The following is a 57,671-nucleotide window of genomic DNA, read 5'->3' as shown; positions in this document are numbered from 1 at the left end:
AATGGCCTTTTTGTAGGTCAGAAGGATAATCTGTAATTTGAGAATTAAGATTTAATTCCTTTATTTTAAAACTTAATGTGTTTGATTTTGTGCCAAACTATGTGAGTAGAATAGTTTGGTTTTATTAAGAGAATTGTTGTTTGAGGTTTGGAAAGCAATTCTTAAATAATTGAAATATTAGTTGTTAATTCTGAGTTTTGAAGACCTAATAATTCTTTGAGTAAATAGAGGTTTTTTTTGCATTCAGATTTCTTTAAATCTGTACGTTTATTTAAGGATTTGCTTTGTGCATCGACTATTACTTTGATCTCTTCATTTTTGTATTTATTTAAATCTTCTTCATTTATTTGAAATAATCTTTTTAGTTGGTGTATTTCCTCAAGATGTTCATAAGAAATATAATTGTCTCCCATTTGAATTAATCTTTTCAAATCACAATAGAACGTAAGTAATTCATGTTTCATACTTGTAATGTTGTGTATTTCATTGTTTTCTAGAGTTGCATGAAATCCAAGTGTTGTTATATTATCAGACGTAAGATAATTAATAAGATTTTGGAGTGAATGATTGTAGTTTTTTACTGAAAGGAGTTGTAAAAAAATACTCTTTCAATTGCGTGCTAAATTGTTTCATAAATGATAAAATATTGTGTTATTATATAAATCAAATATAATAAAAGTTAAAATAATTACAATATTGTTTTATGTTTAAGTAATTAGGTGGTTTATTTTTATTAATTCAGGTGTTGTGTTATTTAATGTTTAATTAATTGTTATGTACTCTCATTAAAGTATTTGTATATTATCAAATATCAAAGAAAATACTATTGTCATTCTATGTCTTTTATGTTTTTTTGTATAAATAACAAATGAATTGTTGATATTTACCGCTAGAACATTATATAATTGTAAATAATTGATTATCAAAATATCTTAGAGTATAATTATTTCTTTTTACCTTCGCTATTAAAATAAGATTAAATATGGAGGTAATTCTTGTAATTATTATAGTTATATTACTTTTAATCATTGGTTTTTTGGCTTATTTATTAATTCAATATAATAAGCAAAGGGTGTTGTTTGAGCAAGAAAAACATCTGTTTGATTCTAAGCTAAGGTATTTAAAATTAGAGTCTTTAGAATCAAAATTAGATCCTCATTTATTCAAGAATATTTTAAACTCAATTCAGTCTCATGCTTACCAAACCTATTACGCATTAGATAAAATGGCAGGTGTGCTAGATTATATTTTATACGATAGCCAGCGTAAGTTAGTTAGTTTAGAAGAAGAGCATAAATTTGCTATGCGATTAATAGATATTAATAAGATAAAACTTAATCCTTTGTTTCGCTTAGATATTCGAAGTAATATACCTGAAGAAGAACTGTTATATCACGAAGATTTAGTTGCTCCTCTTATTTGTGTTGAGTTAATCGAGAATGCATTTAAACATGCTGATATTGCTAGTGCTGATGCATTTATATCTATTTTATTTAAAATTAAAAAAGGGACTTTCGATTTAGTAGTGACTAATAAAAAGTCTAATAAAAAGCCCTTGTCTAAAGAAAGAGGAGGATATGGATTAAAAGCACTTTCGCAAAGACTAAAACTGATTTATGGACCTTGCTATAAATTGGAAAAGTTAGAAGATGACCAAGTTTATTCCATGCATCTAAAAATTAATTTAAATGAATTTAAAAGTAAAATGCATACTCTTAGATGATGAGTTACTCGGTCTAAGATATTTACAGATGCTATGCGAGCAAATTCCAGAAATAGTAGTGGTAAAGGTTTTTAATGATCCTACGGTATTTATTGAAGAATCTTCACAGCTAGATTACGATGTAGCTATACTTGATATTAATATGCCTAGTCTAGATGGGTTAAGTGTTGCCCAATTAATAGGAGATAAAGGTGTGATTTTTGTTACAGCCTACAAGGAATATGCATTAGAAGCTTTTGAGATTGATGCAATAGACTATATTGCCAAACCTATTAAGAAAGAACGTCTTCAGAAAGCTGCACAAAAGGCATTGAGATTATTAAAACCTACAGAAAGTAATGATTTCATTACAATAAATTCTAATAAAGGTAAGGCTATATTGCATTTCTCTGATATTCTATATATCAGCACAAATGAGGACGATAGTAGAGATAAAAATATTATCTTAGAGAATAATCAGATTCTTATTGCTAAGAATATGTCATTAGACAAGTTTGTTGAAGTTCTTCCATCTAGTCGCTTTTGTAGAATAAATAAGAGAGAAATAATTGCCCTTAGGATTGTTAAGTTTTTTAGTCATGATCAGATTACTACTTCTATTAAAATGAGTGATGGTAAAGCATTAGAACTTACAATTGGTGCGACATTTAAGATGGAGTTTCTGGATCGAATATGATTTCGTTACAGAATATTCTTATTTCATTACACATAACCTTTAATTTGTAACAGCAGCGCTTTGACTTTCTTATAATATAGTGATGTTTGCACTAGAATTATAAAAAAAAGTTAGTATGTCAAAGTATAGGAACAGTATGTTATACATAAGTATCATTGGAGGATGTTCTGCACTTATGTATTGGGTAGTATCAAAGGGAATTAAGCTTGAGTCAAATGTTGTAAAGGTGAATTCAGGCAATTCTTCTTGGGGAGATTTCTTAATTACTTTAGAGAACAATTTAAAACACCCATTAGCTTTATTACTTGCTCAGATAGTTACAATCGTTTTAGTAGCACGGATATTTGGATGGATATGCAAGAAAATCGGCCAACCAGCAGTAATTGGTGAAATAATAGCTGGGATTGCCTTAGGTCCATCCTTTTTAGGTATGTACCTGCCGGAGATTTCTGCTTCTTTATTTCCCGAGTATTCCTTAGGGAATTTAAGCTTCTTAAGTCAAATAGGATTAATATTATTCATGTTTGTGATAGGAATGGAGTTAGACCTCAAGGTTTTAAAGAATAAAGCCCATGATGCTGTTTTAATTAGTCATGCGAGTATTATTATTCCTTTTGCATTAGGGATGACACTGGCATATTATATTTTCACTTCTTTTGCACCCGAAGGTGTCGAATTCTTGTCTTTTGGACTTTTTCTTGGAATATCGATGAGTATTACGGCTTTTCCAGTATTAGCAAGAATAGTGCAAGAAAGAGGATTACAAAAAACGCGATTAGGTACCATCGTTATTACATGTGCAGCGGCTGATGATATCACAGCATGGTGCTTATTAGCGGCTGTGATTGCAATAGTGCAAGCTGGTAGTTTTGTAAGTTCCCTTTATATTATTACGATGGCTATTATCTATGTTATTGTAATGATGAAATTAGTACGTCCTTTTTTAGCTCGTATTGCTAAGTATCAAACTACAAGTAAGTTATTTTCAAAAGGCACAGTTGCTATTTTCCTATTGACATTAATTATTTCTTCTTACTGTACAGAAGTTATTGGGATTCATGCATTATTTGGTGCATTTATGACAGGAGCTGTTATGCCAGATAATATGAAAATTAGAGATATTTTCATAGAGAAAGTTGAAGACGTAGCAGTTATATTATTTTTACCACTTTTTTTCGTATATACGGGTTTGAGGACAGAAATAGGGTTACTAAATGAACCTTACCTGTGGAAAATAACAGGTTTTATAATTTTGGTAGCAACTGTTGGTAAATTCGTAGGGAGTGCCATTACTGCTAAGTTTGTCGGTATTTCTTGGAAAGATAGTCTTGCTATAGGGGCATTGATGAACACTAGAGGATTGATGGAGCTAATTGTATTAAATATTGGTTTTGATTTAGGAGTACTGACGGGAGAGGTCTTTGCAATGATGGTAATTATGGCTTTAGCTACTACTTTCATGACAGGTCCATTATTAGATCTTATTAAAAAAATATTTGGTCCTTTAGGAGAAGAAAAAACTACAGAAGTTGTGGTAACTACTAATAAATATCAAGTATCACTTTTTTTTGAGAATAAAATGAGTCTGCAACCTTTGTTAAAAATTGCAGCTAGTTTTGTAGGTCGTGATAATAGAGATGTTAGTATTACAGCAATGCACTTAGCCGATAGTGAGGAAATTACTGCGTATAATGCACAAGAATATGAAGAGGATATTTTTGAGGCAGTTGAAGTAGAATCTTCTGCATTAGATCAAGAAGTGCAGACTTATTATAAAGTGTCTAATGATATTGAAGGTGATTTAATTTACACTGTCAATGAGGAATTATGTGATCTATTTTTAATAGAGATGGGGTACTCTATTTATAGAGGTTCACTGTTAGGTAATATCTTGGGATTTACAACTAGAATAATAAATCCTGATGTTTTATTAAATAAAATGACAGGCAAAGAGAAGATATTTGAAAACTCTTGGTTTAATGCACGTACCCAACAAATATTGAATAAAGCGAAAGTGCCTGTAGGAATTTTTGTGAATAAGGATTTTAGTAAAATTGATCATATTTTCCTTCCAATATTTTCAAAATCAGACCTTAAGTTACTTAACTATGCACAAAAGTGGATTAGAAATAGCGGTTCGCAGGTTTCAATATTAGATGCTACTGGTGAATTAGAGCATCATACCGAATTTAAGGAGCAGTTAAGGTTAATAGAGCAATATCGTCCTAATCATATACGTATAATTAGTAATAAAACAATTACAAAAGAATTTATTGAAGAATTTGATTTTATGTTAGTTGGACTAGATAGTTGGGATAAATTAATAGAAACGAGAAGTACTTGGTTAAACAATTCGCCTTCAATGTTAATTATAAAACCATAGTAGATAATGTTGACTAACTAGAAGCTACTCATTTAAGTTATCCATTTTTATTATTTATATTTATTAAGGAGTTATTCGTTTTTGAGTAACTCCTTTTTTGTATTAAACGTTTTGCATAGCTGTAATATTTGATTATTTCTAGGCTGTTTAATTGTTAATTATTTAATATCTTCATAGATTAAATAGATAGAATAAAAATGATTGATATCAAAACTCGTTTACGTGATTTTTTTTCAGTAGAGATGAAAGTTGGCTTTCTAGTGGATGATGTGGAAAAAGAAAGTGATTTTGAAATTAACACTTGGATTTTTATTCCCAATAGTATTGATATTAACGCATCTACCTATTCAAAAGTTCAGTTTTACTCTGATGTAAAATCAAAAGTTCGCTTTATTACGCCAGTATACTTATTAAGTGAATTGGTAGATAGGGGAGCAGTTCCTTATAATAATTTAAGAGCAGCTATGCTTGAGTTATTTAAAGGACAAGACGCCGATAAAAAAGAAAAAGCACTTTACGAATATGAGTTTCAGTTAAAAATGTTTATGGCCATTTTCCGAAGCGCTATGCGTAACTGCATTCATAGTATTAAAGTAAGTAAAGTAGATGATTTGCCAGAATTGGTTAAACAATATATTAACGATCTTACTACAATTAGAAATAAGTTTAGAGAACTACGTAATATTATTCAATATAGGCAAGAGGGTGATGAAGTTTACAATTATTTTAATTTTAGTGATGAGTATCTTGCATATGCAACTCTGAATCATACTTTTGGATTATTATCATTTTTAGAAAAGCAAAATATATCTTCTTATGATGTCTTATCAACTGAATTAAAAAAACTGATTCTAGACGAGAAGGTTTATATGAATGAGCATAATTATGTAGATTTAAATCAGAATGAAACAATAGGCAATCAGCATGTTGCTTATCGACATGTCATGTTAAATAAATATATTGAGTCTGATCTAGCATTGAAATCGACTAAGAAAAGAGATGGAGATGGTGTTTTGGTTCAACAGATATATTATAGTCTAGCTGCAGGTTTATCTATGATTTTTGCTACTATCATTGCTTTTTCATTTCAGCAACGTTATGGTAATTTTACTATGCCCTTATTTGTAGCGTTAGTCATTAGTTATATGCTGAAAGACAGAATTAAAGAATTAATGCGTTTTTATTTTGCAGGTAAGATAGGAGGTAAGTATTTTGATCACAAAACTGATATAAGTATTAAAGATCAGAAAATAGGATGGATAAAAGAAAGTATCGATTTTATTACAGATGATAAGGTTCCTGATGAAGTTTTGACAATGCGTAATCGCTCTGCTTTATTAGAAGTTGAGAATAAAATACACAATGAAAAGATAATTCTTTATCGCAAAAAAGTTAGACTGGAGAATACAAAGGCAATGAAAGAAAGTACATACTCATTTGAGGGGATTAATGATATTTTGAGATTTAATCTTACTCGTATTACACAGCGTATGGATAATCCTTTAGTACCCGCTTATGTTTTATCTGAGAATACTTTAGATGGTAAACCTATAGAGATTTTTGTAGATAAAGTTTATTATCTGAACTTTATTCTTCAAATTAAATACAAGAATAATTTAGAATATAAGCGATTTAGACTAGTATGTCAACGATCTGGTATTCAAAAAATAGAAGAATTGCCTATTGATGAATAAATTATAGTATTAAGACCATTGCACCAGAGAAAATTAATAGACCACCAACAATAGTTTTAGCATCCATTGGTTCTTTTAAAAATATAAAAGAAAGTATCATAACAAACACGATACTTAGCTTATCAATAGGAGCCACTTTTGATACGTCACCAGTTTCTAATGCTTTAAAGTAAAATATCCACGAGAGACCTGTAGCTATACCTGATGCTATTAAGAATAATAGATTTTGTTTGCTAAGGTCTTTTATTTCTTTTAATTGACCAGAGAAGAGTACAATAAACCAAGCAAGAAATAGTACAACTGTTGTTCTAACAGCTGTAGCTAAATTACCACTAACGCCTTTTACTCCTACTTTAGATAGTATCGCTGTTAAGGCAGCAAATATTGCTGATAGAAAGGCGTAATATTTCCACATGATAATCTATGATTAATTGATAAAGTAAATATATTATTTTGTATAACATCTTAATCTAATTAATGAAAGATTATCTTTTGAGTTTTATATCAATAATCTAGTCTCTCATCACGTAGAAGAGTACATGCTTAAAAATTCATCTCGATGAATGAAGTATCTCATGCAAGATGCCATTGGGGACCTCTTAGTATTAAGCTATTATTTAAACTTATTTTGTAAATAATTTGCCTTAAGTCATATTTGAATATTATAATAAATACGTTACTAATAATCCTTAGAACAGGATTACTATATAAAATTATAATACTTATTTACCTATTGGTTAAACAATGTCCATTAATGACTTTTTTTTACCATTTTCGGAATAGTGGTTTTATTAAAAAACCTTGATTGTATAAGGCTTGTAGAGCAATTTTAACAGTTGATAAACAAATTTGTTCGGGAAGTGTTCTAGAAGTATACATGCGAGCATTGCAAAATAGGGATATTCCCAAACAACACTGCTATAGTGCCCGAAAAGCGCTGAAACAAGATCTAAATGGAATTTTAAAAAACTGGAAAAGTAGGGGAATAAGATTGACTTATTTACAGTCAATTTAGAATAAAAAACACACTTTGATTTGTGTATTTGTATTACAACGTTTGAGCTAGAATGCTGATTAACAATGCAAAATTACGATTTATTTCGGTACATTTATAATATTTAGAAGAGTAAAAATAAAAAAAGGGAGTCTCCAAATAGTGACTTATGAAGCTCCCTTTTATATTTATCTTATAAAATTAATCATTTTAGAATTTAATTGTTGTTCTCCTTGATAGCGATAGCAGGTAAGGTTTCCTTCTTTTGCTACACTGAAGTCAAGACAACACGCATTATCTGTTAAGATTTTTGGTTTTTCATTAAGACCAAATTTTAGCCAATAATGTCCAAAAAATACAGGTTTGTCAGCTTTTCTATAGAATGTGATATCTTTAACATCCACCGGTGTATTAGGTAAATCTCTTATTGGTAAAGCACTTAATGATTTATAAGTTGTTTCACCAGTCGGTTCTTCCCACCACTTAATTCTAAATTCGTTGCGCAAAATACCATCTTTATCAATAAATGTTTCGTTATTTGGTAATGCGATTTCCTTACCTTTTAAAACAATTTCAATTGCATTTTGAAGTTCCGTTCCCTCTGTATTTGCTTCTTCTAATAAATCTTTATCAAGATGATAATCTTTTAATCTTGAGTTTAAATACTCAATACTTTTATAATCCCAGCATGCATGTACTACTCTGAATGAGTCATTCTCAAAAAACAAAGGAAGTGATTTAAACCATTCTATATACATTTTATATAAATTAGGTTTCTGCATAAATGCTGCCATCGTTACGGCATGTTGATTAAAGTTCTTTTTAGTATGAGGTCTTAAGTATTCACCATTAGAAGCTATTGTATTATAGCAAATAGCATTATATTCATGATTTCCCATTAGAGCAATAGCTTCATGGTTATCGACCATTCTTTTTACGATATCTAGTACTTCGACTACGTTAACTCCTCTATCTATAAAGTCTCCTAAAAAAAGTACTTTTCGTTCAGGATGTTGGAAGTAGTTATTCTTAAGGGTATAGCCCAAGGCTAAAAGTAGTTTTTTTAAATCATTGCTATGTCCATGTATATCACCAATAATGTCAAAATTGGTAAAGTTCTTAGGAATGTTATTAATCATGGTGTTTGTCTAAATTTATTATCCTTCTAAAATACGTTTTTTTTATTTATTTTGGGAATATTATAATGATAAAATGTGAATATTTTTAAACTAATTAAATAATAGTCCTTAAAATATGTTAGGGAAAAAAATGGGGGTAGAATAGATATAAAAAAAGAAGGTCAATGCGAATGCATTGACCTTCTTATAAGTTTAAGCTAGTGATTATTGCTTAGCTAAATCTTTCATTTCTTTTTCAATCATATCGTAGAATTGATCGATTTTTGGTAATAAGATAATTCTAGTTCTTCTGTTTCTAGCTTTATCTTCTTTAGTATCGTTTTCTACTAATGGTTGATATTCTCCACGTCCAGCAGCTACTAATCTTTCTGGAGCAATGTTAAAGTCTTTTTGTAATAATTGTACGATAGAAGCCGCACGTTTAACACTTAAGTCCCAGTTATCTCTCATTTGAGCATTTTTAATAGGCACATTATCAGTGTGTCCTTCTACCATAACTTCGAAATCTGGTTTGCTTTGTGCAACTTTAGCAACTTTAGCTAAAACTTTCTTAGCATTTTCATTTACATCCCAGCTAGCTGTTTTAAATAATAATTTATCAGCAATAGAGATATAAACTACTCCTTTTTCTACGTTAACTTGAATATCTGGATCATCAAAACCAACTTCTTTTTTAACGCTTTTTACTAACGCTAAAGTAACTGAGTCTTTTTTAGTAATAGCATCTTGTAAACGAGAAATTTTTAAATCTTTTTCTTTAAGACTTTCTAGAGATTTCTCTAAATTCTCAGCACCTTTAGATGATAGCATTGTAAGGTTACCAACGTTGCTAATTAAATCAGAAGTGTTTTTCTTAAGATAATCAACTTGGTTTGCTAATGCTTGTTTTTCTGCTAATGTTGAATTTAGTTTAATTGTACAAGTATTTAATAAATCTTGTATTTCTTGATTTTTTGATTCTAAATCTGCAATCTTCTGTTTTGTACCACAAGAAGCGAAAGTCAGAGCTAGAACTGATAAACCTAATACTACTTTTCTCATAATTAAAAATGATTGAATTTCTGATTCAAATATAGCAAATAGCTTGCAACTTTTAATACTTTGCCAAAAATATTTGATTAGAATTATTTAATATATTTCTTTTTTCTTTGAAGAAAGTATAAAAAGACTATTGATCTGTGTTTGTAGTAGTTAGTAATCGGTTTTTTTGACTTTTTATTTTTAAAACTTGAAATTCGCTTGTAAAAGCCAAAGTGTGCGCGGATTATAGCAAAACAATGATTAGGTTGTAATGTCAAAAAATAGCGTACACCTGCAATTCCATCTAAACACAAACGATTAAAAATTGTGAAAAACTTGCCTTTTGCTGGTAAATTTTTATAGAGCATTAAAAGTGAATTTCTGAAATTCAGATATGTTTTTTTAGGATTTTGATATTTTAGTGTGGCACCTCCAATGTGGAATATTGTGGATTTTCCACAGTATTTTACCACATATCCTGCATTATGTGCTCTCCAACATAGATCAATTTCTTCTTGATGAGCAAAGAAGTCTTCTTCTAGACCATTAAGTTCTTTATAAACAGTATTGCGAATAAAAAAACAAGCTCCTGAAGCCCAAAATATTTCAACTTCATCATCATATTGTCCATTGTCTTCTTCTATTGTATCAAATATTCTTCCTCTACAATAAGGAAAGCCATATTTATCAATAAATCCACCAGCTGCGCCTGCATATTCAAAGTGTGAAGGCTTTTTATAATCTAAAATCTTAGGTTGAATTATTGCTGTATTAGGTTCAGTATCAAAAATATTTTCTATAGGAGTAAGCCAATTTTCAGTCACTTCGACATCAGAATTAACTAATACGAGGTAAGGTTCATTTATGTTTTTTAAACCTTCATTATACCCTTTTGAAAAACCAAAGTTATCTTGGTTTTTTATGATATTTACAGATGGGAATAATTCTTCTACTAATTGTATCGAATTATCAGTTGATGCATTATCTATTACATATATTGTAGCATCATCAGAATATTTTATAATAGAAGGTAAAAATTGTTCTAGTAAAGCTTTTCCATTCCAGTTAAGAATAGCGATAGCAAATTTGTTATTCATAATATACTATTTTTAGGAATTACCGTAAGCTGGCAAATCTTTTAGGAAAAGATATTTATTATTACTGTAATCCATTTTACAAAAGTAGTGACCAAGTCCATTAGTGACATATAATAAGTTTGCTCTCAATTGGAAATTATATCTAGCTATTTGATCAAAAGTATCTTGAGTGATCTTAACTTCAGGAGCTTTGCATTCAATTAAGATATTAATAGAACCATTAGGATTGAAAACTACTAAATCATAACGCTTATTCATCCCGTTAATTTTAACTACATTTTCGACCCCTATTAAAGATGTGGGATAATTTTTAATATGTATTAATGTATGAATTACATGTTGTCGAACCCACTCTTCAGGTGTTAGTAGGATAAACTTTTTACGGATAACATCAAAAATAGCTAGCTTATTTTCACTATTTTTGAAGCGAAATTCAAACTGAGGGAAATTCAACTTTTGCATAGAGCAAATATATTTTTTCTTTAGTTATAGAACAATTAAAAACAGTTAGAATATTTTGGACCAAATAAAGGAGATAATAAAGAATATAAAGAATAAGAATATTGCCCCTATCTATTTTTTAATGGGAGAAGAACCCTACTATATAGATAAGTTATCTGAGTACATTGAGGATAATGTACTTACTGAAGAAGAAAAAGGCTTTAATCAAATGGTTCTTTATGGGCGAGATGTAAGTATTCAAGATATTGTATCTAACGCAAAACGCTTTCCTTTAATGGCAGAAAAGCAGGTTGTTATCGTAAAAGAGGCACAAGATTTAGCTCGTTCTATAGATCAATTAGAAAGTTATGCTAATCAAGTACAGCCTGCGACAGTGTTAGTTTTTTGTTACAAATATAAAACACTTGACAAACGTAAGAAAGTATATAAAGCTATCGATAAGGCTGGTGTGATTTTTGAAAGTAAGAAACTAAGAGATTATCAAATAGATAATTGGATTAAAAATCACGTAACTGGTCGGGGGTATAATATTGATCCTAAAGCTAGTGCAATGTTAGCAGAATTCTTAGGGAATGATTTATCGCGCATAGCAAACGAAGTTGGGAAATTGTTATTACTAATACCTCAAGGAAGTACAATAACGGCAGATGTAGTTGAAAAAAATATCGGTATTAGTAAAGATTTTAATAATTTTGAACTTATTAAAGCAATTGTAGATCGCAATCAAGTTAATGCTTATAAAATTGTAAATTACTTTGCTCAGAATCCAAAAAATAACCCTATCGTCTTAACCATGGGGCTAGTGTACTCTTATTTTTCAAAACTGTTGTTATATCATGGTTTGAAGGATAAGACTGCAAGTAATGTCATTAAGCAATTGAAAGTTAGTCAATACGCTGTTAAAGATTATGAATTAGGCGCGCGAATATATCCTATGAAACGTGTAAGTGGTATTATTGCACATTTAAAAGATATTGATCTAAAAAGTAAGGGGGTGGGTGCTAGTAATATGCCCCAAGGGGAATTACTAAAAGAAATGTTGATAAAAATATTTAATTAAAATTACATAGAAATGGCTTATAAATTAGACAAAAACAAGATTTTAGGATATGCAACATTGATAATGATCTTAATGGGAGGCCTATTAATCGGTTTAGGAGCTTTTAAATATTCAGAGATTGCAGGATGGGGATTCACAGCTGTAGGTATTGGATTTTTAGCCATAGCATGGGTGTTTAATGCGCTTAAAGGAAGAGTTTAATTTTCTTATTAAAAGATAAAAAGGAGCTTAACTAGCTCCTTTTTTAGTTTAAATAAATTAACTGTTAGAACTTTAAGTATTAAAATAAAGACTAGAGAATAGTAGAAACATTGTTTGTTATACTTGTTTTTTAATTAAATTTGTAGCTTCTGAATAACTGGAAATGAATAGATTATATTTATGTAACATAAAGTATAGGCTTGAGTAGGTAAATATGAGTATTGCTATTGCAGTATTTTCAAGAGCTCTTGTTAATCCTTTATTATTACTGACTTTCCTTAATATAATATCCGAATTGTAATAAATATAAATTTCTTATAGGGATTTAGGCTACTGATATTGGTAAAAGTGGACTAGATAGGCGTCACAAATTATCAATAGCTTTTTTTAGTTCATTTTAGAAGAAGTGTCTGGTTGTAGATATTGTTTAAGGTTGAAAGCTAGAGTTATCAGAAATGATTGAAAACTTTAATTATGGTGATTTAAAATAGAAGGGGGATTATGTTGTCACATCGCGGTACTGAGCGCACATTTATGCATAATTTACGCTTGGCAGTTTTATTGTCTTTTGTAGGAGGGTTGGTTAATGTTATTGGATTTTTAAGTTTAAAAATGATGACTACTAACTTAACAGGTTATTTAGCTGTTTTTGTTAGTAATTTATTGACATTACATTGGGATGAAGTAATAACAGTTATAGCTATTATATTTTCTTTCTTTTTTGGAGCATTTACTTCCCATTTTATTCTAAATATACAATTGCGTTTACTAAAAAAAGTGCACTTTGCAGTACCCTTAGTATTTGAATCAATGATGTTAGCGGTTCTAGGTTATTATGGAATCGAATGGATAAATGAGGGGTATGGGCTAGAAGTAGGTTGTTTCATGCTTTTTTTGATGGGATTGCAGAATTCATTGGTTACTTTTATATCTAATGCTGTTATTCGTACTACACACGTTACTGGAATTTTTACAGATTTAGGTATAGAAGTAGCACGACTGTTTTTTAATTTTACTAATGGCGAAGAACGTAAACGACTTTTCGCATTGATAGGGTTAAAAGTATCTATTGTTTCTTCCTTTTGTATAGGTGGGTTAGTAGGAGCTTATTTCTTTCATCTAATAGGATTTGAAGTCCTTTACATCGGTAGTGCAGTTATTCTATTTACTAGTGTATATGATTACTTAAAAATTAAGATGAAAAAAGTAATTGAGGAAGGAAAAAAACATGTGGTATGGAAAAAAAGAAAATTTATACCTAGTAAAGATCACACTATGCCAAAGCCTTAATTACTAATTAAGCAGAAATAAAAAATCTTGTAAATGATAAGTAGCAAATTTATTTTGCATAAAAACTAGTCATTTACAAGATTTTTGTTTAAATCCCAATATGATGTTCATATTCATCTTCTAATGCATCCTCTTTCTTTAGGCAGCTATCTACAGGAGATATAGAATCGCAACTAGGACAATAATAAGCATCTATTGATGGATCGTAATAATGATTCTCGTGGTTATCCTCACAATAATCATTTTCAGAAAAAAGTAAGTAATTTGTCATACCGGTAAATTTGTTATTATTACGTTACTAATATACGTAAAAAATAAAATATAATTAGTGCATTTGGTTAGTAAAAATTCAGTAATGTTAAAAAAGTTTTTTAAGGTTTGATAATGTCATTATTTTAATTTCTAACGCTAGTGTTTTTATGAAATATTTAGACAGATTAATAATATAAGAATCAAAAAATACTTATTCTCTATTGTGGCTTAAAAACAGTTTCTAAATTCATTTTTAAAGTGTATTTTTGGCTTGTTATGCTTTGTTAGTACAAACAGAGTATTATTTAAAATATTAAATCAATTTATTTTACTTTATGTCAGACGATAAAAAAGTGATTTTTTCGATGTCGAAAGTGAGTAAAACTTACTCATCGACTAATAAAACTGTCCTGAAAGATATTTACTTAAGTTTCTTTTATGGAGCTAAAATCGGTATTTTAGGTTTAAATGGTTCAGGTAAATCATCTTTACTTAAAATTATAGCAGGTGTAGATAAAAACTATCAAGGAGATGTAGTCTTTGCTCCTGGATATACAGTGGGGTATTTAGAACAAGAACCACAATTAGATGAAAGTAAAACAGTTATTGAGATTGTAAAAGAAGGAGCAGCAGAGATTGTTGGAATTCTAGATGAGTTCAATAAGATTAATGATATGTTTGGTTTACCAGAAGTTTATGAAGATGCAGATAAAATGCAAAAACTTATGGATCGTCAAGCTGAATTACAAGATAAGATTGATGCAGCAGGAGGTTGGGAATTAGATACTAAACTTGCTATTGCAATGGATGCTTTAAGAACACCAGATCCAGATACGCCTATTAAGGTGTTGTCAGGAGGTGAGCGCAGACGTGTAGCATTATGCCGTTTGTTATTGCAAAACCCAGATGTCTTATTATTAGATGAGCCTACTAACCACTTAGACGCTGAATCTGTACACTGGTTAGAACAACATTTACAGCAATACGCTGGTACAGTAATCGCTGTTACCCACGATCGTTATTTCTTAGATAATGTTGCAGGTTGGATTTTAGAGTTAGATAGAGGTGAAGGAATTCCATGGAAAGGTAACTATTCATCTTGGTTAGATCAAAAATCGAAACGCCTTGCTTTAGAAGAAAAAGTAGCTTCAAAACGTCGTAAAAACTTAGAAAGAGAACTTGATTGGGTAAGACAAGGTGCTAAAGGTCGTCAAACTAAGCAAAAAGCAAGGTTGCAAAACTATGATAAGCTTCTTAATGAAGATCAGAAACAGTTAGAGGAAAAATTAGAAATCTATATACCAAACGGTCCTCGTCTTGGAACTAATGTAATTGAAGCAAAAGGAGTATCAAAAGCTTTTGGTGATAAATTACTTTATGAAGACTTGAATTTTACTTTACCACAAGCTGGTATTGTTGGAATTATTGGTCCTAATGGAGCAGGTAAGTCAACAATTTTTCGTATGATTATGGGTGAAGAAACTCCTGATGGAGGAACATTTGCGATTGGTGATACAGTTAAGATTGCTTACGTAGATCAATCGCATACTAATATAGATCCTGAGAAATCAATATGGGAGAATTTCTGTGATGGTCAAGAATTAATTATGATGGGAGGTCGTCAAGTTAATTCTCGTGCTTATTTAAGTAGATTTAATTTTGGAGGTTCAGATCAAAATAAAAAAGTAGCAACGCTTTCTGGTGGAGAACGCAACCGCTTGCATTTAGCAATGACTTTGAAAGAGGAAGGGAACGTATTACTTCTTGATGAGCCTACGAATGATTTAGATGTTAATACACTGCGTGCATTGGAAGAAGGGTTAGATAATTTTGCAGGATGTGCTGTAGTTATCTCTCACGACCGTTGGTTCTTAGACCGTATTTGTACACATATTTTAGCCTTTGAAGGAGATTCACAAGTATATTTCTTTGAAGGTTCTTTCTCAGAGTATGAAGAAAATCGTAAGAAACGTTTAGGTGATGTTGCACCTACACGTTTAAGATATAAAAAACTTGTTAGATAATAATAAGTTCATCAATAATAAAGAAAGCTATTCAAATTTATTTGAGTAGCTTTTTTTATTTGCAAAAATATTCTTGGCTATATCAAGTCAAAAAATGCTTATTTGTTAATTAAAATACTTTCGTAATCTTGATTTGATTTTTATTATAATTCTTAATAAATAAAAAATAAACTTGCAGCAGTATAGGGAATATAACAGATGAGTTTTATGCAGAAATATTATTTATTAGTTTTTATTAGTTTGTCCTATTGGTTTACATCTGCTAAGTCTAGTAGTAACCATTCTGATTTATATCTAATGTTAAATCAAGAGAATTCAAAAGTTTATTCATTTTATCCTAAATATGAACTTTGTTATCTTACTTTTTCATCTCCTTTACTAAATGATTTAAACAAAAGAAAAAAGAAAGAAGAAAGTTTACTGAGTTTTATGAATTATAAATATGCTGGATTAGAAGCGAATATTAGAATTAGTTCAGGAGTTCTCTATGAAAAAGATAAATTAGATAATACGAATTTTTTTGGTTGGAATGATGATCTGACAATTTTTGGGAACTTTTTAAATTATTTCTGGGATTATTTGTTGGAGTAAGTTTATTTTATTAAGATATTTTTGCTATTTATTTTTAGTAGTATAGTATTTAGGTGATTATACTGGCTTCTCTTAATATAACGATAAAATCTATGAAATTCCATATCATCCAACTTGATATGGTGGTTTCAAATCTATAGCGTAAAGAACGAAAGCTATGTAATCAAGCATTTGTTTTTTCAATAGCATCTCTTTTTTTGTATAGTTTTTCATCATAATAATTGTCTTCATTACCTTGCCCATTTCGTTTACCTGGAAAGGTGTTAGTTATTGTTTCTTTATCTATACCTATTTAAATATCAGTAGACTAAAACCCTAATCAGCATTAATAAAATAATCCTGATAAAAGTCTTTGAGTAGATAGTAATTGATTAGTTATGTCTTCTAAATAGATTTATATATCAATAGGCGATGAAGTGTACTGTAAAGACTCTAACTATCTGAGCAAAAAAACACCTCACTTTTTTTATACTCCAAAAAATGTATCTAATTAAAATACAATAACTTATGTTAAAAGTGATCTATTGGAGTTAAATTATGAATGCTTGCTAAAGCTAGTATTCATAAGGACTCGTGCTAAATCCTTTAACAGTTCTTCAACAATTCCCCATGATTGCTCCATATAGAGGCCTATTTGTTGAAGGAATCTTGAAGAACTGTTGACGCGTTGTTGAAAAAATCATTTCCTCTATAGTTATAAAGATATCTAATGAATCAATTACTTCAAAAATCATTTTATATGCTTTTTTTTTAAAAAAGACCTTTGAATAATTAAATAGGAAAATCTAAATTTATAAGTTAATAGGCAGGTAATAATTGTAGTATAGCGTATCTTCTAAATGTAATGAAACTGGTAATTTATACGATGCAGCTTTTTCTTGAAAACTTTAAAAGAAAAATTTGTCTATTCTATTTTGAGATACGTTTGAAATAACTATTTTTGCGCATGCAACACAATGTACTTATTTTAGATTTTGGATCGCAATACACTCAGTTGATTGCGCGAAGAGTTCGAGAATTAAATATTTTCTGCGAAATCTTACCATTTAATGATTTACCAAAGGATTTAACTGAATATAAAGCTGTGATTTTATCAGGTAGTCCTTATTCAGTGCGCTCTGAAGAAGCGTTACATCCAGATTTGTCTAACATCAAAGGAAAACTCCCTTTATTAGCAGTGTGCTATGGAGCACAATACTTAGCTCACTTTTTTGGAGGAGAAGTTGCTCCTTCTGATACCAGAGAATATGGAAGAGCTAATTTAGATTTTATTGCTGATGATATTTTCTTTAAAGATATTCCACAAAATAGCCAAGTGTGGATGAGTCATAGCGATACAATCAAAAAAATTCCTACTAATGGAGTACTTTTGGCAAGTACAAAAGATGTTAAAAATGCTGCGTATAAAATTGATGGCGAAGCGACTTATGCTATTCAATTTCATCCAGAAGTATATCACTCGACAGATGGAGCACAATTATTAAAAAACTTTTTAGTTGATATTGCGGGTGTATCTCAAGATTTTACACCTAATGCTTTTGTTGAAGAATCTATCGAGAGCTTAAGAAATACTGTTGGAAATGAAAAAGTAGTATTAGCATTATCTGGTGGAGTAGATTCTACTGTAGCAGCAGTATTATTGAATAAAGCAATTGGTAAAAACTTATATTGTATTTTCGTTAATAATGGTCTTTTAAGAAAGAATGAATTCCAAAACGTACTTGATAATTATCAAGGAATGGGATTAAATGTAAAAGGTGTGGATGCGACAGATCGTTTTATGTCTGCTTTAGCAGGTTTAGAAGATCCAGAACAAAAGCGTAAAGCAATTGGAAAAGCCTTTATTGAAGTATTTGACGATGAAGCTAAATTGATTGAAGATGCTACATTTTTAGGACAAGGAACAATTTATCCTGATGTCATAGAATCAATTTCAGTAAAAGGTCCATCTGCAACTATTAAATCTCATCATAATGTAGGTGGATTACCTGATTTTATGAAATTAAAAGTGGTTGAACCATTGCGTATGTTGTTTAAAGATGAGGTACGTAGAGTGGGAGCGTCTTTAGGTATTGATCCTGAATTATTAGGAAGACATCCTTTCCCAGGTCCAGGATTGGCAATTCGCATTTTAGGTGATATTACACAAGAGAAGGTACGTTTGCTACAAGAAGTAGATGCTATCTTTATTGAAGGATTAAAAGAACACGGGCTTTATAACTCAGTTTGGCAAGCAGGGGCAATTTTATTACCTGTTAATAGCGTTGGGGTAATGGGGGATGAGAGAACTTATGAAAAAGTTGTTGCATTAAGAGCTGTGGCTTCTACTGATGGAATGACTGCTGATTGGGTTCATTTGCCATATGAGTTCTTAATGGAAATTTCGAATAAAATTATTAATAGAGTAAAAGGTGTAAATAGAGTCGTTTACGATATTAGTTCAAAACCACCAGCAACAATTGAGTGGGAATAATTTAAATATTTAAATAAGTCGCTGTAACTTTGTTGCAGCGACTTATTCGTTTATTAAAAAGATTTGCAAAATGAAAAAGAACTTTATAGCTGCAATTTCAGCTTTTATTATTACTATATCTTCACTATCTGCTCAAGAGAAGACTTTTATCCATTACAGAGTAAACAAAGGAGAAACAGTTAGTAAAATAGCTAGAGAGAATGGTATTCCTGTGTCAGATTTATTAAAATATAATCCTGATGCTAAAGGAGGGATAAAAGAAGGTAGTTTTTTATTAATACCAACTCAAAGTTTTTTAGAACAAGAAAATAAGAAAAAACAGCAGTCAACAGAAAAAACAGAAAATAGAGTGACGTCAGTTAATACTTTTTCTGAGAATTCTGATAAAGGAGGAATGCATTTTGTAAAGCCAAAAGAAACATTATATAGTATTAGTCGACAATACAATATTTCGATTGATCAATTATATAAACTAAATCCTAGTTTAAAGGAGGAAGGATTGAAAGCGGAAACTTATGTTTTAGTAGTACCTCAAGAAAAGAAGAATAGTACTGATGTAAAAGCATCTAAAGATGTTACTGGGATAGATCAATCTAAACCAAGATATACGTCAAAATTGCCATCTGCAAGTGCCGATACTATTAAAGATATCAATAATATCTATTTTAAATATATAGATGTTGAACCACAAAATACACTTTATGGTTTAGCTGTGCTTTATAATACTACTATTCAGAGATTAATGGAGTTAAACCCAGAATTAAAGGATGGGCTAAAAAGTGGACAAAAAATTAAAGTTCCTGCTTATGGATTTTCAAATAAAGAAGATATTGTTGAAGTAACTCCAATCGTTAAAGAAGAAGGTTACAAAACTATCATAGTAGAACCAAAACAAACTCTGTATAGTCTTTCTCGTCAAAACGGAATTACGATAGAAGAATTAGTTAAATTAAATCCTGAGCTAAAAAATGGTCTAAGAAGCGGAATGGAACTTAAGATTCCAACTACCACTGGATCAATTCAGGATATTGAAGTAGATGAAAATATAGAAGTTAGCTTTAGAAATAATTTTGCTGATTTAGAGTCTTCAGTTTCTAAAAGAAAGAGAAAGGAAATAGCTTTGCTGTTACCTTTCAATGTATCCCGTTTAGGAGATGATATCTCTGCTAAATTGCAAAGTGATGCATTTTTAAATATGACATTAGATTTTTATTCAGGTGCTAAGATAGCTATTGAACATGCTGAAAAGTTAGGACTACCTCTGACGGTAAATGTATATGATTCTAATGAAAGTAAAACGAGTTCTAATGTAGGAACACTATTGCAAACTAAAGATTTTTCAGATACTGATGTAATTATTGGACCATTCTTTCAATCTAATTTAGAGCAAGCAATTAATAAGTTACCAAATAAAGATATTGTGGTAATTTCTCCATTATCAAATGAAAAATTAGTTGCTTCTAGTCAATTGGTGCAAACAATGCCGTATGCAGATGTCTTAAGGGTTGGCTTGCTAGATTATTTTGTGAAAAATAATAATGTAAAACTAACTGTGATTGTAGATGATAAACGTACATCCACTAAACGTTTTATGCAAAATTATTATCCTAACGTTAAAGTAATCAGTACATCTTTGATTAATGACGTAGATAAAACTTTAGTTAGTGGTAAGACTAATGTTTTTGTGTTAGATTCAAACAGTATTGAATCAGCATCTTTATTAACTACAAAACTAAAAAAGAGAGTTGGAGATTTTGATATTCAGTTAGCTTCCTTTGATAAAGGAGATGTATTTGATAGTAGTGAAATCGATATTGAATCATTGGTAGCTTTAAAATATACTTATCCTTCAGTAACCAGAGATAATAAAACCAATACAGATAACCAATTCCAGCAAGAATATAGAGAGAAGTATAATATTTCGCCAAATAGATTTGCTACTAGAGGATACGATGTTACTTATGATGTTATCCTACGTTTATTTCAGGGTAGTGATTTTATGAATACAATTAAATATCAGACACAAGCTGTAGAAAATAAGTTTATTTATAGTAGAAGTCCAGAAGGAAGTATTAGAAATACTGGAGTATATTTACTACAATATACTGATGATTTAACTGTTAAGGTACTTCAATAATGCTTGGTGATCAAAAATATCTCATAGAGTTAGCACATACTAAGATGCCATATGGAAAATATGAGGGTACTTACTTAATAGATATTCCAGAATATTATATTGTATGGTACCACAATAAAGGATTTCCAAAAGGAAAGCTTGGGGAGCAATTAGCTCTTATTTATGAGTTGAAATTAAATGGTTTAGAGTATTTAATTAGGAATATTCGTAATAACTTTTCAAAATAATATATAAATGAAAACCGCTTATTTTAGCGGTTTTTTTTGTTTTAAAGTGTGTATTGCAGAATAATGTTGAATTTATTTGAATAAGATTAACTTTAAAAATAGAAATTATCTGTTTTTTAGAATTGTCAAATTATCTGTTTTTTTGTCATTAATATATCAAATTTATATTTGAGGTGCCTGAAAATGCTGATTTAGTAATTTTAGGTATAATTTAATAATTTCTTGTAAAGTTCTCACCTATGTATGAGTGCCAAACTTTTTACTTCAAAACTAAAAACACAATAATTAATTGTAAATTTACACTGTAAAAATCGATTGATTATGATGAATATTCCTACTTCTAGTCACCCACGAGTTGTTATTATTGGTGGAGGTTTCGGAGGACTTTCTCTAGCTAAAAAATTAAAGAATAAAAATTTTCAAGTTGTATTACTTGATAAGCATAATTATCATACTTTTCAACCTTTGTTATATCAAGTAGCTACAGGTGGATTAGAATCTGGGTCTATTGCTTATCCTATACGCAAGGTGGTTCAAGATTTTGATGAAATTTATTTTCGTTTAGCTAAAGTAGAGCGCATCGATACAGTTAATAAAAAAGTTATAGCAGATATTGGAACTATATTTTATGATTATGTCGTAATTGCCACAGGTTCTAAAACTAACTTTTTTGGTAATGAACACATAAAAGAAAATAGTATGGCTATGAAAACCATACCACAGTCTTTAAATATTAGAAGTTTAGTTCTAGAGAACTTTGAATCAGCATTATTGACAAATGATATTAGTGAGCAAAAAGCATTGATGAATTTTGTTGTGGTTGGAGCAGGGCCAACTGGAGTAGAGCTTGCAGGTGCTTTAGCAGAAATGAGAAAGCACGTTCTTCCTAAAGATTATCCAGATTTGGATTTTAGAAAGATGGAGATTAATGTCATACAAGGAGCAGACAAAGTATTAGATGCTATGTCTAGTAAATCTTCTAAAGCTGCAGAAAAGTTCTTACGAAAATTAGGTGTTAATGTTTGGCTAGGAGAGATAGTAGTTGATTACGATGGTAATAGGGTAATCACTAAATCAGGTAAAGAGTTCAAAGCTGACACTGTGATTTGGACAGCAGGGGTAATGGGAGCTCCTGTTGAAGGATTTGATGCAACTGTAATACAAAGAGGTAATCGTATTAAAGTAAATGAATATAATCAAGTAGAAGGCTTTACTGACGTATTTGCGATTGGTGATGTGGCTACGATGATGACAGAAAAAACTCCAATGGGTCACCCAATGATGGCTCAGCCAGCAATACAACAAGGTGATTTATTGGCTAAGAACCTAGTACGTCTAGCAGAAGGTAAACCTATGAAGCCTTTTGTGTATCGTGATAAAGGCTCGATGGCTACAATAGGACGTAATAAAGCAGTAGTGGATTTACCTAAATTTCATTTTAATGGATTCTTTGCTTGGTTCGTATGGATGTTTGTGCATTTAATGTCATTAATCGGATTTAGAAATAAACTTGTTGTTTTCTGGAACTGGTTATATAACTATGTTATGTTTGACAGACAAGCGCGTTTAATTGTTCGTCCTTATAAGAAAAAGACTTCAGAGAGTTTTGATAAAGATATAGTAGATTAATTAATATAAAGGATGCTCTTGATCATAGTTAACTAATAGGTCTACAAATTTATTATAAGAACGTAGTCCCTCACTTTGATTGTTCATCTTTAAGAAATTACTATAAAAAAACTTAAAAAATGAATCAGTTATATTTTTATAAGATTGCCAAAAGAGCATATTTTCATTAATGTTTGTTTTAACGCCTTGATGAATAGTTTCTTTTAATTCTTCAAAATATTCTGGTTCATTTTTTGCCAATTCATTTAAGCAATATCTAAGTGCAAATATATTAGCACCGTATTTATATAGTAAGTTATCTTGATTTTTGGCAGAAAGAAAGCCAATAAAGTTAGCTTCGCTCTCTCTTGCAAATCCTAATTGATGAGATGCTTCATGAGAAGCTGTCACAATCATTGTTAGCTTAGGTATAATTCTATTTACTTGCGCTTCATTGGTAAAAGGATTGATATATCCAGAAAATCCCATATAAGTTAATATTACGCTATATAAAGAAGATTTGACAGTCGTGTCATAATAGTCATATAAATCTGTTTCTATAGCTGTTTTTTTCAAGCCTATAGCTGTGTCGTTATAAATATTCTTATTTGTGAAGTTATTTACTACAGGTATATCATTTTTATTAGTTAATATTATCTGTTGTTTATTGGTTTCTTCAATTATTTTTTTGGTTAAGTTATATAATTTTTCTCCATTGTATCCTTCTTGTAATTCTAATTTTACATATAAAGGAAGGCGGTAATTATTCAAACCCCAGCTTAGATTAAACAATATGTAAAAACCTATGGCAAATTTTACTCCCAAAATTGTTACATCAATAACTTTATTTTTAAAATTTTCTCCAAATTTTACAATCTTATACAGTTTGTATCCAATTAATAGTATTGCTAATAGATAAATTACATCACCAATAGAAAACGGAATTGTTTTGGTGATACTATTCATTACGCTGCTGTAGTAGGGATAGAAACCAGTAGAATAATACTTTTCTACAATCTCGGGTGATTTTGTAAAATAGAATAAACTTATTTTGAAAACTATAAACGTTATTATCCAATATATTAATTTCATGATAATTTTTTATTAGCTTAATTTAGAATAGATAAAAATAGTTATATTTGCATCAATAATTCTAACTAAGATGGGTAAAGTTAAGAAAGGAGAGAATACAATCTTCGTTTGTGACGGAAAAAAGTGTTGTAGATATAATGATGAGACAAAAGCTTGCTTTCAAAGTTTATTGAAAGAAAGTGGTATGGATCAAAAGTTTACTATGTGTGAGATGAAATGTCAAGGAATGTGCAAAAGTGCTCCCGTAGTTTATTTATCAGCACATGATAAGTTTAAAAAAGAGGTTGGAAAGAAAAAAGCTAAAAAAATATTTGAAAAATATATAGCTTAATAAAAAGGAAGTTTGCTTTATTTTATATTAAATCTATGAAAGACAATTTACATTTAGTAAGTTGTCTTTTTTATTTGAAAAGCTTGTGGAAATGTATGATATAAAAAAAGAACTACTAGGGGAGTAGTTCTTTTTTCTTAAGTACGGGTAAGGTACTTATAATAGCTATATTACGATAAATAGTTATGATTGCTGAAGTTCAGCTTATATGTTGTTACATCTATTTCTAACTATGATACAAAGGTAATTATTTATAATAAGTTAAAATAACAACAAGTTATTAATTATGAAACATTTAATAGTTTTAGAATCATTTATTGATTACAAAACTGTAAAAGGATAAATAGTAATCTGTGTGGACTTTGAAAAATTAAAGGTTTATATTTGTGGTTGCTAAAAAATAAAGGACAGATTTAAAATATTTTGATACAATATCCGTTTTCACTAATGTACCTTAAAGCAAAATAAAAGAGAAAGATTTTCATGATTAGAAAAAGTTTGATATTAGCTTCTTGTTTATTAAGTCAACTATTTGTATTTGGACAAAAGAAATTTGAAGAGCTAACGAAGGAGGATTATTTAAAAGACTTTGATATACTAGTAGAAGTTATAAAAAATCAACATCCTAATCCTTATCGATCTACAAGTGCAGAAGATTTTGAGAAGACAGTAACTAAGTTGAGAAAGGGGTTAGAAGAGAAACCTACATATTCTAATTTTCTTTTGTCAAATCCTCTTCCGTATATACATGATGCCCATTCAGGACTAAGTACTGATTTAATTATTTTTGAAGACTTTTCAGAGACAATTAAGTTTTTTCCTTTCAGTACAGTAGTCTATAATAACAAAGTTTATGTCAATCAGTATAATAATTTTATACCTGCTGGTGCGATCTTAGTTAAAGTAAATGGAGAAGAGGTAGATGATTTATTGAATAGGATTAACATTAGTACAGATGGGAATATTAATGCTGTAAATGCTAAGGATTTCTCATTATATGCTTCTTTGATGTTTGATTCTGTAGATGAATACGATATAGTCTATAGAGAAAACAATACTACAACGGAAGAAAAAGAAATAAAAATACCATCCGTTGATTACGCTAGAAGTTATTATAATTCGCAAAAGTCTATTCTTCCAATCGATTTAATAAGTTATTCGTATGGAATATTTAGTAAAAAAGTAAATGAAGATACGTATGCCTTAACAATCAAAACTTTTGGTTTTTCTGAAGAATATGCTTACCATAAGCTAAGTAACTTTTTCGAAATGTTGCATAATAAAGGAATTAAAAATCTTATTATTGATATCCGTGGTAATGGAGGAGGTCTCTTGAGTAATATTCCATTATACTATTCTTTTATTTCAAAAGAAAGAACTTTTAAAAATAAGTATAGATACGCAACGAAAGTACCTGAAATTGTAATACGAGAAAACTTAGTTGATGGTAGCGGTAGACAAATGTCTGATATGGATATAAAAAATATGGACAATTTTATGTATCAGCGTTATGAAAAAGAAGAAGATGGAGATTACTTTTTTGGAAACAATCGTTTAGATGAATCCTACGTTGAGAATTACCCAAAAGATAGAAAAGCATACGATGGTAATGTAGTCTTATTGATTGATAATAATACTGTTTCTGCAGCAGCTTATTTTGCTTCATTATTTAAAGAAAATAAACGTGGTATGATAGTAGGACAAGAAACTAGAACATGTAGTAATTTTACTACAGCTTCTTGGTTTATCAACTATAAATTGCCTAACACACAAACTATAGTTAATCTTCCGAGGTCAGAAGTGTTTTTTAATAACAATATTAGCAAAGAAGGAAATTGCAGAGGGGTTATACCTGATTTTTCAGTTAATGAGAAATTGTTTTATGAAAGCTTGATTAATGCGGAAGATCCAGAAATTAAATTAGTATTAGACATTCTTGCAAAAGAAAATAAATGATAAGAAAAGCCCTACAACTATTTTGTAGGGTTTTTTTAGTTTATCTCATTATTATTAATTATAGTTGAGTACTATTAATAATTGCAATATGAAGGAATATTGTAAATGGTATAACAAAGTATTTTTTTGTGTTATAGTGCGGTTATATCAAGTTCATTTTATCTCTTTAGAAATCAATAATCTGAGTTTTTGAAATGATAAAATTATAAGAATAATGCTATAATTAATTTAGAATAGTCTAAATTTGAAGTTTAATCACCGACAATAAAGTTAAGAAATATGAGTCAAGAAGTTAGAAGCTTAGAACCAAAACAGTTATGGAATAAGTTCGCTGATTTGAATGCAGTGCCTCGTCCTTCAAAAAAAGAAGAGCGCGTAATTGAATTCATGATGAACTTTGGTAAAAGTTTAGGTTTAGAAACAATTAAAGATGAAGTAGGAAATGTAATCATTAAAAAGCCGGCTACTGCTGGAATGGAGAATAGAAAAACAATTGTGATGCAGTCACACTTGGATATGGTTCACCAAAAAAATAATGATACAGTATTTGATTTTGACACTCAAGGAATTGAGATGTATATTGATGAAGATTGGGTACGTGCAAATGGTACTACTTTAGGAGCTGACAACGGTATCGGAGTAGCTACTATCATGGCTATATTAGAGAGTAAAGATATTCCACATCCTGCTATTGAAGCTCTTTTTACAATTGATGAAGAGACTGGAATGACTGGAGCTAAAGGTTTAAAAGGTGGATTATTAGAAGGAGAAATCTTATTAAACTTAGATACTGAAGAAGATGATGAAATTGATATCGGATGTGCAGGTGGAGTAGATGTAACAGCTACTGCTGAGTATGACGAAGAAAATACCCCTGAAGGTTCTATAGGATATAGAATTACTGTAAAAGGGTTAAGTGGAGGTCACTCTGGAATGGATATTCATAAAGGATTAGGGAATGCTAATAAAATTATGAATCGTTTATTGTTTGATTCATTTGATAATTTTGGATTACAAATTTCAAAAATAAAAGGAGGTAGCTTGCGTAACGCTATTCCTAGAGAAAGTGTAGCTGAGGTAGTTATAGCTAGTATGTATGATGAAGCTTTTGTGTTTGATATGAATACAATTGTAGATGAAATAAAAGCAGAATTACATACAGTAGATCCTAATTTTGAAGTAGTATTTGAAAAATTAGATGAATCTGAAACTCCTAAAAAAGTAATGCCACCTATGGCTCAGTACTATTTTGTTCGTGCAATGTATACTGCTCATAATGGTGTTTATAGAATGAGTCCAGATTTTGCGGATTTAGTAGAAACTTCTAATAATATTGCAAAAGTAGAGGTAGGAGATGGAAAATTAACAGTTAAATGTTTAACTCGTTCTTCAGTTGAATCTTCTAAGTTTGATTTAGCTAATAGCTTGCGTTCAGCATTTGAATTAATGGGATGTGAAGTAGAGTTCTCTGGTTCTTATCCTGGTTGGAGTCCAAATCCTGAATCAGAGATTTTAGACATTATGGTTGATATCTATGAAAAACAAGTAGGAGAAAAACCAAATGTAGTTGCTTGTCACGCAGGTCTTGAGTGTGGAATTCTAGGTACAAACTACCCTGATATGGATATGATTTCTTTTGGACCTACTATCCGTGGTGCTCACTCTCCTGTAGAAAGAGTTAGTATTAAATCAGTACAAAAATATTGGAAATTTGTGTTAGAAATTCTAACAAAGATTCCAAATAGAAATTAAGAATACTTGTAAATCGTTATATATAATAGGGCTATCTAATTAAGATAGCCCTATTTTTTTTGAAGGAAACGAAAGAAAAAAAGATTATAATTTAAAGATAAACAAATATAAAAAGTTAAAAACTTCGCTGTTTTGTTAGATTTTTGTAATTTAGGCAAAGCAAAAAATAAAACTCAATTGAATATGAAAAAATCGTTTTTAGCAATTGCATTAATAGGTGCTTTAGCTATTTCATGTGGTGAAAAAAAAGAATCAAATACTGAAGCTAAAGATAATGCTGCGACTACAGAAGAAGTAGTAGATACTAAAAAGCAAGAGTTAACTTATAGCTTAGAGTGGACGGCATTTAAAACACCTGCTAAAGCTGGTGTTAAAGGAACTTTTTCAGATATTAAATTAAATGGAGTAAAAGAAGATGCTGCATCATTAGTAGAATCTCTAAGTGGTTCTTCTTTTGTTGTTGTAACATCATCAGTTAATACTAATGATGCTGGAAGAGATGAGAAATTAAAAGCTGATTTTTTCGCAAAAATGGTTGGTAATATCAATGGTTTCTTTGGAGAATTTAAAGATGGTAAAGTTATCGCTAACATTACTATGAATGGTATTTCTAAGGAAAAAGAAATGACTTACGTTGCTACAGAAGATGAAGTAACAATTAATGGTACAATTGATATTATTTCTGACTTTACTGCAAAAGGTGCTTTTGATAGTTTACATGAAGCTTGTAAAGACTTACACGAAGGTAAGACTTGGACTGATGTGAATATCGCAGTAGTGATAAAAAAATAAATTCTATTAATTATCAGTAAATAAAAAAGGGGGTATGAATATATCTCCTTTTTTTGTATTTTTGCAATCCAATTAAATTATCTGTATTAAAGATATGTTAGATAGACTACAAATAATAAAGCAACGTTTTGATGAAGTTTCTGACTTGATTATTCAGCCAGATGTTATTGCTGATCAAAAACGTTACGTGCAGTTAAATAAAGAGTATAAGGATCTTAAACAGCTTGTAGAAAAGAGAGCAGAGTATATTACTTTAAAAGGTAATATTGACGAAGCTAATGAGATAATTGCTGATGGGAGTGATGCTGAAATGGTGGAAATGGCAAAAATGCAATTAGATGAAGCAAAAGATCGCCTACCAGAATTAGAAGAAGAAATTAAGTTTCTTTTGATACCTAAGGACCCTGAAGATGCTAAAAACGTAATGGTAGAGGTTCGTGCAGGTACTGGAGGAGATGAAGCAAGTATATTTGCAGGAGATTTATATAGAATGTATACGAAGTACTGTGAATCTAGAGGATGGAGAACTTCTGTTGTCGATGTGAACGAAGGTACTGCAGGTGGATACAAAGAGGTAGTATTTGAAGTATCTGGTGAAGATGTATATGGAACATTGAAATTCGAAGCTGGAGTACATCGTGTACAACGTGTACCTCAAACAGAAACACAAGGTCGTGTACACACATCTGCTGCTACTGTTATGGTTTTACCAGAAGCTGAAGAATTTGATGTACATATCGATATGAATGATGTTCGTATTGACTTATTCTGTTCATCTGGGCCAGGAGGACAATCTGTAAATACAACTAAATCTGCTGTTCGTATGACGCACATTCCTACTGGTTTAGTAGCGCAATGTCAGGATGAGAAATCGCAGCATAAAAACAAAGATAAAGCATTGTCGGTATTGAGATCTCGTTTATATGAGATGGAATTAGCAAAAAAGCAAGAAGAAGATGCTAAGAAACGTAATTCTCAAGTAAGTAGTGGAGATAGATCTGCGAAAATTAGGACTTACAATTATCCACAAGGTCGTGTAACTGATCACCGCATAGGGTTGACATTATATGATTTAGATGGTATTATGAATGGAAACATTCAGAAAATTATTGATGAATTACAGTTGGTTAGTAATACAGAGAAGCTTAAAGAAAGCGACGTATTCTAATCGAACTATTGAATTATATTTAACCACACTTACTTTCGTATAGTGTGGTTTTTTTTAAATACTAACTACCATATGACAACACAACAATTAACTGAAGAAATTAAACGTAAAAAGTCATTTTTATGTATTGGATTAGATGTAGACTTAGATAAAATACCTAGTCATTTACTGCAGCAAGAAGAAGATCCGATTTTTAGTTTTAATAAAGCAATTATAGATGCAACACATGATTTAGCAGTTGCTTATAAGCCTAATATTGCTTTTTATGAAGCATATGGAATAAAAGGTTGGCAGGCATTAGCTAAGACTATAGAGTATCTTAATTCAAATTATCCTGAGATATATACTATCGCTGATGCAAAGAGGGGAGATATAGGAAATACAGCAAGTATGTATGCTAAAGCTTTCTTTGAAGACATGAAGTTTGATAGTGTTACTGTTGCGCCTTATATGGGTAAGGATTCAGTAGAACCATTTTTAGAGTTTACTGATAAACATACTATTTTATTAGCATTGACATCTAATGCAGGTGCATTTGATTTTCAAACTAAAGATGTAGGAGGTAAGCCATTATATCAAGTAGTTTTAGAAACTTCACAACAATATAAAAACAATGAGAACCTGATGTATGTTGTAGGTGCTACTAAAGCTGAATATTTTGAAGAAATTAGAAAGATTGTACCAAATAGTTTTTTATTAGTTCCTGGAGTGGGAGCTCAGGGTGGTAATTTACAAGATGTTTGTAAATATGGATTAAATGATTCTGTAGGATTGCTTATTAATTCTTCTAGAGGGATTATCTTTGCATCTAATAAAGAAGATTTTGCAGAGTGTGCGAGAGAGCAAGCTTTGAAAATGCAAAAAGAAATGGAAGATATTTTAAAAGATAAGTAATGATTGTATTAGAAGATCAGATTGGACAAAAACATACCTTTGAAACTACGCCAAAGCGTATTATTTCGTTGGTTCCTTCACAGACAGAAACTCTATGTGATTTAGGTTTAGAAGATGAGATTATTGGTATTACAAAATTTTGTGTTCATCCTTATCATTTACAAGTTATAAAAGTAAAAGTAGGGGGAACTAAAAAAGTGCATATCGAAAAGATAAAAGCACTCCAACCTGATATAATAATTGCAAATAAAGAAGAAAATACCTTAGAGATTGTAGAAAGTCTAAAAGGAATTTGCCCTGTATGGGTAACTGACGTGATTACTTTTGATGATAATATTAAAATGATTGAAGACTTTGGTGTTTTGTTTAATAAGAGAACTGAAGCGAAAAAGTGGATTGATAAACTAAAATTTGCTCAAAAAGAGTTTATGCATTACGTCAGTAATAAACCTGATTATAAAGCGGCATATTTTATTTGGAGAGATCCTTATATGGTAGCAGGTAGAGATACTTTTATCAATGAGGTGATGAGTTTGAATAAATTTAATAATGTATACGCTAATCGAGAAGAGCGCTATCCAGAAATAGAATTAAAGAAAATAAGAATGGAAGGGGATCCAGAACTAGTTTTTTTATCCTCAGAACCTTATCCATTTAAAGAAGAACACGCTTTTGAAATAGGGAGATTTACTCATCATGGTAAAACAATATTTGTAGATGGTGAGATGTTCTCATGGTACGGAACACATTTACATAAAGCCTTTGATTATTTCAAGTTGATTCACGAACGAATCTAGTAAAATAAGATTATTTATAAATATAAAAACCGAGTAGAGGCCTAATTCTACTCGGTTTTTTATTAACTAACCCTAACTCTATGAAATCAATCATAATTGATAGGACAAATATCAAAAAATATTTTTAGTTAATCAGTTAAATGAATGTTATAATAATGTTATTTGATGTATTTGTTTAAAAAATACCTAATTCACTAAAAAAACCTCCTTTTTTTTCTTTTTTCTCTTTTTTATTAGGAGTCGTATTAGTTGAATTGTTTTTATTTGAAGTATTTGTTGTATTATCTTGAATTGCGAATACTTCCTTTAAAAGCTTATTAGAGCGGGCCCCGCCTATGTTCTCACGAATATTATCTTCTTCTACAGCGATCATTGAAAATACCCCATCCATTGTTTTGTTAGTAACGTAATCAGTAAGATTGGTATTCACTGGAGTTACTAAAGGTAGGTTGTTATAAGTTGTGAATATTTTTTCCCATATACCATCTGCACCTACAGAAGATAACGATTCTTGGACAACAGGGTTAAATTTGCTATATAAAGCTTTAGAAGTGGATGATTTTAAATAATCAGTTGCCGCACTTTTACCACCTAATAAAATGTTTTTTGCATCGTTAAATGAGATGTTCTTTACAGCATCTACAAATATTGGCGTAGCTTCTTTCACTGCATTTTCAGCAGCTCTGTTTAGTAGTACTAATCCTTGATCTGCTAAGCTACCCATACCTAGTTTTCGCAATGTCTGATCTACTTTTTGTATTTCATCTGGCAGTAGAATTTTTACTACTTCATTTTTATAAAAACCATCTTTTTGAGTAAGTTTACTCACTTGCTCTGTGATTCCCTTGTCGAGCGCATCTTTTAACCCACTAGCAACTTTGTCTTGGCTAATATTAGAAATTAAGTCTGTAACTTTTTTTTGTGCAAATACTGTGTTTACATTACTTGTTAATACAAGTGATAAAACGGATAATGCGATAATTCTCTTTTTCATTTTTGGTGTTTTGTTATTTTTATAAGTAATTCTGAGCTTCAGCTTTTACAGCAGATAAACTGATTTCTGTATTTCTTGCAAGCTGTTGGCTTTGTTGCAATAAAAAAGTTTGAAGCTCATAAGCGTTATTTACATTAGGTAATAGTGATCCTTTCTGTATAGTGCTTATAATAGTGTTTTTTGTTTGAATGATTATTTCCCACAATTCATTTGATATATAAATTTGTTGAGATAAGTTGTACTCAAATTCTTGATTAATATGTTGAATTAATAAGAACTGATAGTTATCCTTGTTTTCACTGCTCGGCTGTATACGCAATAATAATTTTTGTAAGTCTATGCGCTCAATTAATAGCGTTAATCGTTCACAAGCTTGTAACTTTAGAGCGTTGGTATCAATTGTTGGTTTTTGTAGAGTACTAATTAAAAAGTGATCTCGCTTATTCTGTTTCTCTAATATTTTATTGAAATAAACATAAGATAATGCCGCGGTGATTAATGCTGGTATACAATAAGCGAGTAATTGTAGTATAAAATCAATTTTCATAGTGCTTTTATTTATAAGCAAAAATAGGGATTAAAATATTGTACTCATTAAAGATTGGTAATCTTATAATAATTACAAATCATATTTAATATTTTTTTAGCTTTTTGAATACTTCGTAAGATGAACCTATTACTTTGTTTAACGTATGAATTGTTTCTAGATTGCTAACTGATAGGTAAATTTCTTTTATATTTTATTTTAAATAATAAAGTTAAGGGCTTTATGTGGGATACTGCTTTATTGCCCTAGAATATGGACTACTAGCTATAGAATGTTTTTAGTGTATGTAATCTTGTATTCTAAGTATAATCAATTCTTCTTCTATAGATTATCTACTGAGTTCATCTTTGAATTTTATATAAACCTTATCTACTTTATTCCAATTAAGGGAATTGTATATAAAATCAATATATCTATTTACTTATAAGGTCAATAATGGCTTAAAATTACCCTTTTTTGGTCTTTATAAAGTTTTGAATATTTCCATAAACCCTGTATCTGTAAGGGTTATGATAGTGTTTTGAATATATAAGGGCAAATTTACTTGGTAGTGTTTAGGAATTGTTTGTGTGAGCACTGCAAAAACGGGGTCTTACCCGAACAGTACTGCAACGGTACCCCAACAACGCTGGCATTAAAGCTGATTTTGATTTTTAGAAAATGGAAAAATAGTTGAAATTAAATTGACTTTTTTACAGTCAATTTAGAAGAAGAGTAACACTTTGATTTGTGTATTTTTGTTTTGGTCAATTAGGTATGACGCTGAATAACACTACAAAATTACAACTTATTTCTTTATCTAAACTATTGTTTTTTTCTAAAATCCATTGCTTAGTTAATTATGTAAATTAAAGTGAATCATCCCTTTGTCCTTTAAGCTAGGTAGATAGTGTTTATAAGATATAGGAATCTTTCCCGTAGGGATTAAATATATATTTTAACTAAATAAATGGAAGTTAAAGCTAAGCACTTATGTTCTAACATGGTTTTTTATTAAGGTAGCGCTGGGCTTATCAAAGTAGAAAACATTGTGAAAACGTTTCATTGCTGGCAGATAACAGAGAGTAGTATAAAAGATTAAAATCAAAACGAATAGTAGGTTGAATTTAGATTATTAAGAGAAGATTATATGCTATTAAAAAACTTGCTATAAAGGTATAGTAATTGTAATTTTGGCTTTTTACGAAAAAAGGATATGCAAAATTATATTGATCAGTTAAATGAGGCACAAAGAGCACCTGTATTACAGAAAGATGGTGCAATGATTGTAATTGCGGGGGCGGGATCTGGAAAGACGCGTGTATTGACATTGCGTATTGCCTATTTGATGCATCAAGGAGTAGATGCTTTTAATATATTGGCTCTAACTTTTACTAATAAAGCAGCTCGTGAAATGAAAACAAGGATTGCTCAAATAGTAGGAAGTACAGAGGCTAAGAATTTATGGATGGGAACGTTTCACTCGGTATTTGCTAAAATTTTGAGATTAGAAGCTGCTCGTTTAGGATATCCTAGTAATTTTTCTATTTATGATTCGCAAGATAGTCAGCGCTTGATAGGGCAGATTATTAAAGAAATGCAGCTAGATAGAGATGTTTATAAACCTAAGGAAGTACTTAATCGTATTTCTTCATACAAGAATAGTTTAATTACCGTTAAAGCATATTTTGAAAATCCAGAGTTGCAAGAAGCTGATGCTATGAGCAAGAAGCCAAGAATAGGCGAGATTTATCAAAATTATGTAGAGCGTTGTTTTAAATCTGGTGCAATGGATTTTGACGATTTATTGCTGAAGACTAATGAACTATTAACTCTATATCCTGATGTATTAGCAAAATATCAAGATCGCTTTCGTTATATTTTGGTAGATGAGTATCAAGATACTAATCATTCTCAGTATTTAATTGTACGAGCACTATCTGATCGTTTTCAGAATATATGTGTAGTAGGAGATGATGCTCAGAGTATTTATGCTTTTAGAGGTGCTAATATTAATAATATATTAAACTTCCAGAAAGATTATGACAATGTACAAACCTATCGATTAGAACAAAATTATCGTTCTTCTCGCAACATTGTGGAGGCTGCCAATTCTGTAATTGACAAGAATAAGGTAAAGTTGGAAAAAGTTGTGTGGACTGAAAACCCACTAGGACCAAAGATTAAAATACATCGATCTCTCACTGATGGTGAAGAGGGGAGATTTGTTGCGTCAACTATTTTTGAAGAAAAAATGCGAAATCAAATGAATAATAGTGATTTTGCAATTTTATATAGAACGAATGCGCAGTCTCGTGCTATGGAGGATGCTTTGCGCAAAAAAGATATTCCATACCGAATTTATGGGGGCTTATCTTTCTATCAACGCAAAGAGATAAAGGATGTTTTATCTTACTTGCGATTGATTATTAACCCTAAAGATGAAGAAGCGCTAGTTCGTGTAATTAATTACCCAGCTCGTGGTATTGGAGCTACTACGCTGGATAAATTAACCATTGCTGCTAATCATTATAAGCGCTCAATTTTTGAGGTAATGGAGCATATTGATAAAATTGATTTAAAGATTACCGCTGGTACAAGAGGTAAACTAACAGATTTTGTCAATATGGTAAAGGCATTCCAGGCTCAAGATCAGACTATGGATGCTTATCAGTTAACGGAGCATGTGGCAAAGAAAACAGGTTTAGTACAAGAACTTAGAAAAGATACTACGCCAGAAGGGATTACTCGTATGGAAAATATTGAGGAATTACTGAATGGTATTAAGGATTTTATTGAGGGACAGAAAGAGGTTGATGGGGCTAGAGGTTCTTTAAGTGAATTCTTAGAAGATGTAGCATTAGCTACTGATTTAGATAAAGATACTGGAGATGATGATAGAGTAGCGCTTATGACTATTCACTTGGCAAAAGGATTAGAGTTTCCTACTGTATTTTGCGTGGGTATGGAGGAGGATTTGTTCCCTAGTGCGATGAGTAAGAGTACTCGCTCTGAATTAGAAGAAGAAAGAAGATTATTCTATGTTGCTTTAACAAGAGCTGAACATCAAGCTTATTTGACTTATGCGCAATCGAGATATAGATGGGGAAAATTAGTAGATAGTGAACCTTCATGTTTTATTGATGAGATAGATGATCAGTATTTAGAATATCTGACGCCTGTAGAAACAAATTATCGCTATAAGCCAATGATTAATGCTGATGTCTTTGGCGATGTAGATAAAAGTAAACTAAGGTTGAAAAAACCAGTAAATGGTAATCCACCTGCTTACATAACAAATAATAATGAGGAGCCCGCATTAGACAGAAAAATCAGAAAGTTAAAACCTATAGATTCTTCTTCTAGTAGTGCTAGTCATGGAGCGAATGGTGATTTGCAAATTGGAAATATAGTAATGCACGAACGCTTTGGGAAAGGTGAGATTTTAAATGTAGAGGGAGTAGGAGCAGATCGAAAAGCAGAAATAAAATTTGATGTGGGTGGTATTAAGAAACTCCTTCTTAGATTTGCTAAACTTAAGGTTTTATCGTAATTTGTTAGGGTAATAAAGTAAAGAAACTATGTCACAATTTATAAAAATATATCCTGAGAATCCTAATGAAAAGGAGCTTGATAAAGTAGTGAAAATATTGCGTGATGGAGGATTGGTTATCTATCCTACTGACACTGTATACGGCTTGGGATGTGATATTACGAATAGTAAAGCGCTAGAACGCATTGCTAAAATAAAAGGTGTTAAATTAGATAAAGCTAATTTTTCTTTTATCTGCTATGATTTGAGTAATATTTCAGATTATGTTAAACAGATAGATACTTCTACTTTTAAGATATTGAAGAAAGCTTTGCCAGGTCCTTATACATTTATATTACCTGGTAATAATGATCTGCCAAAAGAGTTTAAAAAGAAAAAAACGGTAGGTATTCGCGTGCCAGATAATAACATTGCAAGAGAAATTGTAAAAAGATTGGGAAACCCAATTGTTTCTACTTCGATATATGATGAGGATGAAGTTTTAGAATATACTACGGATCCAGAGTTGATTTACGAAAAGTGGCAAAATACAGTGGATGCTGTAATAGACGGGGGATATGGTGATAATCAGGCATCAACGGTAATTGATTTATCGGGACTAGAGCCAGAAGTGATTAGAGAGGGAAAAGGAGACATTGATATTTTTTAATAAAGAATTTACATTAATCATTAAAATAATAAAATAAACAAAGTTAAATACGCAATTTAATACGACATAACCTTAATTTAATTAGGGGAATTCAAACTGAATTGTTATTTTTGTATCTGTTTATATTAAAAGCTAAACGTATCACACTATGAATTTACATGAATTTCAAGGTAAAGAAATATTAGCTAGCTACGGTGTAAGAGTGCAACGTGGATTGGTGGCTAACAACGCAGAAGAAGCAGTTGAAAAAGCAAAACAACTTACAGAAGAAACTGGTACAAGTTGGTATGTAATTAAAGCTCAAATCCATGCTGGAGGTAGAGGTAAAGGAGGAGGAGTTAAGTTGGCTAAAAACTTAGACGAAGTAAAAGAAGTCGCTGGTAAAATTATCGGTATGGACTTAATTACTCCACAAACTCCACCAACTGGTAAAAGAGTTAACCGTGTGTTAGTTGCAGAAGATGTATACTATCCAGGTGAAAGTGAGACTTCAGAGTTTTACATGTCAGTATTATTAGATAGAGCTACAGGACGTAACATGATTATGTATTCTACTGAAGGTGGAATGGATATCGAGGAAGTTGCTGAAAAAACTCCACATTTAATTTTCAAAGAAGAAATAGATCCTGCTGTAGGTTTACAAGGATTCCAAGCTAGAAGAATTGCTTTTAACTTAGGATTATCAGGAAATGCATTCAAAGAAATGGTTAAATTCGTGGATGCTTTATATAAAGCTTACATTGGAAGTGATTCATCAATGTTTGAAATTAACCCTGTATTAAAAACTTCTGATGATAAAATATTAGCTGTAGATGCTAAAGTTACTTTAGATGATAACGCATTATACAGACAGAAAAAATATGCTGAATACAGAGATTTAACTGAAGAAAGACCAATCGAAGTAGAAGCTAAAGAGGCTGGGTTAAACTATGTTGACTTAGACGGTACAGTTGGATGTATGGTTAATGGTGCTGGATTAGCAATGGCTACTATGGACTTAATTAAGTATGCTGGTTTTGAACCTGCTAACTTCTTAGACGTAGGAGGTACAGCTGATGCAAAACGTGTTGAAACTGCTTTCCGTATTATCTTAAAAGATCCTAATGTAAAAGCTATTTTAATTAATATCTTTGGTGGTATCGTTCGTTGTGACCGTGTTGCTCAAGGTGTAGTTGATGCTTACAAAAATATGGGAGATGAAATTAAAGTTCCTATTATTGTTCGTTTACAAGGAACAAATGCTGAGGTAGCAAAAGAATTAATTGACAAATCTGGTATGCCTATCTTATCTGCTGTTGCTTTCCAAGAAGCTGCAGATCAAGTACAAGCTGCTTTATCTTAATTATTTCTTATAACATATAAGTAAAGTTAAAGGGACTATCTTTCTGAGATAGTCCCTTTCTTTTTTGGGGATTTTAATGATGATAGGTGAGAAAATTTCTTTAACAAACTATTGCTTAAACTGTACTGTTCAATAGTGTAAATCTATTTTATATTTAAACCATTCTTGCCACCTATAGTAGTTAATAGGGTACTTGTTATAAAATTTACAGGTGCTATTTATTATGTTGTATTTTTTTTGTCTTACTATTTATACTGGACAAATTATGAAATAAATACAAGTTTTGACAATTGTGATTTTACTGAATAAAAAAGGCTATCTCTAAATATGAGACAGCCTCTTGTATTTTTCTTGAAAAAGAAAGTTGTTAATCTTTCTTTTTTCCGTTATTGAATTTAATCCCAGCTAACGGTGATTTATTATAACTTCCTTTTTTATTATCTGTTTTCTTATATGAAGATTTTGTATCTTTATTATTGTTGCTTTTAGGAGTGACTTTTTTGTAAGTTTCATTCGTTTTAGCAGGACTTGTTTTTTTTACTTTAGATTTATTTTCTTCTAAAACATCCATTGGGTTCTTAGGATTCTCTTTTGTGCCTCTAAGGTAAATTACTAGACCATTTAAAAAGTTTCTTAGTATTTGATCTCCACATTCAACATATTTAGGGTGGTCAACATTTCTGAAGAAATTGCCAATTTCACCTTTTGAAATTTTAAAGTCCACTAATTGAAGTATTTCACAGATTTGATCATCTCTTAACTGTAGTGCTACTCTTAATTTTTTGAATATATCGTTATTCGTCATTTCTTTTCGTATTTATGGTGTAAAGATAACTAAAAATTATAATTTTTCTTTCAATATTTTTATTTCATCGCGTAGTCTTGCAGCATTAATGAAATCTAAGTCTTTGGCAGCTTTCTCCATTTCTTTTCTTTTATCTCTTATTATCTTTTCTATATCTGCCTTGGATTTGTATTTAATATCTATTTCTGCAGCTTTAGCTAATCTCGTTTGTTGTTGTTCTTCATAAGTTGATTTTAATAAATCACTTGATATTTTCTTAACGATAGCTGTTGGTTTGATATGGTGTTTTGTATTATATGCAGTTTGTTTACTTCTTCTATAGTTTGTTTCATCAATTGTTTTTTGCATACTATCTGTTATTTTATCAGCATACATAATTGCCTTACCATTAACATTTCTTGCAGCACGACCTACTGTTTGTGTTAGTGACCTATGACTTCTTAAAAAACCTTCTTTATCTGCATCTAAAATAGCTACAAGGGACACTTCTGGTAAATCTAGTCCTTCTCTTAGAAGGTTTACACCTATTAATACATCAAATAATCCTTTTCGTAAATCTTGCATAATTTCAACTCGCTCAAGCGTATCTATGTCTGAGTGAATATATCTACAACGAATACCAACTCTAGTGAAATATTTCGCCAATTCTTCCGCCATTCTTTTAGTTAGAGTCGTCACTAATATTCTTTCATCTAATTCTACTCTTTGTTGAATTTCATCTATAAGATTGTCTATTTGATTTTCTGTAGGGCGAATTTCAATAGTAGGATCTAAAAGTCCTGTTGGTCGGATAAGTTGTTCGACTACTACGCCTTCCGATTTTTGTAATTCATAATCTGCTGGGGTAGCAGAAACAAAAACTACTTGATTTTGCATTGCTTCAAATTCTTCAAACTTTAGGGGTCTGTTATCTAAAGCTGCTGGAAGTCTAAATCCATACTCTACTAAATTTTCTTTTCTAGATCTATCACCACCATACATTGCATGCACTTGTGAAATTGTTACGTGGCTTTCGTCTATTATCATTAAGAAATCTTTTGGAAAATAGTCAAGTAAGCAGAATGGGCGAGTACCTGGCTCTCTACCGTCAAGATATCGTGAATAATTTTCTATCCCAGAGCAATATCCTAATTCTCTGATCATTTCTAAATCAAAGTTTGTACGTTCTTCAAGTCTTTTTGCTTCAAGGTGTTTGCCTATCTCTTTAAAATATTCAACTTGTTTGACCATATCTTGCTGTATTTCCCATATTGCTCTTTGCAAAACATCAGGAGAGGTTACAAACATGTTGGCAGGATATATTGTAAGTTGAGTGTATTTTTCAATTACTTGAGAGGTATTGCTATCAAATACTTCTATATCTTCAATTTCATCTCCAAAGAAGTGTATTCTAAATGGATTGTCTGCGTAGCTTGGAAATACTTCTACAATATCCCCTTTAATACGAAATGTGCCTGGAATAAAATCTGCTTCTGTTCTTGAGTATAAACTTTGTACAAGCATATGTAAAAGCTTTGTTCGACTTATTACTTGGTCGAGCTCTAAGGTAATGACATTTTTCTGAAACTCAGTAGGGTTACCTATTCCATATAAACATGAAACTGATGCAACTACTAATACATCTCTCCTTCCAGAAAGTAGAGCTGATGTAGTACTAAGACGCATCTTTTCAAGTTCTTCATTTATAGATAAATCTTTTTCTATATATTGTCCTGTAACTGGTATAAAGGCTTCAGGTTGGTAATAGTCATAGTAAGAAACGAAATACTCAACAGCATTATGTGGGAAAAAACTTTTAAACTCAGTATATAATTGAGCAGCAAGAGTTTTGTTGTGAGCTAATACGAGTGTTGGTTTTTGTACTTGTTGTATAACATTTGCAACAGTAAATGTTTTACCTGATCCCGTAACACCAACTAAAGTTTGGTATTTGTCATTGTTCTCAATACCTGTGCTTAATTGTTTGATAGCTTGAGGTTGATCTCCAGTAGGTTTATAGTTTGATTGTATTTCGAATTTCATAATAAAAGTAACTTCTTATACAAAGTTAGTTATTATAAAATAAAAAAGCGCAAGAATAATCTTGCGCTTTTCTTTATTAAGTAATTGTATTTAATTAGTTAATTTTAAATACAACTTTTCTTGCGATTTTACGAGCAAGAGCTGAGTCTTTAGCAACTTCGTCATCAATTCCATTTCCTTTAGCAGAAACTTTAGATGCAGCTACGCCAGATTTAGTAAGAATGTCTTTAACTGTGTTAGCACGTCTTGCAGATAATTTATTGTTGTACTCTTTGTTTCCAACAGCATCAGCATATCCGATAACTTCTACAGAAGCAGATGGGTTATTTTTCATATAGTTAACAATGAAATTAATTCCATCAACTGAGCTTGGTTCAGCTTTGTCAAAGTCAAAGTATACAGCAACGTATCCTTTGTTAATTAATTCTTTAACCATTGCAGCGTCATCAGCTTGTAAAGTATGGTCTAATTTACCATATTTCTCTTCGATGAATGCTTCGATATTATCAGCAATACCGTTATTGTTTTTATCGATATTTCTACCTCTAGAATCAACTAAGGCACCTGCTGGAGTATTAGGTTCTAAATCTAAATAATCTGGCACACCATCGTTATCAGAATCTTTAAGGTTGTTTTCGATAGTACTTAATCTGTTAGATAATTCAGCGATTGCTTCATTTTCTTTAGCTGATTCTGCATACCAGTCAGCATGTTGAGCGTTTTTACCAATATAGATAGAAAGACCTACAGAAGCATTAAACATTGTTCCTTGAAAAACAGAACGATTAGTTTCTGTTAATCCATCCCAATTTTGATTTTGTTGAAGATTTTGAATAACAGTAAAGTCAGCGTTTAAAGCAATTCTTGGGTGTACTTTAACTTGTCCAGTCAAACCTGCCATTAAGTGTCCCATGTTATCAGTTCCACTGAATCCATCTCCGTTCATCCAAGAGTATCCTCCCCCTGCGTGAATCTGAGCGTTAAATACACTAGTCCAAGTTTCAAAGTTTAAGATTCTTCCCAAGTTAACAACTCCTTCTAAACTTGTTCTGTAGTAGTCAGTTTGTAAATCAGCGTCATTTGTCCAAGAATCAATTTTGTCATATCCAAAAGATGCTTTTACTCCGAATTTATTATTAATGCTGTAACGAACCCCACCGTCTAAATGTAAGTTTTTAAAAGTTTCAGCAGCAAATCCAGATGAAAGAGTTCTTGCTGGTTTAGCAAATCCACCATTTAAATCAATTGACCATTTGTTGTAGTTTCCATCTTGTGCCATTGCACTTCCAAAAACAAACATAGAAGCCAATAATGGTAATGTTAATTTTTTCATAGTTGTAATTTTAATTTCCAAATAAACTTGATTAAGTTATAATCTTGTTTTTACTAATCGCTTTATAAAGGCAAATATAATAGAAAGTTTTTAAAATTGTGTAATTTTGAAATGTTTTTCGCTTAAAGAAAGGTTAAAAAATGAATGTTTTATATTTAATTGATTAAAATGACCTATATATCTAAGATTTTCGTAACAGTTGATACTGTTTTGTTTAAAAAAGAAAGAGAGAGAGCTTTTTTATTGTTAATAAAAAGGAAAAACAATCCGTTTAAGGGTTTTTGGGCTTTACCTGGTGGCTTTGTAGATGAAAATGAAGACATTTTAGAGGCTGCAAAACGAGAACTCTTTGAAGAAACAACTATTAAATGTGATTCATTAATACAAGTGGGGGCTTTTGGTAAACCATTTAGAGATCCTCGATCGCATGTAATAACTATTGCTTATTATGGATGGGTAGAAGCTGATATTGTTGGTAAAGCTGCGGATGATGCAAAAGAACTTGCTTGGTTTGATATCAATGATTTACCAAATCTTGCGTTTGATCATGAAGTAATTATTAATGAAGCTATAAAAAAGCCTTTTAATTAAAAGGCTTTTTTTATGACTAGTCAACTATCATCTTGTTTTATGATAAATTTAATTAGCAGGTTTCTTTAGTAATTTTGCTTCTACTATAAATGTTCCAAAAGGAATAACAGATGCAAGACATACTAATAGATAGGTTTTTATACTCCATTTTTCATCAGATTTGATAACAGTAGCAAATACTATATATGCTATAAAGAGAATTCCATGTGCCATACCCACTTTAGTTACCATTTCTGGTTTGTCTAAAATATATTTTAATGGCATTGCTATAAAAAGTAGAACTAGTAATGATACACCTTCTAAAAAGGCTATGATTTTAAATAATTTCAACATATTGTTTTATTATGAGTTTGAGTGGTAAAAATAGATTTTTAATTTGATAGAATAAAAAAAGGACTAATTATTTTCAAATTAGTCCTTTTTAATAGTATTGTATGTATACTTTTATGCAAAAGCTTGGAGTTTACTGTTGTATTCTCTAAGATCTGCCAAATTATGTTTATTGTTTATATCTTTAAAAAGAGATAATAAGTATTGAAGACTTTCTAAATCTGTTTCTGAAGTAATTTTTTCTTCAGTTGTAGTTTCTTCTGTTTCTTCAATTGGCTCATCAGATGGAACTGCAATTAAAAAAGCATTATTGTTTTCAAGGTGTTCGTAAGTTAATCTAATAGCCTTAACTAAAACCGGCTTTTCTTCTAATAGAGCATATTCTCTTAATTTCTTAAGATTTGGAACAATGTTTTCTATAACAAGACCATCAGTTATAAGATCAGATTGAATCTGCTTTATGAGTTTTAATGCATTAGCGTTTTCCACAGTATAAATCTTTTAAAAAAAATTATTTCTGCAAAAGTAAACTTTTTCTACTTTATTACTCTAAAAAACTTGACTTTTTATTAAACTTACAAAAAATAAGATAGTAATATATTGTATTATAGTAGTTTAAAATGCTATTTGTTTTAGTTTTTATTAAAATAATAAAATTTTCAGCCTGCTTGTTTTAAATAAAACTTTAGTTTGTAACCATTACTGTTGCTGGTAATAACATATTACTCACTTCTCCAAAACCGATGCGAATTTTATCATTTTTACAATAACCTTTCATTGTGATAGTATCATAATCTTCAATAAAAGTTCTAGTAGATCCATCTTCCATTACTATTGGATTTTTCCCACTCCAAGTTAATTCAAGTAAGGAACCAAAACTATTTGGTAATTCTCCAGAAATAGTTCCTGAACCCATTAAATCTCCAGAATTAACTTTACAACCATTAATAGTATGATGTGCTAATTGTTGGCTCATAGTCCAGTACAGGAACTTAAAATTAGACTCGCAAATTAATTTAGCCTTTTTATCTTTAGGTTGTAAATATACTTCTAAGTTTATATCAAAAGTACGGTCACCTTCTTGTTGTAAATACGGTAGGGGCAAAGGTGTTTGTTTTGGACTTGCAACTCTAAAAGGTTCTAGAGCATCTAATGTAATAACCCATGGAGATATTGATGTAGCAAAGTTTTTAGCAAGAAAGGGACCTAGTGGCACATATTCCCAAGTTTGTATATCTCTTGCACTCCAGTCATTTAGTAATACCATACCAAAAATGTGATCTTCGGCTTCATTAACTGGAATATTTTCACCTAGTAAGTTTGCGTCTGTGGTGATAAAACCAGTTTCTAATTCAAAATCTATACGTGTTGATGGACCAAATACTGGAGTAGTTTGTCCTTTAGGAAGAGTTTGACCAACAGGTCTTTTTATTGGTATACCTGATGGGATCACAGTTGAGCTTCTACCATGATAGCCTACTGGAATATGCAACCAATTAGGTAGTAATGCATTGTCTGGATCTCTAAACATTTTACCTACATTGGTAGCATGTTCTTTACTAGAGTAGAAATCTGTATAATCTCCAATTAATACTGGTAATTGCATCTCCACTTCAGACATTTCAAAAATGATTCTATCTCTATGTGTAGTGTTTTGTTGTAAATCTTTATTATTAATATCAAAAATTTCTGCAACTCTGTTACGTATTGCTCTCCATGTTTTTTTACCCGAAGATATAAAATCATTTAGAGTATCTTGTAGAAAAATGTCATCAGTTAATTCTATTCCATTAAAATAACCTAATACTTTTAAGGCATTTAAATCAATGGCATAATCTCCTATACGTGTACCAATAGTGATTACATCATCTTTAGTAATAAAGACCCCAAACGGTATATTTTGAATTGGAAAATCAGAGTTGTCTTTTATCTCTAACCACGATTTCCTTGAAGGGTCATTCGCGCTAATTATCATAATTTATTTATTTTGGTGTTAATAGTATATTCAAATATATAATTAAGACTGAAAATAACAAACGTTTTTTGTATTTTTGGAAGCAATTAAATGAAACACACAAACTAAAATGAGAAAAGACAAAGAAATTTTTGATCTTATTGTTGAAGAACAAGATAGACAAATTCATGGTATTGAATTAATTGCTTCAGAAAACTTTGTAAGTGAAGAAACAATGGAAGCTGCTGGTTCATGTCTAACCAATAAATATGCTGAAGGGTATCCTAATAAAAGATATTATGGTGGATGCGAAGTTGTTGATGTTGTAGAGCAAATAGCAATTGATCGCGCAAAAGCATTATTTGGTGCTGAATATGTTAACGTTCAGCCTCACTCAGGTTCTCAAGCCAATACTGCTGTATTTTCTGCTTGTTTAAAACCAGGTGATAAAATATTAGGATTTGACTTGTCTCATGGCGGACATTTAACTCATGGTTCACCTGTAAATTTTTCGGGGAGATTATATGATCCTGTTTTTTATGGAGTAGAAAAAGAAACTGGATTATTAGACTATGACAAGATTCAAGAAATAGCTACTAAAGAGCAACCTAAATTAATAATAGCTGGTGCATCTGCATTTTCTCGTGATATGGATTTCAAACGATTTAGAGAAATTGCTGATAGTGTAGGAGCTCTTTTAATGGCGGATATTTCACATCCTGCAGGTTTAATTGCAAAAGGATTATTAAATGATCCTGTTCCTCATTGTCATATCATTACTACAACTACTCATAAAACTTTAAGAGGACCACGTGGCGGTATTATTCTAATGGGTAAAGATTTTCCTAATCCATTTGGATTAAAAACCTCAAAAGGAGAAGTGAGAATGATGTCATCTCTTTTAGATAGTGCTGTATTTCCAGGTAATCAAGGAGGTCCTTTAATGCATATTATAGCTGCAAAAGCAGTTGCTTTTGGTGAAGCTTTATCTGATGAGTTCTTTAGATATATCTTACAAGTACAAAAGAATGCAAAAGCAATGGCAGAAGCATTTGTTAAAAGAGGATATAACATCATCTCTGGTGGAACTGATAACCATATGATGTTAATTGACTTGAGAAATAAGAATATTTCTGGTAAAGAGGCAGAGCAAGCATTAGTAAAAGCTGAAATCACAGTTAATAAAAACATGGTGCCTTTTGATGATAAATCCCCTTTTGTTACTTCAGGTATTCGTATTGGAACACCTGCAATTACTACTAGAGGGTTAGTAGAATCAGATATGGAAACTATCGTTGAATTAATTGATAGAATTATAACTAATCACACAGATGAGGCTATTATAGAAGAGGTAGCTGACGAAGTGAATGAGATGATGGCTGAAAGACCAATGTTTGTTTGGTAATATGTGCTGAATAACGATAAGAAAAAACGCTTTACTTTTATAAGTAGAGCGTTTTTTTTATTCTATAATACATTGAAAGTTAATGTTATCTTGGGCATCTTGGATAATAAAGTGCTTTTGATTTGAATTTAAAACTTGAGAGATAACACAGCTCTCCTTGTACAATAGTTCCTTTTGAAAAACCATATCTATTAAACAGGGTGTATCATTGATTTTTATGTCCTTTTCTTTTATTACGTCTATTATCCATTCAATATATTTGATATTGGTAACATGCTTTACCATATCGAGATCAGAATATTTGACAGTATAGTCGCTTAGCTTTTCTGTTTTATAATCTTTTTTGAATTTATAAAACTCCCCCGTTATTGCAGTTTTATTACTATATTTTATAAAATGGTCATGAGGTAATTTCATATATTCAGGTCTTCGTCTTTCAGTATTTAAGATTACCCAAAGAGAGCTTGCTTTAGCTATTTTTCTATCAGATATATATACTTCAAAATTTCTAGTTGACCGAATACCATCTAGCTTTTGTATCCACGTAACTATTTTAATTGTATCTTGCCATTTAGGTAAAATTTCAATCTCTAAGCGAAATTTATTAATTACCCAAGCTTGTTTAACGCTTTGAAGATCCCAGTAACTTATTCCACCTACAACTGCATGATTGGAAGCAACCATCTGTATAAGTTTGCAAAAATCAGAGATTTTTATATTGCCATTAATGTCACAATCAAAATAATCTACTTCAAATTCTTGTTCGTAAATAGATTTAAAGAGAGGAGAAATAGGCATACTAATTTATTTTTTTATTTATAGTTTCAAAGATTATTTCAGGATCTGTTTTATAATTAAACCATAATACATTTTCTGTACGTTTAAACCAAGTAATTTGTCTTTTAGCAAATCTTCTAGTGTTTTTCTTAATTTCTTCAATTGCAAAATCAAGGGAAAACTCGTTATTGAAAAAAGAGAATAATTCTCGATAGCCAACGGTTTGCAATGCATTATTATCTTTATATGAATAAAGGTTTTTTGCTTCATTGAGTAATCCATTATTCATCATAATATCTACGCGTTGATTAATCCTTTGATACATTTGTTCGCGATCAGCTTCTAACCCAATTATTATAGGGATAAAGTTCCTTCTATTTTCTTTTTTATTTAAAAAAGAAGAATAAGGTTGTCCTGTACCAATACATATTTCCAAAGCTCTTATGACTCTTTGTGGATTATCAATGGCAACTTTATTGTAATGTATTGGATCAAGTTCTTTCAATAAATTTTGTAAATAGGAAAGTCCTTTGTTTTCTAAATCGATATTGAGTTTTTCTCTTATTGAAGGATCAACATCAGGAAAATCATCTAAGCCATTTAGTATTGCATTCACATACAATCCAGATCCACCAACCATTACTTGTATTGTATTTTCTTGAAATAATTTGTTGAGTTTTTCGATAGCATCTCTTTCAAAATCTCCTACAGAATAAGTTTTTTCTATACTGATATTCTGTATGAAATGATGCTTAGCCGCTTGTTGTTCTTCTATGGACGGAACTGCAGTGCCAATTGTCATTTCTTTATAAAATTGGCGACTATCGCATGAAATTATATCACAATTATAATGTTGTGCAATCTTGATCGCAAGAGCAGTCTTTCCAATAGCTGTTGGGCCAATAACAACAATAAGATAATTTTTATTTTCTGTATACATTTCCTAATTTTTGACCACAATTATAGCAGTAATTAGCATCTTCATCATAAATAATTGTTGTACAAGAAGGGCAGTTTCTTCTTTTTTTAGCATCTAATCTATTTCTTTTAATATTAGAAAATTCAGCTGTTACAATACCCGTTGGCACAGCGATAATACCGTATCCCATAATCATGATAAATGAAGCAATAACTTGCCCTAGTATTGTTTGTGGAGCAATATCTCCATATCCTACAGTAGTTAGGGTTACTATACACCAATAGATACTGTGTGGAATACTTGAGAATCCATTTTCTTTACCTTCAATAACATACATTAGTGCTCCCAGAATTATTGAAACCACTAAGACAAAGTAAACAAAAACTATAATCTTTGTTCTACTTGCTTTTATTGCTAGTTTCAAATGAGATTCTTGACCAATATAAGGAACTAAGTTTAAAATTCCGAATAAACGCAATAAACGCAATGCTCTTACTACCGTTAATACTTGTGCATCTACTATAAAGAAAGATAGGTACATAGGTAAAATAGAAATTAGATCTACAATACCATAAAAACTAAATACATACTTTAATGGTTTTTTATTACATAAAATCCTTAATATATATTCAATAGTAAAGAAGACAGTAATAATCCATTCCAAAACCTTTAAGCTGATATGGTGTTTCATATCAAAGCTTTCTATAGATTCTAGCATTATTAAGAATACACTTAATAATATAATACCAAGTAAAGTAAGGTCAAATAACTTTCCTGCAAATGTATTTGAACCATAAATAACGATATAAATCTTTTGTTTGAGTATATCCCACTTATTCTTTAATCTCTTTCTCAAGGCTTGTGTATTTTAAAACTGTATTAATTTATAACCAACTTTCTTATTTAAATAATTTAAAATGATATTGCGATTATTGCGGTTGAACGTAATTGGCGTTACATTCGCAGCTAAACGTTCAGGAGAATTTATTTGATAATTTAAATCGAAATAGCAATATCCTACTAGTTTACCTTGTTGAAGAACCACAGCACTTTTTTCATCTACTTTTCTTCCTTTATAAATAATTAATACATTATCGCAATCAATATTGTATTTTTCAAATAGTGATAGTATTGATTTATTATATATATCACTATCTTTCTCTAAAGAGTCTGAAAAGTTTTCTGAGGTAATTTTATTTGACTTCTTTTCATTGATTAAATCTAAGAAATAAAAAGATTCAAATTCTTTAAATATTTTATCTATAAATTTTTTACCTTCATTAGGAGAGGTAAAAGCCATTTGATTTCGTTTTCGCCCATCAGTTTTCTCTATTGATAAGTAGATATAACCTTTTATATTATACTTTAAATAAAGTGAATAGGGGTAAACACTTTTTTTGGAAACTTTATTGTATTTAGGTTTATTAATAGCTATTTCCTCTGCTTCCTTTAAAAGAGCAATTAATTCATTCCCAGTTTTTTCGAACGTTACAGTATAAGTTTCTTTCTGTATTTTCTTAAAAACAGTTGAATTACTGGTAAAATGTTGAAGTACTTTCTTTTTAATATTACGACTTTTTCCAATGAAAATAATTTGTCCTTCTTCATTGTGAATATAATATATACCTACTGTAGCGGGTAGGTTATCAGCAATATCAAGAAATTTAGGATTAATTCCCGTTTTGATATCTGATTTTACCATTGATTTTAAAATCCTTTTTTCTTGATCTTTAGAAAGTAATAACTGGAATAGCTTCAGGGTTGCTAAAGCATCGCCACTAGCTCTATGACGATCTGCAATAGGAATTCCTAAAGATCTTACTAATTTACCTAGAGAGTAAGATGGCATATCAGGTAATATTTTTTGAGATAGTTCTACCGAACATAAAGTATCCCTGTGGTAGTTATAACCAAGTCTTTTAAACTCATTGCGAATTACACGATAGTCAAACTCAGCATTGTGCGCGACAATGATACAACCTTCAGTAATTTCTAAAATGCGCTTGGCTACTTCAAAAAACTTTGGTGCAAGCCTTAACATAGCATTATTAATTCCTGTCAGTTTAACTACAAATGGTTGGATTTCTATTTCTGGATTAAGTAAGCTTATAAATTGGTCAACAACTTTTTCACCATCAAATTTATAAATGGCTATCTCAGTTATCCCTTCTTCATTATACTGTCCACCAGTAGTTTCAATATCTAAAATTGCGTACAATGTATTTGTGGTATTAATTAATAATTACGGTTACCAAATATGCTACTACCTATTCTTATCATAGTACTACCACATTCAATAGCTATTTTATAGTCGTTACTCATCCCCATAGATAGAGTAGTTAAATCTACGTTGTCTAGTTGATTAAATTTTTGGTTTACTTCATCGTATATTTTCTTTAATGAAGTGAATTCTTGTCTAATGGTACTTTCATTATCCGTAAATGTAGCCATACCCATTAATCCTTTTATTGAAATATTTTCTAGTGCTTTAAATTCATCACTATTTAAAATTTCAAAAAGTTCTGATTGATCTAAACCAAACTTTGTTTCTTCTTTGGCGATAAAAAGTTGTAATAAACAAGGAATAACTCTATCGTATTTTTTTGCTTGTTTATTTATTTCTTGTAGTAATTTAAAACTATCTACACCATGTATTAAAGATACATAAGGAGCAATATATTTTACTTTATTTCTTTGAACATGACCTATCATATGCCATTGGATATCTTTAGGGAGGATTTCATATTTGTTAGTCATCTCCTGTATTTTATTTTCACCAAAAATACGTTGCCCTGCTTCATATGCTTCAATAATAGCTTGATTCGGTTTAGTTTTTGATACAGCTACAAGGGTTACATTATTAGGCAAAGAAGCTTTTATTTGATTTAAATTATTTCCAATTGACATTTTTAAAGTTTTTAAATTTCATAAATTAATAATCCATTCGAGAATTTAGGCTCGATGTAGGTACTTTTTGGAGGCATAATTAAAGAATTATCTGCTACCTTTTTTATTTCATGAACATTAGTAGGGTATAGCATGAAACCCACTTCATATTCGCCGTCATCCACTAATTCTTTAATAGAAACAATAGATTCATTACCAGGTATATAATCAATTCTTGCGTCATTTCTTAAATCATCTAGACCTAAAATAGGATGAAGAACTTCATCATATAAGATTTGTGCATCTAATTGCTGTAAAATATCGTCTGTTTCTAATTTGTTTTTTAATGTAAGCGCATAAAAGTCCCCATCCAAATACATTCCGAATTCCATCTTTTTAGTAGGTTTCCAAAGTTGCTGTTCTTTATTAATAACAGTAAATTTTGTCTCTAGTAGTGATAAGAATTCTTCTTTTGTATGATTGTTTAAATCATGAATAATCCTATTAAACTCATATATTTTAATATTACTATCTGATATTAAATAAGTCATTACAGAGTCTTTATGACCTTTTTCATTATTAGGATTTTCTTGATGTAAGAGATCTGCTGAGGCAAAACGGTGGTGACCATCAGCAATATACATCTCGTTGATAGAATCAAACTGCTGACATAACCAATCAATATCTGATTGTTGATTTATTTTCCAAATGGTATGTCTTTCTTTTGTAACCGTTGAAAAGTCATAAATAGGTCTGCCATTTTTATATTCAGTAATCCATTCATTAATACTTTTATTATCAGGGTACATCATTAATACAGGCTCTGTATTAAATCTACTGTACTCAAGATATTCCTTGAATAATTTCACACGATATTCTAGTGTATCCTCGTGTTTTTTAATTACGTTTGTTTGGTAATCCTCAAGTGAAGTACCTGCAATAATACCTGTAAATAGAGTGGTTTTATTTTGAATTTGATAAAGATAAAGAACAGGCTTTTCTTCTTTAATTAAAATTCCTTCCTTTTTGAAATCATTTAATTTAGCTGCGACCATTTTAAATCTCTTATCACTAGTTACTTTTTGAGGGTTAACATAGGCTGGATTTAAAACGTGTAGAAATGAAAATGGATTGTAATCTAATAGATAAGCTATTTCTACAGCTGTATGTTCTTCGTAAGAACGACAACTAACTAAACTAACTTTATCACGTGTTGGTCGTAAACCTTGAAAAGGAATAATTTTTGCCATTATTATGTTTATGGTATCAAATTCATATTAAAGATAGTTAACTCCATAAATGAGTTAACTATCCTTAGTTGTTTATTTTTTATTATTTAGAGAACATCTTAGCTACTTTCTCTGCTTTTTTACTTTCTGTATAGTCGTAAAAACCTTCACCTGATTTAACTCCTAGTTTACCTGCCATCACCATATTTACTAATAAAGGACATGGAGCATATTTAGGATTTTTAAATCCTTCATACATTACATTAAGTATTGATAGACATACATCTAATCCGATAAAATCTGCAAGTTGTAAAGGACCCATTGGATGTGCCATTCCCAATTTCATAACTGTATCGATTTCTTCTACACCAGCTACACCGTTGTATAGTGTCTCGATTGCTTCATTTATCATTGGCATTAAAATTCTGTTCGCTACGAATCCTGGGTAGTCATTTACTTCTGTAGGTACTTTATCTAATGTTTTTGAAAGATCCATGATTTGTTTTGTAACATCATCACTTGTATTATATCCTCTAATGATTTCCACCAATTTCATGATAGGTACAGGATTCATAAAGTGCATACCAATTACTCTACTTGGATTTTTTACTACAGATGCAATTTGCGTAATAGAAATAGAAGAAGTATTTGAAGCTAGAATAATATTTTCATCACATACTTCACTTAATTCTTTGAATATATTTAACTTTAACTGTACATTTTCAGTTGCTGCTTCAATTACTAAATCAGCATTAACAACACCATCTTTTATTTCTGTATAAGTGATAATGTTTTCTAATGTAGCTTTTTTGTCAGCTTCAGTAATTGTGCCTTTAGAAATCATACGATCTAAATTCTTAGCAATCGTAGTCATTCCTCGTTCTATTGATTTTTCATTAATATCAATTAATAATACTTTAAAACCTTTTTGAGCGAAGGTGTGTGCAATCCCATTTCCCATAGTACCTGCACCTATTACTGCAATATTTTTCATGTTTAATTATTTTATTTTTTGTTAGTTAATGTTTTCTATTTCCCAAAAGCTTCAATAATTTGATAAGCTAATTTTAATGCTTTAGTACCATCTTCTAGTGTTACTACTGGTCTAGTTTTATTTACAATAGCATCGTGAAAAGTTTCTAATTCATCTAGAATTGCATTGTTTTGATGTACTTCAGGATTGTCATAATAAATTTGTTTTTTAACCCCTTCAGCATTTTGTAGAATTAAATCAAAATCTCCTGGTACTTCAGGCGCTTCTTTCATCTTAACTACCTCACATGTTTTTTCTAAGAAATCTACAGAGATATATGCATCTTTTTGGAAGAAACGTGTTTTTCTCATATTTTTCATTGAGATGCGGCTTGCTGTTACATTTGCCACGCATCCGTTTTCAAATTCAATACGCGCATTAGCAATATCTGGAGATTCGCTAATAATAGCAACGCCACTAGCACTAACGTGTTTTACTGGAGAATTTACAACACTTAAGATTGCATCTAAATCGTGAATCATTAAATCAAGTACTACAGGTACATCTGTTCCGCGAGGGTTGAATTCTGCTAAACGATGTGTTTCTATAAACATTGGATTCTCAATCTTAGATACTACTGATCTAAAAGCAGGATTAAATCTTTCAACGTGTCCCACTTGACCATAAACGTTGTGTTTTTCTGTAAGGGCTATAATTGCCTCTGCTTCTGCAACAGTTGTGGTAATAGGTTTTTCAAGAAAAACGTGCTTACCTGATTCAATTGCTAGTTTAGCACAGTCGAAATGGGAAAGTGTAGGAGTAACAATGTCTACCACATCGACAGCATCTATTAGTTCTTCAATAGTATCAAATTTTCGATATCCAAATTCAGCTGCTACTTTTTCAGCATTTTCAGTAAAAGGATCATAGAATCCTACCAAATTATATTTTTCAGATTGGTTAAGCAGACGTAAGTGAATCTTACCTAAATGACCTGCACCCAATACACCAACTTTAAGCATAAAATCTTTATTTTGAACAAAAATATAACTTATTTACGGATTGCATAAAAATTCCGAAATAAACTTTGTTGCAAGACTTTGTCAATGTCCTTTTGCCAATTCTATTTAATCAGCGTTTTTGTTTGATTAGCAGCTATTAAAAGTGGTCGTCTTGACTTTTGTAAAAGAATGAAGGGTATAGAAATTTGTGTTACTAAATAAACAAAAACTACAGCTACGCGTCCCAAATACGCCATAGTGATAGTGTGACAATATAGAAATAGATATAGTTCTACACTTCCAACTTCCAAAAAGAGGATATAAATCAAAAGCCTCACTGTTTTAATCCATAGTAGCTTAGAAAACAGTTAGAGATAAAGAAATAATAGTTAGTATCTGTCCTAATTAACGAAATGGAAAAGGTGATGAAGATGATTATTTTGATAAGAAACCACACAATGAAAGATGTGCGATTGAAAGAATAAATGCTTGGTTACACAGCTTTCATTCTTTATTCAATAGATTCAAGACGACTTTATCTAGTAGGCTGACATGGGATCTCATGGATTTTATCATCATAGGTCTAAATAAATTTTAGAACACTAAAAAGTCAAGATATTTTTATCTTATTATCATTTATCCAATTCATTACAACCGTTTTGTTTTTAAATTTCTTAGAAATTAATCATCTAAGTATTTATTTAAAGTTCTTTTTTGAATAGAAATACCTAAAAAGATTGATGTAATATTTGAGTCCAATATGCATTTATTACTAAAGGCGAGAGGATTTTTTCAACAACGCGTCAACAGTTCTTCAAGATTCCTTCAACAAATTGTCCTCTATATGGAGCAATCATGGGGAATTGTTGAAGAAGTGTTGAAGGATTTAGCACGAGTGCTTATGAATACAGGCTTTGGCAAGCATTCTATTTTTAACTCAATAAATTGTTTTTTTTATCTAAAACATTGTAATTTAACTAGATATGTTTTTCAGGCTTAAAAAAAAGTAAGGTGTTTTTTTATTTTGCTCACATCGTTAAATTGTTTATGAAAAAACTCATAACTTATTGAGATGCAAAGGATATATTTGATGTAGAAAGATGTAGAAATTTATTTTGAAGACATAACTATTCAATTACTGAATACTGAACAACCTTTATCTTGATTATTTTATTAATGATTATGCTAGTTTAGATTTACAGAAGCTTAGAAGAATATTTAAAGATAAATAAGAGCTTACATTTTTCCTAATGTACGAAAAGGACAAAAGAATTAAAATATGTAATTTGATGAAAAACTATACAGAGAGAGATATGCTATTGAAAGAACTAATGCTTTGTTAGAAGTCTTTCATTCTTTACACAATAGATTCAATACTACATTATTTAGCTGGATGACTTGGAACTCATAGTCTTTATGGTGATAGGTCTAAAGAGATTTCAGAAAACTAAAAAGTCAAGATGACTTTAAAGAGAAAAATATGCCTTTTATCTTCTTGTATGTAAAATATATCTATGAACTAAAATAAGAAATATAGTTTTTTAGGGATTTTAAATGATATAGATTGTAATACGATTTGGATAATTATGTGAGGATAGTAAGAGGAGTAAACATTGCTTCAACAATTCTTTAATTAATGGCTCGTTTTTCATGGGGGTGGTGAAGAAATGTTGAAGAACTGTTTTTTAATGCCAACGATGCAGTATTTCTTGGGAGTGAATAAATAAGAATACTTGTAGTTTATTAGACATTTGATAAGTATCTTAAGAACCTTGTATGATGTAAAAGAAATTGTTTTTGCTTCTTCTTAAGCGCTTATATTGGTAATTATAACTAGTCTTTATCAGTAAATATGCTTAAATTTGTGCAAATTAATTTTTTAAAAAGTGAAGGATTCTGCAAAACATCAAGGTCTCAGAAATCAGTTAGTTGAAGTTCTTAAACAAAAAGGAATAGAAGATCGCTCTGTGCTCCAGGCAGTTCGTTCTGTACCACGACATTTATTTTTAGATTCAAGTTTTGAGGATTTTGCATATCAAGATAAGGCGTTTCCCATAGGAGCAGGGCAAACTATTTCACAGCCTTATACTGTAGCTTTTCAATCACAACTGTTGAAAGTAGAAAAAGATGACAAGATTCTAGAAATAGGAACGGGGAGTGGTTATCAAACGGCTGTTTTAGTTGCTATGGGGGCGAGGGTTTACAGTATTGAACGACAAAATGAATTATATCGAAAGACCAGTAATTTGTTACCTAAATTAGGTATACGTGCTAAATTGCTAACTTTCGGAGATGGTTATAAAGGGCTTCCTAATTATGCTCCTTTCGATTCTATTATTGTAACAGCAGGTGCGCCTTATATTCCTCAAGCTTTATTAGGGCAAGTAAAGGTAGGGGGGAGAATTATTATTCCGCTAGGTGAGGAGAATCAAATAATGACAGAGTTGATAAGAATTAATGAAACACAGTTTGAAAAGTTTGAACATGGGGATTTTAAATTTGTTCCTATGTTAGAAAATAAAAATTATTAAAAGAATAGTTATAAAAAA

50 protein-coding genes are annotated in these 57,671 nt (G+C 30.5%); 26 read left to right on the top strand and 24 right to left on the bottom strand.

The genetic code is table 11. The features are described 5' to 3' along the window. Positions 1-161: 161 nt before the first annotated feature. Positions 162-464 carry a hypothetical protein gene (locus RH98_RS02360; RefSeq protein ID WP_010250089.1) on the bottom strand — a complete coding sequence of 101 codons (303 nt, stop codon included), beginning with the start codon at positions 462-464 and terminating at the stop codon, positions 162-164. 518 nt (positions 465-982) lie between these two features. On the opposite strand from RH98_RS02360, the gene RH98_RS02355 reads away from it, so the two are divergent. The 4 genes from RH98_RS02355 to RH98_RS02340 all read left to right on the top strand — a co-directional run bounded on the left by RH98_RS02355 (position 983) and on the right by RH98_RS02340 (position 6,476). Then, positions 983-1,723 carry a sensor histidine kinase gene (locus RH98_RS02355; RefSeq protein WP_010250087.1) on the top strand — a complete coding sequence of 247 codons (741 nt, stop codon included), beginning with the start codon at positions 983-985 and terminating at the stop codon, positions 1,721-1,723. Beyond that, positions 1,689-2,399 carry a LytR/AlgR family response regulator transcription factor gene (locus RH98_RS02350; protein ID WP_010250085.1) on the top strand — a complete coding sequence of 237 codons (711 nt, stop codon included), beginning with the start codon at positions 1,689-1,691 and terminating at the stop codon, positions 2,397-2,399. Before RH98_RS02355 ends, RH98_RS02350 begins: the two co-directional genes overlap by 35 nt. Positions 2,400-2,514: 115 nt before the next feature. After that, a complete protein-coding gene (locus tag RH98_RS02345) occupies positions 2,515-4,782 on the top strand; it encodes a cation:proton antiporter (RefSeq protein WP_010250083.1) in 2,268 nt (755 codons plus the stop codon). Between the two features lie 197 nt (positions 4,783-4,979). Then, positions 4,980-6,476, top strand: a complete 1,497-nt coding sequence (locus RH98_RS02340) for a hypothetical protein (protein WP_010250081.1) — start codon at positions 4,980-4,982, stop codon at positions 6,474-6,476. 1 nt (position 6,477) lies between these two features. Here RH98_RS02340 and RH98_RS02335 read toward each other — a convergent pair whose 3' ends face one another. From RH98_RS02335 to RH98_RS02315, 5 genes are all read right to left on the bottom strand, one after another. Then, positions 6,478-6,891, bottom strand: coding sequence for an EamA family transporter (locus tag RH98_RS02335; protein WP_010250079.1), 414 nt, complete (start codon positions 6,889-6,891; stop codon positions 6,478-6,480). 767 nt (positions 6,892-7,658) lie between these two features. After that, positions 7,659-8,606: a metallophosphoesterase gene (locus RH98_RS02330; protein ID WP_026038690.1), complete on the bottom strand. Its 948-nt coding sequence runs from the start codon at positions 8,604-8,606 to the stop codon at positions 7,659-7,661. Between the two features lie 207 nt (positions 8,607-8,813). Then, a complete protein-coding gene (locus tag RH98_RS02325; RefSeq protein WP_010250074.1) occupies positions 8,814-9,650 on the bottom strand; it encodes an OmpA/MotB family protein in 837 nt (278 codons plus the stop codon). An 83-nt stretch (positions 9,651-9,733) separates the two neighbouring features. Then, positions 9,734-10,726, bottom strand: a complete 993-nt coding sequence (locus RH98_RS02320) for a glycosyltransferase family 2 protein (RefSeq protein WP_010250072.1) — start codon at positions 10,724-10,726, stop codon at positions 9,734-9,736. A gap of 12 nt (positions 10,727-10,738) precedes the next feature. After that, entirely contained in the window at positions 10,739-11,188 is a 450-nt protein-coding gene (locus RH98_RS02315) for a type I restriction enzyme HsdR N-terminal domain-containing protein (RefSeq protein WP_010250070.1), read from the bottom strand. Between the two features lie 55 nt (positions 11,189-11,243). Between RH98_RS02315 and holA the strand changes: the two genes are divergently transcribed. From holA to RH98_RS02300, 3 genes are all read left to right on the top strand, one after another. Continuing rightward, a complete protein-coding gene (gene holA / locus RH98_RS02310) occupies positions 11,244-12,248 on the top strand; it encodes a DNA polymerase III subunit delta (protein WP_010250068.1) in 1,005 nt (334 codons plus the stop codon). A 12-nt stretch (positions 12,249-12,260) separates the two neighbouring features. Continuing rightward, on the top strand, positions 12,261-12,449 hold the full coding sequence (locus RH98_RS02305) for a CAL67264 family membrane protein (protein WP_010250066.1): 189 nt from the start codon (positions 12,261-12,263) through the stop codon (positions 12,447-12,449). A 501-nt stretch (positions 12,450-12,950) separates the two neighbouring features. Continuing rightward, positions 12,951-13,739 (top strand): YoaK family protein, encoded by a 789-nt coding sequence (locus RH98_RS02300; RefSeq protein WP_010250064.1) that lies wholly within the window; start codon positions 12,951-12,953, stop codon positions 13,737-13,739. A gap of 88 nt (positions 13,740-13,827) precedes the next feature. Here the strand turns inward: RH98_RS02300 and RH98_RS02295 are convergent, their stop codons facing one another. After that, on the bottom strand, positions 13,828-14,010 hold the full coding sequence (locus RH98_RS02295; protein ID WP_010250062.1) for a hypothetical protein: 183 nt from the start codon (positions 14,008-14,010) through the stop codon (positions 13,828-13,830). A 316-nt stretch (positions 14,011-14,326) separates the two neighbouring features. Between RH98_RS02295 and ettA the strand changes: the two genes are divergently transcribed. The 6 genes from ettA to RH98_RS02265 all read left to right on the top strand — a co-directional run bounded on the left by ettA (position 14,327) and on the right by RH98_RS02265 (position 23,072). Continuing rightward, the gene (gene ettA, locus RH98_RS02290) at positions 14,327-16,015 is read left to right on the top strand and encodes an energy-dependent translational throttle protein EttA (RefSeq protein ID WP_010250060.1); all 1,689 of its coding nucleotides are present in this window, start codon (positions 14,327-14,329) and stop codon (positions 16,013-16,015) included. A 207-nt stretch (positions 16,016-16,222) separates the two neighbouring features. Next, the gene (locus RH98_RS02285; RefSeq protein WP_010250058.1) at positions 16,223-16,606 is read left to right on the top strand and encodes a hypothetical protein; all 384 of its coding nucleotides are present in this window, start codon (positions 16,223-16,225) and stop codon (positions 16,604-16,606) included. Positions 16,607-17,552: 946 nt separating this feature from the next. After that, positions 17,553-19,079: a glutamine-hydrolyzing GMP synthase gene (guaA, locus tag RH98_RS02280; protein ID WP_010250056.1), complete on the top strand. Its 1,527-nt coding sequence runs from the start codon at positions 17,553-17,555 to the stop codon at positions 19,077-19,079. 70 nt (positions 19,080-19,149) lie between these two features. Further along, positions 19,150-21,216: a LysM peptidoglycan-binding domain-containing protein gene (locus RH98_RS02275; protein ID WP_010250054.1), complete on the top strand. Its 2,067-nt coding sequence runs from the start codon at positions 19,150-19,152 to the stop codon at positions 21,214-21,216. After that, positions 21,216-21,443 carry a DUF3820 family protein gene (locus RH98_RS02270; protein ID WP_010250052.1) on the top strand — a complete coding sequence of 76 codons (228 nt, stop codon included), beginning with the start codon at positions 21,216-21,218 and terminating at the stop codon, positions 21,441-21,443. The genes RH98_RS02275 and RH98_RS02270 overlap by 1 nt, the downstream gene beginning before the upstream one ends. A 321-nt stretch (positions 21,444-21,764) precedes the next feature. After that, positions 21,765-23,072: an NAD(P)/FAD-dependent oxidoreductase gene (locus RH98_RS02265; protein ID WP_026038688.1), complete on the top strand. Its 1,308-nt coding sequence runs from the start codon at positions 21,765-21,767 to the stop codon at positions 23,070-23,072. Here RH98_RS02265 and RH98_RS02260 read toward each other — a convergent pair whose 3' ends face one another. Then, positions 23,073-24,143 (bottom strand): DUF3810 domain-containing protein, encoded by a 1,071-nt coding sequence (locus tag RH98_RS02260; RefSeq protein ID WP_010250047.1) that lies wholly within the window; start codon positions 24,141-24,143, stop codon positions 23,073-23,075. Positions 24,144-24,213: 70 nt separating this feature from the next. On the opposite strand from RH98_RS02260, the gene RH98_RS02255 reads away from it, so the two are divergent. From RH98_RS02255 to RH98_RS02225, 7 genes are all read left to right on the top strand, one after another. After that, positions 24,214-24,474: a (2Fe-2S) ferredoxin domain-containing protein gene (locus RH98_RS02255; protein WP_010250045.1), complete on the top strand. Its 261-nt coding sequence runs from the start codon at positions 24,214-24,216 to the stop codon at positions 24,472-24,474. Between the two features lie 483 nt (positions 24,475-24,957). Beyond that, complete coding sequence (locus RH98_RS02250; protein WP_010250044.1) at positions 24,958-26,430, top strand: S41 family peptidase; 1,473 nt, start codon at positions 24,958-24,960, stop codon at positions 26,428-26,430. Positions 26,431-26,709: 279 nt separating this feature from the next. Continuing rightward, positions 26,710-28,182 (top strand): aminoacyl-histidine dipeptidase, encoded by a 1,473-nt coding sequence (locus tag RH98_RS02245; RefSeq protein WP_010250042.1) that lies wholly within the window; start codon positions 26,710-26,712, stop codon positions 28,180-28,182. Positions 28,183-28,365: 183 nt separating this feature from the next. Then, on the top strand, positions 28,366-28,974 hold the full coding sequence (locus RH98_RS02240) for a YceI family protein (protein WP_026038687.1): 609 nt from the start codon (positions 28,366-28,368) through the stop codon (positions 28,972-28,974). A 94-nt stretch (positions 28,975-29,068) separates the two neighbouring features. Next, entirely contained in the window at positions 29,069-30,142 is a 1,074-nt protein-coding gene (prfA, locus tag RH98_RS02235; RefSeq protein WP_010250037.1) for a peptide chain release factor 1, read from the top strand. Positions 30,143-30,214: 72 nt separating this feature from the next. Further along, positions 30,215-31,036, top strand: a complete 822-nt coding sequence (gene pyrF / locus RH98_RS02230) for an orotidine-5'-phosphate decarboxylase (protein WP_010250036.1) — start codon at positions 30,215-30,217, stop codon at positions 31,034-31,036. Continuing rightward, a complete protein-coding gene (locus RH98_RS02225; RefSeq protein ID WP_010250034.1) occupies positions 31,036-31,833 on the top strand; it encodes an ABC transporter substrate-binding protein in 798 nt (265 codons plus the stop codon). Before pyrF ends, RH98_RS02225 begins: the two co-directional genes overlap by 1 nt. Before the next feature lie 175 nt (positions 31,834-32,008). Here the strand turns inward: RH98_RS02225 and RH98_RS02220 are convergent, their stop codons facing one another. Together RH98_RS02220 and RH98_RS02215 are read right to left on the bottom strand one after the other, a co-directional pair. Beyond that, complete coding sequence (locus RH98_RS02220) at positions 32,009-32,827, bottom strand: DUF4197 domain-containing protein (protein ID WP_010250032.1); 819 nt, start codon at positions 32,825-32,827, stop codon at positions 32,009-32,011. Positions 32,828-32,846: 19 nt separating this feature from the next. Then, on the bottom strand, positions 32,847-33,374 hold the full coding sequence (locus RH98_RS02215) for a DUF7935 family protein (RefSeq protein ID WP_010250030.1): 528 nt from the start codon (positions 33,372-33,374) through the stop codon (positions 32,847-32,849). A 1,195-nt stretch (positions 33,375-34,569) separates the two neighbouring features. Here RH98_RS02215 and RH98_RS02210 point away from each other — a divergent pair. From RH98_RS02210 to sucC, 3 genes are all read left to right on the top strand, one after another. Continuing rightward, positions 34,570-36,906, top strand: a complete 2,337-nt coding sequence (locus RH98_RS02210; RefSeq protein ID WP_010250028.1) for an ATP-dependent helicase — start codon at positions 34,570-34,572, stop codon at positions 36,904-36,906. Between the two features lie 28 nt (positions 36,907-36,934). Further along, positions 36,935-37,555, top strand: coding sequence for an L-threonylcarbamoyladenylate synthase (locus tag RH98_RS02205; protein WP_010250026.1), 621 nt, complete (start codon positions 36,935-36,937; stop codon positions 37,553-37,555). A 148-nt stretch (positions 37,556-37,703) separates the two neighbouring features. Then, the gene (sucC, locus tag RH98_RS02200; protein ID WP_010250023.1) at positions 37,704-38,897 is read left to right on the top strand and encodes an ADP-forming succinate--CoA ligase subunit beta; all 1,194 of its coding nucleotides are present in this window, start codon (positions 37,704-37,706) and stop codon (positions 38,895-38,897) included. A 367-nt stretch (positions 38,898-39,264) separates the two neighbouring features. Here the strand turns inward: sucC and RH98_RS02195 are convergent, their stop codons facing one another. The 3 genes from RH98_RS02195 to RH98_RS02185 form a co-directional block, all read right to left on the bottom strand. Further along, a complete protein-coding gene (locus RH98_RS02195; RefSeq protein ID WP_010250021.1) occupies positions 39,265-39,702 on the bottom strand; it encodes a DUF1456 family protein in 438 nt (145 codons plus the stop codon). 36 nt (positions 39,703-39,738) lie between these two features. Continuing rightward, complete coding sequence (gene uvrB / locus RH98_RS02190) at positions 39,739-41,724, bottom strand: excinuclease ABC subunit UvrB (RefSeq protein WP_010250019.1); 1,986 nt, start codon at positions 41,722-41,724, stop codon at positions 39,739-39,741. A gap of 94 nt (positions 41,725-41,818) precedes the next feature. Next, positions 41,819-43,057, bottom strand: a complete 1,239-nt coding sequence (locus tag RH98_RS02185) for an OmpA family protein (RefSeq protein ID WP_010250017.1) — start codon at positions 43,055-43,057, stop codon at positions 41,819-41,821. 168 nt (positions 43,058-43,225) lie between these two features. On the opposite strand from RH98_RS02185, the gene RH98_RS02180 reads away from it, so the two are divergent. Next, complete coding sequence (locus tag RH98_RS02180) at positions 43,226-43,648, top strand: NUDIX domain-containing protein (protein WP_026038686.1); 423 nt, start codon at positions 43,226-43,228, stop codon at positions 43,646-43,648. 48 nt (positions 43,649-43,696) lie between these two features. Here RH98_RS02180 and RH98_RS02175 read toward each other — a convergent pair whose 3' ends face one another. The 3 genes from RH98_RS02175 to fahA form a co-directional block, all read right to left on the bottom strand. Beyond that, positions 43,697-43,981 (bottom strand): DUF3817 domain-containing protein, encoded by a 285-nt coding sequence (locus RH98_RS02175; protein ID WP_010250013.1) that lies wholly within the window; start codon positions 43,979-43,981, stop codon positions 43,697-43,699. Between the two features lie 111 nt (positions 43,982-44,092). Continuing rightward, positions 44,093-44,467, bottom strand: coding sequence for a hypothetical protein (locus RH98_RS02170; protein ID WP_010250011.1), 375 nt, complete (start codon positions 44,465-44,467; stop codon positions 44,093-44,095). A gap of 196 nt (positions 44,468-44,663) precedes the next feature. After that, complete coding sequence (gene fahA, locus RH98_RS02165) at positions 44,664-45,953, bottom strand: fumarylacetoacetase (protein ID WP_010250009.1); 1,290 nt, start codon at positions 45,951-45,953, stop codon at positions 44,664-44,666. A 109-nt stretch (positions 45,954-46,062) separates the two neighbouring features. Between fahA and glyA the strand changes: the two genes are divergently transcribed. Further along, the gene (gene glyA / locus RH98_RS02160; protein ID WP_010250008.1) at positions 46,063-47,337 is read left to right on the top strand and encodes a serine hydroxymethyltransferase; all 1,275 of its coding nucleotides are present in this window, start codon (positions 46,063-46,065) and stop codon (positions 47,335-47,337) included. A 57-nt stretch (positions 47,338-47,394) separates the two neighbouring features. Here glyA and RH98_RS02155 read toward each other — a convergent pair whose 3' ends face one another. The 8 genes from RH98_RS02155 to RH98_RS02120 form a co-directional block, all read right to left on the bottom strand. After that, on the bottom strand, positions 47,395-48,135 hold the full coding sequence (locus RH98_RS02155; protein ID WP_010250006.1) for an acyl-[acyl-carrier-protein] thioesterase: 741 nt from the start codon (positions 48,133-48,135) through the stop codon (positions 47,395-47,397). A 1-nt stretch (position 48,136) separates the two neighbouring features. Further along, entirely contained in the window at positions 48,137-49,054 is a 918-nt protein-coding gene (gene miaA, locus RH98_RS02150) for a tRNA (adenosine(37)-N6)-dimethylallyltransferase MiaA (RefSeq protein ID WP_010250004.1), read from the bottom strand. Continuing rightward, a complete protein-coding gene (locus RH98_RS02145) occupies positions 49,038-49,889 on the bottom strand; it encodes an ion transporter (RefSeq protein ID WP_010250002.1) in 852 nt (283 codons plus the stop codon). Before RH98_RS02145 ends, miaA begins: the two co-directional genes overlap by 17 nt. Before the next feature lie 12 nt (positions 49,890-49,901). Next, entirely contained in the window at positions 49,902-51,251 is a 1,350-nt protein-coding gene (locus RH98_RS02140) for an exonuclease domain-containing protein (RefSeq protein WP_010250000.1), read from the bottom strand. A 17-nt stretch (positions 51,252-51,268) separates the two neighbouring features. Then, positions 51,269-51,940, bottom strand: coding sequence for a YggS family pyridoxal phosphate-dependent enzyme (locus tag RH98_RS02135; protein ID WP_010249998.1), 672 nt, complete (start codon positions 51,938-51,940; stop codon positions 51,269-51,271). 11 nt (positions 51,941-51,951) lie between these two features. Next, positions 51,952-53,169: a DUF1015 domain-containing protein gene (locus RH98_RS02130; RefSeq protein ID WP_010249997.1), complete on the bottom strand. Its 1,218-nt coding sequence runs from the start codon at positions 53,167-53,169 to the stop codon at positions 51,952-51,954. A gap of 82 nt (positions 53,170-53,251) precedes the next feature. Beyond that, positions 53,252-54,142 (bottom strand): 3-hydroxyacyl-CoA dehydrogenase family protein, encoded by an 891-nt coding sequence (locus RH98_RS02125; RefSeq protein ID WP_010249995.1) that lies wholly within the window; start codon positions 54,140-54,142, stop codon positions 53,252-53,254. Positions 54,143-54,177: 35 nt separating this feature from the next. Further along, positions 54,178-55,143, bottom strand: a complete 966-nt coding sequence (locus tag RH98_RS02120; protein ID WP_010249993.1) for a Gfo/Idh/MocA family protein — start codon at positions 55,141-55,143, stop codon at positions 54,178-54,180. A gap of 1,865 nt (positions 55,144-57,008) precedes the next feature. On the opposite strand from RH98_RS02120, the gene RH98_RS02110 reads away from it, so the two are divergent. After that, positions 57,009-57,653, top strand: a complete 645-nt coding sequence (locus RH98_RS02110) for a protein-L-isoaspartate(D-aspartate) O-methyltransferase (protein ID WP_010249991.1) — start codon at positions 57,009-57,011, stop codon at positions 57,651-57,653. Positions 57,654-57,671 lie beyond the last annotated feature (18 nt).

This window comes from Myroides injenensis M09-0166 (assembly GCF_000246945.1).
Lineage (GTDB): Bacteria > Bacteroidota > Bacteroidia > Flavobacteriales > Flavobacteriaceae > Flavobacterium > Flavobacterium injenense.
Note: the sequence above shows the minus strand (reverse complement) of the source record. Positions and strands in the feature narration are given on the sequence as shown.

Excerpts from the sequence above, each read along its gene's own strand:
- RH98_RS02270 (WP_010250052.1), top strand. The coding sequence starts at position 21,216 with ATGCTTGGTGATCAAAAATATCTCATAGAGTTAGCACATACTAAGATG.
- RH98_RS02245 (WP_010250042.1), top strand. The coding sequence starts at position 26,710 with ATGAGTCAAGAAGTTAGAAGCTTAGAACCAAAACAGTTATGGAATAAG.
- RH98_RS02255 (WP_010250045.1), top strand. The coding sequence starts at position 24,214 with ATGGGTAAAGTTAAGAAAGGAGAGAATACAATCTTCGTTTGTGACGGA.
- RH98_RS02325 (WP_010250074.1), bottom strand. The coding sequence starts at position 9,650 with ATGAGAAAAGTAGTATTAGGTTTATCAGTTCTAGCTCTGACTTTCGCT.
- uvrB (WP_010250019.1), bottom strand. The coding sequence starts at position 41,724 with ATGAAATTCGAAATACAATCAAACTATAAACCTACTGGAGATCAACCT.
- fahA (WP_010250009.1), bottom strand. The coding sequence starts at position 45,953 with ATGATAATTAGCGCGAATGACCCTTCAAGGAAATCGTGGTTAGAGATA.
- RH98_RS02345 (WP_010250083.1), top strand. The coding sequence starts at position 2,515 with ATGTCAAAGTATAGGAACAGTATGTTATACATAAGTATCATTGGAGGA.
- RH98_RS02285 (WP_010250058.1), top strand. The coding sequence starts at position 16,223 with ATGCAGAAATATTATTTATTAGTTTTTATTAGTTTGTCCTATTGGTTT.
- RH98_RS02175 (WP_010250013.1), bottom strand. The coding sequence starts at position 43,981 with ATGTTGAAATTATTTAAAATCATAGCCTTTTTAGAAGGTGTATCATTA.
- RH98_RS02155 (WP_010250006.1), bottom strand. The coding sequence starts at position 48,135 with ATGCCTATTTCTCCTCTCTTTAAATCTATTTACGAACAAGAATTTGAA.
- glyA (WP_010250008.1), top strand. The coding sequence starts at position 46,063 with ATGAGAAAAGACAAAGAAATTTTTGATCTTATTGTTGAAGAACAAGAT.
- RH98_RS02275 (WP_010250054.1), top strand. The coding sequence starts at position 19,150 with ATGAAAAAGAACTTTATAGCTGCAATTTCAGCTTTTATTATTACTATA.
- RH98_RS02305 (WP_010250066.1), top strand. The coding sequence starts at position 12,261 with ATGGCTTATAAATTAGACAAAAACAAGATTTTAGGATATGCAACATTG.
- guaA (WP_010250056.1), top strand. The coding sequence starts at position 17,553 with ATGCAACACAATGTACTTATTTTAGATTTTGGATCGCAATACACTCAG.
- RH98_RS02240 (WP_026038687.1), top strand. The coding sequence starts at position 28,366 with ATGAAAAAATCGTTTTTAGCAATTGCATTAATAGGTGCTTTAGCTATT.
- RH98_RS02265 (WP_026038688.1), top strand. The coding sequence starts at position 21,765 with ATGATGAATATTCCTACTTCTAGTCACCCACGAGTTGTTATTATTGGT.
- RH98_RS02355 (WP_010250087.1), top strand. The coding sequence starts at position 983 with ATGGAGGTAATTCTTGTAATTATTATAGTTATATTACTTTTAATCATT.
- RH98_RS02250 (WP_010250044.1), top strand. The coding sequence starts at position 24,958 with ATGATTAGAAAAAGTTTGATATTAGCTTCTTGTTTATTAAGTCAACTA.
- RH98_RS02360 (WP_010250089.1), bottom strand. The coding sequence starts at position 464 with ATGAAACATGAATTACTTACGTTCTATTGTGATTTGAAAAGATTAATT.
- miaA (WP_010250004.1), bottom strand. The coding sequence starts at position 49,054 with ATGTATACAGAAAATAAAAATTATCTTATTGTTGTTATTGGCCCAACA.
- RH98_RS02335 (WP_010250079.1), bottom strand. The coding sequence starts at position 6,891 with ATGTGGAAATATTACGCCTTTCTATCAGCAATATTTGCTGCCTTAACA.
- RH98_RS02300 (WP_010250064.1), top strand. The coding sequence starts at position 12,951 with ATGTTGTCACATCGCGGTACTGAGCGCACATTTATGCATAATTTACGC.
- RH98_RS02180 (WP_026038686.1), top strand. The coding sequence starts at position 43,226 with ATGACCTATATATCTAAGATTTTCGTAACAGTTGATACTGTTTTGTTT.
- RH98_RS02205 (WP_010250026.1), top strand. The coding sequence starts at position 36,935 with ATGTCACAATTTATAAAAATATATCCTGAGAATCCTAATGAAAAGGAG.
- RH98_RS02210 (WP_010250028.1), top strand. The coding sequence starts at position 34,570 with ATGCAAAATTATATTGATCAGTTAAATGAGGCACAAAGAGCACCTGTA.
- prfA (WP_010250037.1), top strand. The coding sequence starts at position 29,069 with ATGTTAGATAGACTACAAATAATAAAGCAACGTTTTGATGAAGTTTCT.
- RH98_RS02195 (WP_010250021.1), bottom strand. The coding sequence starts at position 39,702 with ATGACGAATAACGATATATTCAAAAAATTAAGAGTAGCACTACAGTTA.
- RH98_RS02120 (WP_010249993.1), bottom strand. The coding sequence starts at position 55,143 with ATGCTTAAAGTTGGTGTATTGGGTGCAGGTCATTTAGGTAAGATTCAC.
- RH98_RS02350 (WP_010250085.1), top strand. The coding sequence starts at position 1,689 with ATGAATTTAAAAGTAAAATGCATACTCTTAGATGATGAGTTACTCGGT.
- RH98_RS02320 (WP_010250072.1), bottom strand. The coding sequence starts at position 10,726 with ATGAATAACAAATTTGCTATCGCTATTCTTAACTGGAATGGAAAAGCT.
- RH98_RS02340 (WP_010250081.1), top strand. The coding sequence starts at position 4,980 with ATGATTGATATCAAAACTCGTTTACGTGATTTTTTTTCAGTAGAGATG.
- RH98_RS02225 (WP_010250034.1), top strand. The coding sequence starts at position 31,036 with ATGATTGTATTAGAAGATCAGATTGGACAAAAACATACCTTTGAAACT.
- RH98_RS02125 (WP_010249995.1), bottom strand. The coding sequence starts at position 54,142 with ATGAAAAATATTGCAGTAATAGGTGCAGGTACTATGGGAAATGGGATT.
- RH98_RS02295 (WP_010250062.1), bottom strand. The coding sequence starts at position 14,010 with ATGACAAATTACTTACTTTTTTCTGAAAATGATTATTGTGAGGATAAC.
- RH98_RS02135 (WP_010249998.1), bottom strand. The coding sequence starts at position 51,940 with ATGTCAATTGGAAATAATTTAAATCAAATAAAAGCTTCTTTGCCTAAT.
- RH98_RS02260 (WP_010250047.1), bottom strand. The coding sequence starts at position 24,143 with ATGAAATTAATATATTGGATAATAACGTTTATAGTTTTCAAAATAAGT.
- RH98_RS02185 (WP_010250017.1), bottom strand. The coding sequence starts at position 43,057 with ATGAAAAAATTAACATTACCATTATTGGCTTCTATGTTTGTTTTTGGA.
- RH98_RS02220 (WP_010250032.1), bottom strand. The coding sequence starts at position 32,827 with ATGAAAAAGAGAATTATCGCATTATCCGTTTTATCACTTGTATTAACA.
- RH98_RS02130 (WP_010249997.1), bottom strand. The coding sequence starts at position 53,169 with ATGGCAAAAATTATTCCTTTTCAAGGTTTACGACCAACACGTGATAAA.
- pyrF (WP_010250036.1), top strand. The coding sequence starts at position 30,215 with ATGACAACACAACAATTAACTGAAGAAATTAAACGTAAAAAGTCATTT.
- sucC (WP_010250023.1), top strand. The coding sequence starts at position 37,704 with ATGAATTTACATGAATTTCAAGGTAAAGAAATATTAGCTAGCTACGGT.
- RH98_RS02315 (WP_010250070.1), bottom strand. The coding sequence starts at position 11,188 with ATGCAAAAGTTGAATTTCCCTCAGTTTGAATTTCGCTTCAAAAATAGT.
- ettA (WP_010250060.1), top strand. The coding sequence starts at position 14,327 with ATGTCAGACGATAAAAAAGTGATTTTTTCGATGTCGAAAGTGAGTAAA.
- RH98_RS02215 (WP_010250030.1), bottom strand. The coding sequence starts at position 33,374 with ATGAAAATTGATTTTATACTACAATTACTCGCTTATTGTATACCAGCA.